Below are 57,671 nucleotides of genomic sequence, written 5' to 3'. Positions count from 1 at the left end.
GGGGGGCAGCGCCGACGGCGTTTTTGCCTTTGATCCAGGCCAACAGGTTCCACAGCCGCAGGGCGGTTTCGGCCAGTTCCTCCAAACTGGGTTGCTCCGGCAGGGGACGCACGGCAAACACCATCAGGGTCTCCACCAGGCGCATGTGCCAGAGGTGGAAGCTGGCCTCAGAGGCGACGCGATTGGCCAACCCCTTCTCCACAGCCGAAAGCGCCGCAATATCAGGGATATCTTCCCGGTAGATCCAGGCCCAGCCTGCCTGTTCGATGCGATGCCGCCGCTCGATCAAGTCTCCCTGGGGCTGCAGGCCAAAGTGCTGCTCGGCCACGCGCAGGGCCAGATCCGATAGGCTTTGCAGACGTGCCAACAGATCCCCTCCCCCTTTCAGGCTGACCCGCGCCGCGTCGGGCAAAGCTGGGGCGTAGAAGCGCTCGTAAAAACGCTCCATCACCTGAATCAGATGCTCGGCCAGGCGGAGCAGGCGGGCCATCAAAAACCCTTTGCCGACATGGGCCGAGCGCGTGGCCGGGAGCTTGCAATCCGCCTCCATGCGGCGGAGCAACCTGTCCAGCGCCAGGCTGGGATCCCTCAAGTAGGAGTAGCGGAGGCCCACCGGCAAGATCAGCACCTCCTCCGGGCGCCCCGCCTTGTGCAGATCCTCCACCGCCCAGAAACTCATTTGGGCCACCCCCGGCTCCAGCGGGTTGAGCAGCCCACTCATGCCGTTGATTGTCCCTTCGGGAGCCACCGCCAGGGGGTACGGGCCTGACACAAACTGCTCGCGAGAGCTCTTCAGCCCTGCCCGATCCAGACGGCCCCGCAAAATCGGGATCCCGCCCAGCCGGGGAAGCCCCCAGCGGCCAATGAAGCCCAGCCATAGGGGCAGGCCGCGGTCGTAGACAAACAAAACATGGGGACGCTGCCGCAGGCGGATCCCCTGTTGTCGAGCTACCTGAGGCAGAAGATGGGAAAACAGGTACATCAAGCAGGGGGGATCGTCGAGGGTGGGGTGGCGAAAGGCTACCAACAGGCGAATCTTGCCTGCCTCAAATTGCTGATAAAGCTGGGCCAAACGCTCGCCCCCCTCCACCTCAACGCGCGGGATCCCCTTGGCCCAGCGCAACCACAAGGGCAAACCCGCTTGCGCCAAACGAACTACCCAAGGCGTCAATCGCGGCGGCAGAAACTTGAGAGGAGGTTGAACAGTCTGGTACATAGGGATCTTCAGATCTAGGGTTGGCGAAGTCAATAAACCCAAGCTTCGGATCCCATCTTAAGGAGGGTTTGGAAGAGAGAAAGCCCTGCAGTGACAGTTTCTCAACTGGATTCCCTTGCCCAACTCCAGAAGAGGTTCAAGCTCCTGTTGTTTTTTTCCTGCGGCTCCGCGTCTTTTTGGGGGCAGCTTCTTCGTTCGAGGTTGAGTCCTCCATCACCTGACCGTTGAGCACTTGCTTGAGGTGAATGTGCTTATAGCCCAACTGAATCTCAAACTCATCGCCGGGCTTGAGATTCATTTTTTCGGTGTAAGCGGACCCGATGATGATCTGACCATTCTTGTGAACGCTCACGCGAAAGGTTGGCTCGCGACCGCGCCTGTCACGCTTGGCAGTTGGACTGAGGCTCAGACCTTTTGCCGCCAGCACCGCATCATAAAACTCATTTAAGTTGACGCGGAGCTTGTTGGTCTTGGTCATGGTTACGTAGCCACAGCGCTTTGCCGTCTCGCGGCGCGGAAGATGGCTCAACGCTTCTACCTTCTGCAGGAGAGCCTTTCCGGTTAAAGGTTGTGGTGGTATGTCCAACATTTTCTAATGCCCTACAGTCCTCTCCAGGATCATAACCTCCTGGCGTACTTCTGCAACCAAAAGTTGGGGACTCTTTTCGAGGCCACATTTTTCTCCTACTACTTGAAGTGGTTCTCTAAAGGAGAAAGGCTCTCCTCAATAGGCGTTCAATCGGTGTTCTTGCCGTGGTAAAAGGTGAGGGGGGAGCAGGGACTCAAGCGCGGAGGGGGGCTGCAGCTTTTGTTTTGATGGCGCCAAAGGCTAGAGAATCGGTATGGCTCTTCGGCGCGCTGGGTGCTTCGGCAGAGAGGCCAGAGGGATCCGCAGAATCGGGGGAAGAGAAGTGGGCCAGGCCAGGATTGGCGATGATAAAGTCGCGCCAACCAGACTAGATCTGTTCCTCCGATTCCCACCCCTCTGCCGCCCTAAACCCCCAAGACAGCTTCTCCGAACTTCAGCAAAAGGGGCTGGAGTTGTTTTGCACAACGGGTCGGAAAGATAGCCAAAGCAAGCCTGCGGCCCAATGCCATCACCTACAGGGCCGGTAAGGGATTTCGGGCTTCTCGGCGGGAGCCGGCGACGCCACGGGCGTTTTTTTTTCGCCGTTCGACGGGCGCGGGCGACGCAGGCCGCTAGCAGCCATTTCAAGACTGGCCGATGGCAGTAAGGGCTGGAGCGAAATGGGAGGGACAACTCAGCCGGATCCCAAGCGCTTGGCCACCTGGGAAGGAAGCTGGGCCAGCGGGATCCCCTCTAGGATCTCTGCCGCAAAGGCGTAGGTGAGGAGTTGCCTGGCCTGGGCTTGGGGAATGCCGCGGCTTTGCAGATAGAAGATCTCTTCCGCCTCCAGTTGGCTGACGGTGGCTCCGTGGGCGCATTTGACGTTGTCGGCAAAGATCTCCAGTTGGGGCCGGGTATCCACCCGCGCCTTGGGGCTCAACAGCAGGTTGCGGTTGGTCTGGGCGGCGTCTGTCAGTTGGGCTGCTTGGCTCACCAGGATCCGCCCGCTGAAGACCGCGCGGGCCGCCTCGTCCACGATGCACTTGTGCAGTTGGCGGCTGCTGCCGTGGGGCGCTTGATGGAGCAAGCGGGAGTGGGTGTCGCTGTGCTGGGATCCCTTCACCAGGGTCAGCCCCTGCAGCTGGGTGTGGGCCTGGGGCTCCACCTGGACAAGCTCCAGGTTGTGGCGGGAAAACTGGGATCCCCACTGGATGGCCTGCAGCCGGTAGTGGCTGTCGCGGCCCTGGCGCACGGCAGTCTGGTTGATGTGAAAAGCCTGGGATCCCTGCCGCTGCAGGATCACATGGTGTAGACGGGATCCTTCGGCCAGGGCGATCTCGGTAACAGCGTTGCCGAAGGGGATCCCTGCCCCCCACGAGACGTGGTCTTCGATGAGGGTGAGGGAGCTGTGGGCCTGCAAAGCCACCAGACAGCGGGGCTGGGCCAGAACCGCCTCTCCTTCAGAGGCCACCGTCACCCAGAGCAGGTGCAAGGGCGGCAAAACTTCCTGCTGGGGTGGCAGCTCGATTTGGATCCCGTCGGCCAGATGGGCGGTGTTGAGGGCGCTGAAGACATCGACCTTGGCGATGGTTTGCAACAATCCAGGGGCAGACTGGCTCAGAGGAGCTATTCGCAGGGCCGACGGCAGGCCGCTCAAGTCAGAAAGCTGGGGGGCAAAGTAGCCGTTGACGAACACCGCATAGCTGTGACGGCTCTCCGGCCACAGCCAGGGCTCCAGGGTGGCCCGCTCCAGACCCAGATCCCCAGGGCCGGCCAGGCGAAAGGCATGGGCCACTAGCGGCGAGAGGTCGCTGTATTTCCAGTCTTCCTCGCGGGGGGTGGGGATCCCCAGCTCCGCCAGTTGGGCGCGGGCCTGCTGCCTCAGGGTGGTATGGGGATCTTCTACCTCCGGGATTTGGCGGAGGAGGTGCTCCAGAAAGGAGTGGCCAAAGCGCTCAGCCCTCTCGGAGGGGTTGCTCATCGCGCCTCCTCCTTGAGCCAGTCGTAGCCCCGCTCTTCCAGCTCCAGCGCCAAGCTCTTGTCCCCGCTAAGGACAATGCGCCCCCCTTCCATCACATGCACATAGTCAGGGGTCACATACTCCAGCAGGCGCTGGTAGTGGGTAATGAGGAGTATGGCCTTCTCGGGGCCAGCTAGCTGGTTGATGCCCTGGGCAACGATGCGCAGCGCGTCGATGTCGAGGCCAGAGTCCGTCTCGTCCAAAATGGCCAGGGTCGGCTCCAGCACGGCCATCTGCAGGATCTCGTTGCGCTTTTTCTCGCCGCCAGAAAACCCCTCGTTGACGGGGCGCTCCAAAAAAGCGGGATCCATCTTGACAATGCTCAGCTTTTCCCGCACGAAGTCGTCAAACTCGAGGGGATCCATTTCCGGCTGATCCCGGTATTTCTGCCGGGCGTTGTAGGCAGCCCGCAGAAAATCCAAGTTGCTCACCCCCGCAATCTCAATGGGGTACTGAAAGGCCAAGAAGATCCCGGCCCAGGCCCGCTCCTCCGGCTCCATGGCCAAGAGATCCTTGCCCAAATAGAGGATCTCGCCCCCTGTTACCCGGTAGTCGGGGTGACCGGCCAAGATCTTGGAGAAGGTGCTTTTCCCAGAGCCATTGGGCCCCATGATGGCGTGGATCTCGCCGGCGCGGATTTCCAAGTTTACCCCCTTGAGGATAGGAGTGCCGTCGATCTCGGCCGTGAGATCGCGAACGGAGAGGATGACAGGGCTGTTTTCCCGGATCATGTCAGCAGTTGCTCTCGAATCGATGACAGCTTGGCGCCTAGGAGTTCCCCCCAGCGCCGCTCCCCAAAATCTAGCTGCGCCAGACCCCTCGGCAATGGACAACAGGCAGGATCCCTTGCCAAGGATCTAGCCAACGGATCCCTCTAGCTTCAGGCTCAGCAGCCGATCCGCCTCGACGGCAAACTCCATCGGCAGTTGGTTGAACACCTCGCGACAGAAGCCGCTGATGATCATGGACACGGCGTCTTCTGTGGAGATACCGCGCGACTGGAAGTAGAACAGTTGCTCTTCTCCGATCTTGGAAGTTGAGGCCTCGTGCTCGACCTTGGCGGTGTGGTTTTGCACCTCGATGTAGGGGAAGGTGTTGGCGCTGCACTGATCCCCAATCAACAGGGAATCACACTGGGAAAAGTTGCGGGCGCCCTCTGCCTTGGGCCCAATTTTCACCAGGCCGCGATAGCTGTTTTTCGAGTGCCCTGCCGAGATGCCTTTGGAGATAATTCTGCTGCGGGTGTTGCGGCCGATGTGGATCATCTTGGTGCCCGTGTCGGCCTGCTGGTAGTGGTTGGTGAGGGCCACTGAGTAGAACTCGCCCACCGAGTTTTCCCCCACCAACACACAGCTTGGATACTTCCAGGTGATGGCCGAGCCGGTCTCCACCTGCGTCCAAGAGATCTTGGAGTTGGCCCCCTGACAGAGGCCGCGCTTGGTCACAAAGTTGTAGATGCCGCCTTTGCCGTTTTCGTCGCCGGCATACCAGTTCTGCACCGTCGAGTACTTGATCTCGGCATTGTCCAGGGCGATCAGCTCCACCACCGCCGCGTGCAGTTGGTTGGTGTCGAACATGGGGGCTGTGCAGCCCTCCAGGTAGCTAACGTAGGATCCCTCGTCGGCAATGATCAGGGTGCGCTCGAACTGGCCCGACTCGCCGTTGTTGATACGAAAATAAGTGGAGAGCTCCATCGGGCAACGCACCCCTTTGGGCACATAGACAAAGGAGCCGTCGCTAAACACCGCCGAGTTCAGCGCCGCGTAGTAGTTGTCGGCAATGGGCACCACCGTGCCCAGGTACTTGCGCACCAGCTCAGGGTACTCCCGCAGCGCCTCCGACATGGAGCAGAAGATGATCCCTTCCTTGGCCAGCTTCTCCCGGAAGGTGGTGGCCACCGAGACGCTGTCGAAAATGGCGTCCACCGCCACGTTGGCCAGCCGCTTCTGCTCTGACAAAGGGATCCCCAACTTCTCAAAGGTTTCCAGCAGCACCGGATCCACTTCGTCCAGGCTTTTCTTCTTCTGCTGCACCTTGGGGGCCGAGTAGTAGACGATGTTCTGGTAGTCGATGGGGGGGTAGGTGACGTTTGGCCAGGTGGGCTCGCTCATCTTCAGCCACTGGCGGTAGGCCCGCAGCCGAAACTCCAGCATGAAGTCCGGCTCCCCCTTCTTGGCCCAAATTTGCCGGATGATGTCCTCGTTTAGGCCTTTGCCGATGGACTCAGAAGGGATGTCGGTAACAAAGCCGTACTTGTAGGGCTGGCTAATGAGGGTGCGGACGCTCGTAGACATGGATGGCTCTTGGTTAGGGACAGGGTCAAGACAGACGGCCAACTAAAACAACACGGTTGTTGCTTAACTAACCCTCAGGTTACTGTAGCAATGATCCCGTTGTCAAAGTAGCTGTGCTGGCAGCGGCAGCCGAGTGAACCCAGTCTAACCAGGAGGGCGAGGGTGGAGAGCGCGCACAAGATCACCGGGCGGTTCACGCAGCCCCTTTCCAGCAAGCAGGCCATCCTAGTCTATTTGCGCAAGGCGGGGCAGGCCACCGCCCAGACTCTGGCAGAGCACTTGGGCATTTCTCCCCAAGCCATTCGCCGCCACCTCAAGGATCTAGAGGCGGAGGGGCTGATCCACCACGTCGCTCAAGCCAGTGGCCTGGGCCGCCCCCAGCACTTCTATCAGCTTAGCCCCCAAGGGGAAGCGCAATTCCCCACAAGCTACGACGAGTTTGCCCTGGGCCTGCTCAATACGCTGGCCGAAACCCTGGGATCCGAACAGATGGGATCCCTGCTCCAGCAGCAGTGGCAGCGCAAAGCCCAAGAGTACCAAGCCCAGATGGGATGCGGATCCCTGGCCAAGCGGCTGGAGCGCTTGGTGCAGTTGCGCCAGGCAGAAGGCTACATGGCGGAGTACTACCCCTACCCCAACCACCTGGCTGCGGCCAGGGCAACAGAAGGCGCTGAGCAGTATGCCGAGCAATACGTATTGGTGGAGCACCACTGCGCCATCGCCCAAATTGCCCAGCGTTTTCCCAGCGTCTGCGGCCACGAGCTGGAGATGTTTGCCGCCGCCCTGCCCGACTGCCGGGTAGAGCGCCTCACCTGGCAGGTGAACGGAGAACACCAGTGCGGCTACTGGATTGCCAGGATGGGATCCCCTCCTAGACCCAGCCACGAGTAGCAGTAGGTGGCGGCTTCGGAAGACAGGCAAGAGCAGCTATAGCTCTGGCCGTGCAAGGGCCATGGGTCAGTTGGCTCAAGTCCGCCTTTGAGCAGTATTTCCTAGCCAAGATGCGCTGGGGGTGGGCGGTGCCTTGGTTTGAGCGCCTCAGTTTGCAGGGGGTGGGGCTCTCATAGAGCCCATCTCCAAGCCATTGGGAGATTTGGTCTTTCCTTAGCCTCTTTCTCTCGTCACTCTCAAGTTACGCCTTGGACACTTGCACTATGGAAACTCAAGTCGGCAGGTTGCACCAACAAAGGTTTTCCGGCTGGAGCTGGGGCCACCTGGGCTGGGCGCTGCTGTTCCTCTCGCTAGGGGGGCTGGGCGGCTGGCTGCTGGGATCCCAAAGCCGGCCCGGTCCAGGGGTAGCCGCTTCGGAGCTTCCCGTCAGCGAGACGGAGTCCTTGGAAACCGCCAAGGCCGCCCCGTTGGCCACGATGGAGGTCAAGCCTCGGGAAATCGGCCAAGAGCGGATTCTGGTGGGCAGCCTAGAGGCTGTGGAGCGCACCTCCCTCAGCAGCCGCATTGTGGGCCGAGTTCTGGAGCTGCCGGTTCAGGAGGGGCAGCAGGTGGCGGCCGGATCCCTGATTGCCCGTCTGGATGTCAGCGATGTGCAGGCCGCCCAGCAACAGGCCCAGGCCCAGCGGCAACAGGCTGAGGCGCAACTGCAGCAGGCCCAAGCAGGCCTTCTGGCCGCCCAGGCAGGGGTGAGGGGAGCGGAAGAAGCCTTGCGCCAGGTGCAAGCCCAGAAGCAGCAGGCGGAAGCGGAGCTGCAGGAGGCCCGTTTGCACCAAGAACGCATGCAGAAGCTGCACGCCGAAGGGGCCGTGGCCCAAGCCCAGGTGGATCAGGCCAATACGCGGGTAGCCGTGCTCTTGGGCCGGCTGGCCCAGCTCGAGGCCGGGATCCAGCAGGCCGAACAGGGATTGACCCAAGCGCGGGCCCAGCTTGCCCAGGCCAAAGGCCGGATCCCTGAGGTGCAGGCGGCCATGGCCCAGGCGCAGGCGGGGGTGGCACAAGCCCAAGCCAACCTGGCCTACGGAACCCTGGTTGCCCCCTTTGCCGGCGTCGTCACCCGCAAGTATGTGGAGGTAGGGGCTTTGGCGGGGCCGGGCCAGCCGATAGTGGAGCTAGAAAGCAGCGAGCGGCTGCGGTTTTCCGTGGCTGTGCCCGAATCGCTGGCCGGCCAGATCCGGGTGGGACAAGGGGTGCCCATCAGCATCGACAGCCTCAACCAAACCGTGGAGGGAGCCATTCGCCAAATCATCCCCAGCGCCGATCCCAGCTCGAGAACCGTGGAAGTCAAGGCGGAGATCCCTCCGCTCCCCGGAGCCATGCCGGGCATGCTGGGCCGTCTGAAGTTGGCAGGAGAAACCCGCCAAGCCCTGCTGCTGCCCCAGACAAGCCTGGTAGAACAGTTCGGCCTGACGGGCGTGTATCGGCTGGCGGACGGCAAGCCGCTGTTTACGCCGGTGGCGGTGGGATCCCGCTATGGGGATCTGGTGGAGATCCACGCCGGGCTGCAGCCTGGAGACGAGGTGATCCAGGAAGCGGCTGCCGTTCGGGCCGGATCCTTCTGAAGCCTGTTTTCTGGGACAGAAGCCCAGAGTCCTGCTGACTGTCTTGGTTTCCGCCGGGCTTGCGGGGCTTTCGCCGCTGCGGCCCTGTCAGGCTGAGGCAGCGGCAGGAAGTTCCTAGTTGCCCTGAAGCTTTTCTCCTCGCACCGCTTGCAACAGCGTCGCAGAGCGATGGCTACGGGGCGGGCAAGCCTCTTGAGCTGGGTGGGGGAAAGCCGTCCTCTGGGCTGCGCCCGGGGAACCCTGGGAGCGACCCAGAACCTGAGCCCGTCTTGGCAAATCCAGTTTCTTTTTGGGTATACTTCCGCTATACTCATCTCGTACAGATTCCGAGTTCCTTCCCCTGAAGATGATCTTGCGCGCTCCCTTTTTTGGCTACTTTACCTTTCCCTGGCAGCGACCAGGGCGGAAGGGTGGCGCGTAAACTATAAAGCCTAGGTTTACCTGAGTCAGTCCTGAAGCCCTGAGCCCAGTGCCAGGGCTTTTTTGATGGCTCGACAGCTCAATCCCTCACTTGCCCATCCCTTGGACACAATGAAGGACAGTTCTATGCCCCCCCAAACCGACAACTGCAACATCCAAGAGGTGACTCCCTTGATTGCCCCTGCTGCTGTCAAGGCCAAGCTGCCGCTGACGGAAACGGCAGCCCAAGTGGTGCTCTCCACGCGGCAGGCCATTCGCGACATCATCCACGGACGGGATCTCCATCGCCTGGTGGTGATCGTCGGCCCCTGCTCCATCCACGATCCGGAAGCGGCCTTGGAGTACGCCCACCGCCTCAAGCGGGTGGCCGACCGAACCCGCGAGCACCTGGTGATCGTGATGCGCACCTATTTTGAGAAGCCGCGCACCACCGTGGGCTGGAAGGGGTTGATCAACGATCCCCACCTGGATGGCTCCTGCGACATTGCCACCGGCTTGCAACTGGCCCGCTCCATCCTGCTGCAGATCAACGAGCTGGGCCTGCCCTGTGCCACCGAGATGCTGGATCCGGTGACCCCTCAATACACCGCAGACCTGGTGAGCTGGGCGGCCATCGGCGCCCGAACCATCGAAAGCCAGACCCACCGGGAAATGGCCAGCGGCCTCTCCATGCCCGTGGGCTTCAAAAACGGCACCGACGGGCGGCTGGAAATTGCCCTCAACGCCATCTTGTCTGCCAGCCACCCCCACAGTTTTCTGGGCATTGGCCAAGACGGCATGACGGCCTTGGTGAAAACCACCGGCAACCCGGATCGGCACATCGTGTTGCGCGGCGGCGGCGGCAGAACCAACTACGGCCCGGAAGATGTGGCGCGGGCGGCGTTGCTGATGAAGGATCAAGGGATCCCGCGCTCGGTGATGGTGGACTGCTCCCACGACAACTCACAGAAGGACTACCGCCGGCAGGGATCCGTCTGTCGGGCGGTGCTACAGCAGTACCAAGCGGGGCAGCGGGCCTTGATGGGGCTGATGCTGGAGAGCAACCTCAACCCGGGCAAGCAAACCTGGCAGGAAGGGGCGCCGCTCCAGTACGGCGTTTCCATTACCGACGGCTGCATTGGCTGGGAAGAGACCGAAGACCTGTTGCAGGAGATGGCGGCGGTCGTAGCAGGGAAAACCTTGGCTCTGAGCCATTGAGGCGGGGGCCAGCCTTCTGAAAAATCCCCGAACTCCCCTCTCCCTCTGGGAGAGGGGCCGGGGATAGGGACAACTGCTGCCAGAGCGTCAGACGGGATCCAAGACTTAGAAAGGGGTACGCCGGCAAAGCTAAGATCCGATTAACCCAGTTCCGTTCCCTGCTCCCGCAGCGGGCAGGGTGGGTCAACCTGGAAGCTGTTGATGCCTGAAACCTCTTCTGACCCTGTGCCGACGCTACAACTGGCCTCGCCGACTTCTGCGGCCTGGATCGACCAAGCCATTCGTCACCTCGACCTTATCTTGTTGGATCACGCCAACTGCGAGAAAAAAGCGGCGGGCAACGCCCTTAGTTTGCTGTTTCGCTACCCGGCCAACGGGCGGCTGGTGGAAGCGCTGTCGCCGCTGGCGCGGGAGGAGCTGCAGCACTTTGAGCGGGTGCATCGCCACCTGCAACGGCTGGGGATCCCGATCAGGCCCCTCTCGGCTGCTCCCTACGCCAGCCGTCTCAACCAGCACCTGCGCCGCTCCGAGCCGGAGCACCTTTTGGACGCTTTGCTGGTGGCCGCCATCATCGAGGCCCGCAGCCACGAACGCCTGGGCCTGCTGGGGATCCACGCCCCCGACCCGGAGCTGCGGCAGTTTTACCTCTGGCTGGCGGCGGCTGAAGAGCGGCACTGGCAGTTGTATCTAGACCTGGCGCTGGAGCAGTTCCCCGCTGACGAGGTGCAGGAGCGGCTGGACACCCTGCTGCAGGTGGAAGCGGAGATTTTATCGACCCTTCACCCTGAGCCTCGTGTCCACAGCTAACCCATCCCCTTCCCGCGCAACCCCCATGTTCCAGGCAACGCGGCGGTGGTTGGCCCTCTGGTACACCGTGGTAACAGGGGTGTTTTTGTTGCTGTTTGCCGGCAGCTTCTACTGGTATGTGCAGTCAACCCTGATCGAGCGGGTGGACGACACGCTGGGCCATGTGGTGGAAATTGTCGAGCGCTCCCTGGTGGTGGACGAGAGCCTCTTGGATCCACAGCAGGCCCGCCAGAGCTTAGAGGCCAGCTTTCGGGATGATCCCAGCACCCTGGAGGACGACCACATCGACCTGGAGTGGTTTGATCCCCAGGGATCCCTCATCTGGTCCACGGTGCCCGGCGGCATCCCTGCCCCCCTGCTGACCGAGGGATCCCTGCACACCGCCCGCATCGCGCCTGGGTATTGGCTGCGCCAGTTCACCGAGCCGATCCTGGCCGGTGGGAAGCTGCTGGGGTATTTGCGGGTCAGCCACCCCTGGTTTGAGGTGAGCAAGCCGACACGCCAGCTCATTCGGGATCTCAGCCTCTGGGTAGTGGCCAGTTTGGCCTGTGTGGGGGGAATCGGCTGGCTGCTCTCCGGTTTGGCCATGCAGCCCATCCGCCAGTCTTACCAGCAGCTCAAGCAATTTACCGCCGATGCCTCCCACGAGCTGCGCAGCCCCTTGGCCAGCATTCAAACCACGGTACAGGTGGCTTTGGCCGATCCGCACCTGGACGCCGACACCCGCCAGCGCTGGCAGATGGTGGAGCGGCTGTGTTTGCGGCTGGGCCGCCTGGTGGACGACCTGCTGTTTCTGGCCCGCCACGACAGCGGCATGGTGCCTTTCCAGCCCCGCTGCTGTGCGCTGGATGCTCTGCTGCTGCAGGTGGTAGAGGAGTTGCAAGGGCTGGCCAACCAGAAAGGGATCCACCTCAAGCTGGACATTGTCACCCCCGACGAGGAAGCAGAGGGCTATCCCTTCGCCTTTTGGGGAGATGAAGACCTGTTGGCCCGCCTGTTCACCAACCTGATCGAAAACGCCCTTCTCCACACTCCCTCTGGCGGCGAGGTGCAGGTGCGCCTTAGGCAGCGGCTGCGCTCCGGATCCCCAGAACTGGTGCTTCAGGTGCAAGATAGCGGGCCGGGGATCCCACCCCAGGCGCTGCCCCACCTGTTCGACCGTTTCTACCGGGTGGATCCGGCCCGCAGCGGGGATCCCAATCGGCGGTCGGGATCGGGTTTGGGGCTGGCCATTGTCAAAAGCATCGCCGAGCAGCATCGGGGGCAGGTGCAGGTGGAGAGCGAGGTGGGGCAGGGATCCACCTTTGAGGTGATTTTGCCCCAGCGACAATTGGAAACTTGCACTCCAGAAACCCTCTGAAAGTGCTCCAGAAAACAGACAATTCTTGGACAGTATGTTAAGTTCAAGCTAAATTTCAATTGTTCTTTACTTAGAGAGCTTTACTTTGGGGCTTTAGGTCTTTTTTGTGGCCTTCTGTGTTTTCTGTTTGCGGATCTGGGAACTTCTTTTTTTTAAAACTCAGGATAGGCCAGACAAGGCGGAACTGGATCGCAGCTTTTGTTTTCTCTTACCAGTTGTCGGCAGGGTAATAAGCCAACTGATCAAGCCTGTCTATCTACCGGCAAATCCAGAATAGGTTCCTCTCCCTCTCCTTCGGAAAATGTATCGCTTTCAAGTTCGCGCCACCACTCAGCCCGGCGATCGAATTGCCCTGGTGGGATCCAGCCCTCAACTGGGCGCCTGGGATCCCTGCCGCTGTGTTTGGCTGCAGACGGATCCCGATCGCTACCCGCTCTGGTGGGTGGAGTTGCCATTAGGCCCGGCAGATGGCACTTCTAGCCCACTGTCCTCTGGGGAGGGACTCGAAGAAACCCCTCGACTGGAGTACCGGTACCTGCGCGTTCAGGCCGATGGCGAAGTTATTTGGGAAGCCGCCGATAGGAATCGCTGGGTGCCGCTTGAGCCGGAACCTTTGCCGGCAGTTTTGATCGTGGAAGATGGCGAGTTTGGCCGGATCCCTTTCTATCCATACGGCTATTTTGCCTTGCCGGTGAGCGAGCCTGAGCCCGAAGATTGTCCGGGACTGAAGATAGTCGTCTTGGGCAGTTCGGTGGCCCTGGGGTGCAGCGCCTGGCTGTTGCGAGGATGGGCCTGGCTGTTGCAGAAAGCTCTACGAGAACGCTATGGCCATCAAGTGCGGAACCTCTCCGAATTGGGGGCAAACGTCAGCCGAACCCTGGCCCGATTTGAGCAGGTGGTGATCCCTGAACATCCCGATGTCGTTATTGTTGCCTTGTCTTTGGGAAATGAAGGCTTGGCCACGGCTCTGCCGGAGCATCGCCGTGCCGTCCAAAGGCGGTTTGAAAACGGCCTGCAGCGGTTAATTCAGCGAATTCAAGACATTGGAGCCTTGCCAGTTTTGGGAGGGGTTTACCCCCATGCAGACTACGGCCTAGAACAGCATCTGCTTTTGCAGGAAACTCAGCAAAGGATGCTCAGTTGGGGATGCCCCGTGTTCAACTGGCTGCCCATCTTAGACGATGGCCAGGGGCGCTGGAAGCCAGATCTGGCTTTTGACGCGGCCCACCCTAATACCAAGGGGCACCAACTCATGTTTGCGGCTATTGACCTCTCGATTTTTGATCCCAACACTGTGAAGTCAGCCCCCCTAAAGCTGGCATCATCCAAAGAAAAGCTGATTTTTGAGGATCCCTCTGGCTTTTGGGCGGCCTTGGAGGGTCAGAATCGATTCCACCTTGTTAATATTACTCCTTATGATTACACCTTGACACCGACTTGGCAATCTTTACAAGCTGCTTTTCAAGAAGCTCGACTACAGCCAGGCTTATATATTGGTAAAAGCGGTGAGAAAGGGCAAGATCAACCTTTGTACTCCCTCTCCATTCATGAGAATGGCTTGATTCAAACAACCCTTTCCATTCCCCCAGATGCCGACCTTGTCTTTTCTCCGGCAGCCGATTTTTTCTCTCCGGAATCCTCAGAAATAGTCTTTAGTGACGGGACTCTAACACTCCTCAAACTTAGCTACCCATCCGCCGGCTTGGATCCCAAGCCCCGCCTGTGTGTGATTAACCAAAGCAGCTATGAGTACAACATCCACCCTATGTGGAAAGAAGTGCGGGCTGCCCTCAAAGCTCTGCCAACAGGCGTTTATGAGGATCCCCTCTATCGCGATGCTCCCTTTCGCACGTTGATGATTGGAGAGGGGGGGTTGGAAAGCCGGGTCAAGGCTGCTCCCAACTCGGTCATGCTATTGGAATACACATGCGCCTTATCTGATATTCATCGCGTTGCTGTTGTTCCCCTGGGGGATCGCTGTGCGGTGCGGATGCTGCTCTACAAGTTGGAATACGACGGGCCTGCCTTTCCGTTTGATCTAACCCGCACCAGCAACCTAGCGGATGTAGCCGATATGATCCACCACGAGTTTCAGGGCATGTGGGATCCGCAATATTTGCACTACAGCCCTGAAGACAGGCGAATTTATCACAGCAAGTGGACAGGTCTTTCTTTCGGCCATGAGGTGGAAGAGGGGGAAGACCCCCTGCAGAATATGAATCCAATCCATGAGCGGATGCGGACTCGTTATACAGCTCGCGCCAAGCGCTTTCTATATGTCTTGGAAAAGGCGGACAAGATCTTGTTCGTGCGCACAGGCGGCTGTCAGCGGGGCGCGGTGATCGACTTGATGGATAAATTGTCCGCTAAGCGAAAGGGCAAGCCCTTCCTACTCCTTATCATTTCCCCTCAGCCTTCAGAGGAGTTTGCCGGGATCCCCAATGTCATCCACTACGATATGGAGTTCAACCCCGACCGCATGTGTGCGGATCCCGAGCATTGGCGGTACTGCACAGAGATCATGAGAGAGATCCTCCATTCTCTGGGAGTTTCCAGCCGCAATCTTTTCTGGTGTCCTCCCCAGCCGGCTTAATTGCCTGAGATCCTACCTAGAATGCGATGCCGGTAGGATCCTGCTCTGCCCTACCTCAGCGGTGTTTGCTTGGCACAGAAAGAGCATCAGCCCAGAGGATCAGCCTTGCTTGTAGGTTTAGCCAAATCCCATCGTTCATTCGCAATAAAAATACGATATACAAGCCCAATATAAACAAAATGCACAAGTTCCCTAACCATTTGTAGGTCTGGATAATTTGGTCGGCACTCCAGCCAAAATCATCAACCAAGCGGTTCATATCCCCACCAGCATCCCCCTGGCCACACAGCAGAGTTCCCCACGGGATCGGAGCTAGCCCTTTTTGGATTCTGTGCCATTGCCAAAAGCTTCTCCAGAGGCTGCTGGCTGCAACTCCCAGAACGACGAATCGCCAAAAGTCCCACCGCCAGCGATCTGGCAAGCGAAGATAAAAGCAGGCCATCAAGAAGGTGCTGATGTAAAACTCGCCGCCCACGCCGCCAAAGGTAATTAGCATTTCTTTGGTGCGATTGGGCATTAGCCAGGTCATATAAAACTGCAGCAGCGCAAGAACAACAACCAATGCCTGTAGCCATCGAATCCGCTCCTTGCGGGTCGACCAGAATAGCAAGCTCAGCAAAAAGAGGATCCCAAAGTACACAAAGGGATCCTTTTCCGGACTGATGCTGGTCCAGCCAAAAGGTAAGGGCAAAGCTCGATGCCCGCTCCACCAGGCAATGCTGGCATGGCCCAGCTCGTGAATCCAAATGTGCCAAGGCAAATGTAACAACTCCAATAGGGCAATGCTGTTTACCAGCAGGGCTACCACAAATGCAACTGGGTAAGCCCAGATATTTATCGCCCAGCTATCAAAAGAAAACCGATCCCATCGCTTTTGGGATCTCAAACGCAGGCTGCGCTGCCAAAGCAACTGAGAGCCACAGAAAGCGCGGATTTCCAATTGCTCTAGGCGTGGAATCCGCAGTTGCTTCACCATCAAAAACAGCCGGGCCACAACAACCGGCGGAGAGGGGCTTTGGGACGGGGATCCCAGCAGGTCGATGCGCAAGGTGTTGTCGGCAAGATACACTTGCGCGGGCCAGCGCCACTTCAGGAGCTCTGCCCGAACCACCCGCAGGATCGCTTGGCTGTCCCCAGCGCGGGCCAGGGGGAGGGGATCAGGTAGGGGGGACATCCACACTCCAGAGGCAGGACGAGGATCCCTACCCATTGTGGCCTGGGCCGACTGGCAACGGCGAAATTGCGCTCCCTCTCAGGCCGCTCTGGGGGGAGCTTGGTATAGTTGAGGGCAGCAGGTGTGCCGGAGTGGGTGCAATTCATGCCTGGATTGGAACGGGAGCCCAAACTGTCTAGGCAGAGCTCTCTGTGGGGGGCAACGCTGCTGCTGGGCTTGGCCGGAGCAGGTTTATTTTCCCCCTTGCCCGCTCAAGCAGAGCTGACCGCCGTTCCTGGCTTGTCTCGCATCGAGAGTTGGCACTACGACCCGCAGCGGGGATGGCTAGAGGTCAACACCCAGGGAGAGGTGCGTCCTTTTCTGTTTGTGCTGCAAAACCCTTCTAGGGTAGTGCTGGATTTTCCCAACACTCTCTTTGGGCGGGAGCCCCAAACCCAGACCTTTCCGGGGCGGGTTACCTCGTTGGAGATCAAACAGTTCACCCCAACGATCACTCGCTTTGTGCTGCACCTGCAGCCGGATCAGCCTCTCAGCCTCGACCAACTGCAACTGCTCACGGCTGGTCCCTCCCGCTGGGCTGTCCAGTTCCTCCAACCCGAGCAGCCCTTGCCCGCAGCAGCACCGCTATTTCCCTCGGCAGCCGGCCCCAGGGATCCCATCTCACCGTCCCCGCCGCTGCCCCGCCGCCCCGAAGCCAGCCCACTCTCTCCTCCTGCAACCTCCCCTTCCAGCCATCGGATCTTGGCCATTTCTCCGCAAGCGGAGGGCTTTTTCATCCGCACTCAGGGTAGCCCTTCCACCACGGTGCGGCGCATCCTCGATCCGGATCGAGTGGTGGTGGATTTTCTCAACACCACCCTCAGCCCCGCCCTCACCCAGCGGGTCTATACCGTCAACCGCCTGGGGGTTTCGCGGCTGCGGGTGGGGCAATTCGAGCCCACCATCGCCCGCGTGGTCTTGGATGTGGATCCTTCCAGTGGCGACTGGGAGGCCCGCTACGACCCGCAGCAGGGAGGAATCTGGATCCAGCCCGCCGGGGGTGCTGCCCAGGCCAGCCTTCTGCCCGATCTCAGCTCTGCCGACTCCCAAGGGCCCCTGGCTACCTTGCGCTCTGTGGAGCTGCGGGGGAATCAGCTCATCATCAGCGCCGATGGGTTCATGTTCTACCGGGCCGGCTGGGATCCGGAAAGCGGCGGCTACCGCATCAACGTGGCACCGGCCCGCCTACCCGAGTCCTTGCCGGATCCCGGCTTGCCAATTGGAGGGCCGGTGCAGCGGATCCGCTTTGTGCAGGAAGATGCCCGCACGGTCAGCATTCTGGTGCAACCTGCCGAAGAGTTCAACGTCTTTGAGCCCAATCCCGGCCAGGGATCCCGCCGCATCACCCTGGAGCTGCGCCCCCTCCACGCTCCGCCGTCCGCACCCCAGCCGCAACCGCCTGCCCAAGCTTCCCTTCCTTCCCGCCGGGGCCGGACGGTCATCGCCATCGATCCAGGCCACGGCGGACGGGATCCCGGTGCCATTGGGGTGGGTGGGATCCAGGAAAAGGACATCGTGCTCTCCGTTTCCCACCAGGTACGACACCTGTTGCAAGAGCGGGGGTATGAGGTGGTGATGACCCGCACCGACGACCGGGAAGTGCTGCTGCAGCCGCGGGTGGATATGGCCGTGCAGGCCAACGCCACTCTGCTGGTGAGCATCCACGCCAATGCTCTAGAGCGCTCCAGCATCCACGGCATTGAGACCTACTACCTGCGGCCCGACAGCGCCGAGCTGGCTGTGGTCTTGCACCGCAGCTTGGTGAGGGCCAGCGGCGCCGCCGACCGGGGGGTGCGACGGGCCCGCTTCTTCATGGTGCGGGAAACGCCGGTGGGCATGCCTTCGGTGCTGCTGGAGCTGGGGTATGTAACCAACCCAACCGAAGGGCGAAAGTTGGCTACCCCCGAATACCAGGCCATTTTGGCGCGGGCCATTGCCGAGGGCATCGAGGCCTTTCTGCGTAGCCGCCAAAGATAGGGACTCGGTCGGATCTTTGGTTTGAGCCGTTCGCCCCTACGGCCCACTCCGTGAAGGGACGAAGTCCCAGGGTAGGGAAGCTGTCGCCGAGACTCTCGGAAGCAGGGTAGGATACAGCAGCTTCAGCCAAGGTGTTGAGGAGAACGGAGCATGCGTTGGGAGTGGGGATCAGATCCGGATCCCAGTTGGCCAATTGGGGTGTTTGACAGTGGCTTGGGCGGGCTCACCGTCTGGCGGGCCCTGCGCCGTCGCTTGCCCCAGGAGCGCCTTGTCTACTTTGCCGACACGGCGCGGCTGCCCTATGGGGATCGCTCCGCCGAGGAGATCTTGACTTTTGTGCGGCAGATCCTCCGCTGGATGCAGGCGCAGCCGGTGAAGGTGGTGGTGATGGCCTGCAACACCAGCTCGGCGCTGGCCCTGGAGCAGGTGCAGCAGGAGTTTGCCCTGCCCATTCTGGGGCTGATCCTGCCCGGCGCCCAGGCGGCCCTGGCCCAGGGATCCCGCATTGGGGTCATTGCCACGGCAGCCACGGTCAAAAGCCGCGCCTACTCCAAGGCCATTCAAGAGTACAGCGCCCTGGATCCCCGGCGCTTTCCCCAACCTGTCCAGTGCTGGGAGCAGGCCTGCCCGGAGTTCGTCCCCCTCATCGAAGCCGGCCAGTTGGACGGCCCCGAGCTGCGCCAAGCGGCTGAACGCTATTTGCAGCCGCTCCTGCAACAGGGGATCGACACCCTCGTCTACGGCTGCACCCACTACCCGCTGCTGGATCCTCTCCTGAAGTCCTTGCTGCCCTCTTCGGTCAGACGGGTGGATCCCGGCGTGGCGCTGGTGGGATCCCTGGCCCGGGAACTCAGCCTCTGGGGCCTGCGCCGACCCTCAACTGCTAGCCAGGCAGAACCTCACCGCTTCTATGTGAGTGGGGATCCGGAGCGGTTTGCCCAGTTGGCCACTCCTTGGCTGGGCTTTCGACCCCAGGTGGAACGGGTGGAATGGCCGGCCTTGGACGTCAACAACTCCCGCCGGCCCTAGGCGAGAGCAGCAGGCCAGCCCAGGCAAATTGGCCCTACTTGCCCCCCTGTTGCTGCAGCGATCCCACAGGTTCCCTGCCTGCAGCCAGGTCGACACGGAGCAAGGGACAGGGAAAGGCCCTTTGGGTGGCTTTGGAATTGGAAGAGTGCAAGGTTGCCCAGGGCCTGGCCGATTCTCCTTAACTTGATAACCCCGAGTTAGCTCTGGTATGCTTTAGGCGAGATTCGGCTGGGGGGAGGGGATCTATGGCGGCACGGGTGGGTATCAACGGTTTTGGCCGCATTGGGCGTTTGGTGCTGCGGGCGGCTTGGGGTTGGCCGGAGCTGGAGTTTGCCCACATCAACGAGATCAAAGGTGGGCCTGCTACTGCGGCTCACCTGCTCAAGTTCGACTCAGTGCAGGGCCGCTGGAACACCGACATCGAGGCATCTGAGCAACGGCTGCGCATCCAAGACAAAACCCTTACCTTCAGCGAGTTCAAATCTCCCGGCGAAGTCCCTTGGGCGGATCTGGGGATCGACCTGGTGCTGGAGTGCTCGGGCAAATTCGTCAAGGCGGCAGAGCTGGATGCCTACTTCAAAGCAGGGGTGCGCAAAGTCATTGTGGCTGCCCCCGTCCAGGATGAAGAGGCCCTCAACATCGTCATGGGCGTCAACGACCACCTCTACGACCCCGCTCGCCACCATTTGCTCACAGCCGCCTCCTGCACCACCAACTGCCTGGCCCCCTTGGTAAAGGTCATCCACGAGGGGATCGGCATCCTGCACGGAGTGATCACCACCGTCCACGACGTCACCAATACCCAAAGTATGGTGGATGCCCCCCACAAAGACCTGCGGCGGGCCCGCTCGGCTCTGCTGTCTTTGGTGCCCACCACCACCGGCTCGGCCAAGGCCATCGGCCTCATCTACCCTGAGCTGAAGGGAAAGCTCAACGGCCTTGCCGTGCGCGTGCCCCTGCTCAATGCCTCTTTGACCGACGCGGTGTTCGAGGTAAAGCGGCCCACCACGGTGGAAGAGGTGAATCATCTCTTAAAAACGGCAGCCGAGGGGGAACTCAAGGGCATCCTTGGCTATGAGGAGCTGCCGCTGGTCTCGGTGGATTTCAAGGGGGATCCCCGCTCCAGCATTGTGGATGCCCCTTCCACCATGGTGGTAGATGGCACGCAGGTGAAGATCCTGGCCTGGTACGACAACGAATGGGGCTACGCCAACCGCATGGCGGAATTGGCCCGCAAGGTGGCCCTCAGTTTATAGAAGCGTTTTTTGAAGCATCCCCCTTGGAGGCCTGCCCATGACTGCTGTCTCGAGCGCCCAAGCTGCCGCCGTGCGCAACTATGCCCTGGTAACGGCTGCCTACTGGGGCTTTACCCTCACCGACGGCGCCATCCGCATGTTGGTGCTGCTCCACTTCCACAAGTTGGGCTTCACCCCGATTCAGATTGCCATGCTGTTTCTCTTCTACGAGATCTTTGGGGTGATCACCAACTTTCTGGGCGGCTGGATTGGATCCCTGTTTGGCCTGCGGCTGACGCTGTACGGGGGCATCGCCATCCAGATCTTCGGCTTGGTGATGCTGGGGGTGATCAACCTGCAATGGCCGGTCTGGGGCCAGGTGGCCTATGTGATGACGGCCCAAGCCCTGGCCGGGATCGCCAAAGATCTCACCAAGATGAGCTCCAAAAGCGCCATCCGCCTGGTGGTGCCCAAGGAGGCCGAGTCCCGCCTCTTCCGCTGGGTGGCCATGCTGACGGGATCCAAAAACGCCCTCAAGGGGGTAGGGTTTTTCGTCGGGGCGGCCCTGCTGCAGATCTTCACTGAGATCTACGGGGATCCCATGGGCTTCCGCATGGCCAATTTCGTCCAGGCGGGGGCGCTGGCTTTGATCTTCTGTTCCGGGATCCTGCTGCCGGCGGACATGGGCAAGGTCAAGGCCAAGATCCCCTTCAAGCGGCTGTTTTCCAAAAGCCGCGAGATCAACCTCCTCTCAGCCGCCCGCTTTTTCCTCTTTGGGTCGCGCGATGTGTGGTTTGTGGTGGCCCTGCCGGTGTTCCTCTACGACAGCCTAGGCTGGAGCTTTATGCAGGTGGGCAGCTACATGGCCCTCTGGGTCATTGGCTATGGGATCATCCAGTTCCTGGCGCCCCAGCTCCTGGGAGGAGGTCGCCCGGGTCGCGCCCCCAAGGCCCGCACCATCCAGATCTGGACGTTCACCTTGACGGCGGTGCCGGCACTCATTGCTACCGCTTTTATGGCCGGCCTGCCGCCGCAATGGGTGGTTACCGGCGGCCTCATCCTCTTCGGGATCGTCTTTGCCTTCAACTCGGCGGTGCACTCCTATCTGGTACTGGCCTACACAGAGGATGACGATGTCGCCCTCAACGTGGGCTTTTACTACATGGCCAACTCCGGTGGGCGCCTGCTGGGGACGGTGACTTCGGGGATCCTCTTCCAGCTTTACGGTCTGGAGGGCTGCCTCTGGTTTTCCACCCTGTTGATTTTGATGGCAGGGCTGTTTTCGCTGAAATTGCCCGATCCCAGCAAAACCCCCGTGGAGTGGGTGGTTAAGCCGGGGGATTGAGGTGTTAGTCAAGCAGGGCCAGGTTATCCCGGTGAACCGCTGTATCGACTCCCTCGTAGCCCAAGATGTAGGGGATCTCGGCGGTTTTCTTGCCTTTGATCCGCCGCAGTTCCTCGGCGCTGTAGTTGACCAGGCCCCGCCCCACCTCCCGTCCGCCGGGATCGCACAGGCGCACGGCTGCCCCTGCCTCAAAGTCGCCAGAAACGTCGGTGATCCCTGCCGGCAGCAGCGAGCGCCCCTGCTCACAGACTGCCCTTACAGCTCCCTCATCCAGAGTCAGGGATCCCTCGGGGATGAGGCCGTAGGCAATCCACCGCTTGCGAGCACTAACGGGCTGGGGAGCTGGCTCAAAGCGGGTGCCGATGGGCTCTCCGGCCAAGATGGCCGGGATCTGATCGGGCCGTTTGCCGTTGGTGATCACCACCGTCACGCCGGCGGCTGTGGCGATTTGAGCCGCCGTGAGCTTGGTGGCCATGCCGCCCGTGCCCCAGCCACTTTTGCCTTGGGCTTCCGCCTTTATCTGCAGCGGCATCCCGCGCCACACCCGTTCGATCGGCTCGGCGGAGGGGTCCCGATGGGGATCCGCCGAATAGAGCCTGTCCACGTCGGTGAGCAGGATCAGCCACTTGGCCTGTACCATGCTGGCCACGAGGGCAGAGAGGGAATCATTGTCACCAAACTTCAGCTCCTCCACTGCCACCGTATCGTTCTCGTTGACGATAGGGATAACCCCCATCTGCAACAGCTGGGCAAAGGTGCGATTGGCATTGACATAGCGGCTGCGCTCCACAAAGTCGCCGCGGGTAAGCAGCACCTGAGCAATGGGTTGGTTGAGAGCAGAGAAGAGATCATCGTATAGGCGAATTAGCCGTCCCTGCCCCACTGCTGCCACCGCCTGTTTTTCTGCAATTGCCGTGGGTCGTTGGCGCAGGCCCAGGCGGGCACAGCCTACCCCTACCGCTCCGGAGGAGACAAGGATTACCGCATAGCCCTGGCTGCGCAGCCGAGTCAGCACCTCCACCAGCGGCCCCAGCACGGAAAGGCGCAGCGAGCCCGTCTGCATGTCTGTCAAGCTGGAGGTGCCGATCTTCACCACCACTGTTCCCTCTGTTGCTGCCATCTTCTCATTCGATCCACTTGTTCGATCCAGCCAGGGTTCCCCATCCGTATCCCACCATAGCGGAACCGGGGCCCTTGCTTGCCCTCAGAGTCGCTGCAGGGGACAATAGAGGAAAGCAATAAATCTGCCTCAAGGTCTCTCTTTCTCTGCCTGTGAACCCTGTTCGTACCCTCTCCGCCACCAAAGCGGCCTTTTTCAGCGCCTACCCTCGTCCGATCAACGCCGCCTACCGGCGAGTGGTGGAGGAGTTGCTGGTGGAGCTGCACCTGACCACCGTCAACAGCGCCTTCGTCTACGATCCTTTTTTTGCCCTGGGTCTGGTTACTCTCTACGACAGCCTGATGGAAGCCTACCATCCCCCAGAGCAGCGCGAGGCCATCTTCAACGCCCTCTGCAAGGCGCTGCACCTGAAGCCGGAGGTGTTGCGCAAGAACGCCCGCGACCTGCTGGAGCTGATGCGCAGCGGGGATCCCGTCCAGCGATACAACCTGCTCTGTCTCAAGCCGGAGGCAGAAGATGTGGGCGGGCTGAAGGCGATTTTGCAGCGCATGACCCAGCCCCCCTACGCCTACAGCCGAGTTTTGGCGGTTGGCCTCTACACGGCCTACGAAGCGGTGGCCACCTCGCTCTACAAGGAGCCGGAAGAGCGCACCCGCCACTTTCTGGAGGACGTGATCGGCAACCTACCCTTTTCGCCGGAGCGAGTCAAAAAAGATCTGGAGCTTTACCGCAGCAACTTGGATCGCCTGAAGCAGGCGCGGGCCATCGTCGAGGAGATGGTGAAAGCGGCCCGGCGCCAACAGGAGCGCCGCCAATCCACCGCCTCGCTGCCCGAGACTCCCGCCGCCGATCGCAGGGAGTCCAGCGGCTAAAACCCCCTAGACCAAATAGGGGGCCCACCTGTCCACCACCTCAGGCGAGCCGTACCAGCGCCGCCCGCCTCGACCAGAATGGTGACAGTCGGGAAGGGTGAGGTTGATGGCCCCTGGCAGATGGGCGGCCTCGATGGGGGTGATGCCATCTCCCCACAGCTCCCCTTGGCCGGCGGTAAGCCGGTAGCTGTTGTAGGCCAGCCAAGCCAGATAATGCTCCTGCCGCCATAGCGATCCCAGGCCCACGCGCCGCCCTTGGATGGCCTTGCCCGCCACACAGACGTATTTGACCTGTGGCCAGAAGGCTCCCGGGTAGTGGGTGTTAACGAAGTCCAGGTTGCGCCTTGTCCAGCGCTCCCGGCTGGTGTGCGGGGATCCCAGGCTAATTAGGGTGGAAACGTGCTCCCGCCCCTGCCAGACCTGCCCCCCGTAGGGCACGGATCCCAGGTAGATGCGGGCAATCCAGCCGCCCGCGGAGTGGGCCACCAGGTTAACCCGGTCCACTTCAAACTCGGCTTGGGTACGCCGAATCGTGGCCTGCAGCGCCTGCAAGATGGGCGTGACGGGCCTTCCTCCCAGGGTAGGCAGCCAACTGCGCACCTGCAGCGGCACCACCCGAGCCGGGTAACCGCGGGCCTCCAGCTCCCGACGCAAAGGCTCATACTCAGAGGCGCCCGCCAGATAACCGGGCAAGATCACCGTGGGCAGAGCAGCCATGGGCTAGCGGGGGTACCAGAACATGCCCTTGATCCCCTCCGGGTCGGGCGTAAAGCCCAGCCGCTCGTAGAAGCTAACCACATCGCGGTCGGCAAAGAGGGTGATGTTGCTGATGTCTTGGGCGCGCAGCTCGTGGATCACCTTTTCCATCAGCCGCCTGCCCAGCCCCCGGCCCTGAAACTCAGGATGCACCACCACATCCCAGATGGTGGCATTGAAGGCGTGGTCAGAGGTGGCGCGGGCAAAGCCGATGAGGCGACGGTAGCTGCCCCGCTGCTGCCACATCGACACCACCAGAAAACTGTGTTGCAGGGCTTTCCTAACCTTGTGGATGGGGCGACGCGACCACCCTACTGCATCGCAAAGTTCCTCCAGCTCATACAGATCCAAGTTGGGATCCAGGCTAAAGACAATAGTCTCCCCCCCCACCGCCAACGTTTCCTGGCGACGGTCGGCTTTGGCTGTTTGCGCCGGCTCTTTGGTTGTAGCGGCCCCTGCTGCCCCAAACAGGCCTTTCCAAAAGCTCATCTGAATTTTTGCCGAGTAAAAGCCCACCTCTAGCCTGGGCGGGCGTGTCCTCAGTATAGCCAGGATCGGCAGCAGAAATGGTGCATCTGCCCAGGTGTCTCCGCGCAGGCTTGGGACGAACCTTATATCCGAGACTGAGAAATAATCGAGAAAGCTTAGCTCTGGGCACGTTGTATGGCTCCTCCCGGCACCGGCACCCTTGTCAATGCCCTCGCGATCCTAGTGGGCAGCGGCCTCGGTTGGGCGGCGGGCCGTCGCCTGCCCGAACGCATAAGCCAAACCCTGTTGCAAGCCCTGGGATCCCTGGTGTTGGTCTTGGGGATCCAGATGGCTCTCACCCTCAGCAGCGCTGCCCAGGCGGTAACGGTTTTGCTGGCCCTGATCGGGGGGGCTTTGCTGGGGGAAGGGATCGACCTCGAGGCCGCCTTTGAGCGGCTGGGACAGGGCCTGGAAAAGCGGGTGAGCCCCTGGCTGGGCCCTAGCCCTATCGCCCGCGCCTTCGTGACCACCACCATCCTGTTTGTGGTCGGCCCCATGACTCTGCTGGGAGCTATCCAGGATGGCCTGGGGGATCCCTCGCTGCTCTTGGTCAAGGCCGCCTTGGATGGCATTGCCACCCTTGCCTTTACGGCCAGCCTCGGCTGGGGCACGCTGTTTTCCGCCCTGCCGGTGCTCTTGGTTCAGGGAGGCGTGGCCCTGCTGGCGCGGCAACTGCAGCCGCTGTTGCGCCCAGACCTGCTCGCCGCCTTGGAAGCCACTGGCGGGATCCTCATCCTGGGTATTGGCATTAACCTGCTCGGCCTGGCCCGCCTGCGGGTGGCCAACCTGCTGCCCGCTTTGGTGATTGTGGAGCTGCTGGTGGGATTTTTCCCCCTCTGGGATCTCGACTTCTAGGGAACTGGAGGGGGCTCTCGCCCTGGGGGAGAAGGGAACCCAGCACAAGAGCGTCTGGAACCTCCCTCTCTATCCTCTAAGCCCTACCCTGACCGCCGTCCTAGCTGCTGGGGGCCAGCAGCAGTAAGGGTCGCGTCTTGAAAAAGCCTGATCCGGAAACTGACCCGGTGCGCGGCAAGCCCCGTCGTGCCGCTGCGCAGAAGTCGGCAGCCTGCCTCGTGGCACCCACCTACAGTTCAACTTTTGCCAAAGCTTCTTCCGGCCCCACCAGGGCAATGGCCGGGTTGACCAGGTAGGTTGTTGCGGCCTGATGGAGATGGGCAGGGGTGAGCTGCCTTACTCGCTGCAAATACTGCTGGTCGAACTCCAGGCCCAGGCCCAAAACCTCGTACCAACCGGCCAGTTGGGCCACTTGGGCGTTGGTTTGTTTGCTGAGGGCATATTGGCCCAAGAGCTTGCGCTGGGCCATCTCCACTTCCTCGCCGCTCAGGAGGGTGTCGTGGAGGCGACGGATCTCCGCTTGCAGGCGCTCCAGGGCCACCAAAGTGTTCTCCGGTGCCGTGCCCAGGTAGGCCCCAAAAGGGGCGGGATCCCGGCGGGTGGCAAAAAAGGCCGAGACCTCATAGGCCAGGCCGCTGCGCTCGCGCAGCTCCACAAACAGGCGGCTGGACAGGCCGCTGCCCAGGTAGGTGGCCAATAGCTTCAGGGCCGGATAGTCGGCGGAAGCGGCAGGGGAGCCGCGGAAGCCCATCAAGATCGTCGTCTGCTGGGTGGGCTGGGGCAGCTTCAGCAGTTGCGGCCTCTCCAAGGGAGACAGCGGCAGGGCTGGGTCGGGGGCGGGCGGGCCGGCGCTCACCCAATCTCCCAGAGCCGCTTCCACTTGGGCCGCCACTGTCTCGGGCGGCTCTGGGCCGATCACCGCCATCACCATGCCCTCTGGGCGGCAGTAGGTGGCGTGGTAGGCCAGCAAATCCTCGCGGGTCAGGGATCCCACTGTTTCCACTCCTCCCAGCTCTGGCAGGGCGTAGGGGTGATCCCCATAGAGGGCCCGCCGCACCTGATCAAAAGCCAAGCTGAAAGGCCGTTCCTGTCGGGCGCGAATGGCTTGCAGCATCAAGTCCCGCTCCCGCGCCACCTCTGCCTCGGGAAAGCTGGGATCGCGGAGGATCTCCGCCAGCAACTGCAACAGCTCCGGAAAATCCTCCGCTACACAGCGCAGGGCGACCTCGAAATGATCGGCGGCGCTGTCTACCGAAAGGGAAGCTCCCAACGATTCCACCCAAGCGGCAATAGCCTGGGAGTCGCGCTGCCGGGTGCCCTTGGTGAGGACAGCGGCCAGCAACTGGCTCAAGCCCGCCTGCTGCGGTTGCTCTACCCGGCTGCCGCCGCGAAAAAAACAGTGGGCAGCCAGGATCTCCACCGCCGCGTTCTGGCCCACCAGCAGCGTGATGCCGTTGGTCAAGCAGAGGCGCTGCAGATGGCCGCGTTGGGTGGTGGACAGGGTGGGGTGCATTGGGCAAGGGATCCAAGACTGAAAGGCCATCAACGGCAGGCCAGTTGCAGCTCCGAAGCCGCGGCAGCGTCAGAGGCAGCCGGCTTGAGCAGAGCGACCACGTAAGCCTGAGGGGAGAGATACTGCTGCGCCAGCTCGCGGATTTGCGCCGGAGTAAACGCTTGCAACAGCTCCAGGTACTCCTGCAGGCGCTGTACCCCAACCAGGGTCTCGTAGTAGCCGTAGAGGCTGGCCAGTTGACTGGGGGACTCGGCGGAGAAGAGCAGCTCGTGGGTGAGCATGCGCCGGGCGCGATCCAGCTCCGCTTGGCCAATGCCGTCCTGCTGTAACTTCTCGATCTCGTGCAGGATGGTTGACTCCACCTGTGCCAAATCCTCTACCTCCAGTTGAGCGCTGATGCAAAAGAGCCCCCCCTCCTTCAGCACCAGCGAAGAGCAGCCGATAGCCCTCACCCAGCCCCGCTGCTCGCGCAACAGATGCACCAGCCGCGAACTACGGCCCTCCCCCAGCACTACGGCCAACAGCTCCAGGCCGCAAACCTGCTCCCAGGCCTCGAGGCTGACGGTGGGCCAGGCCAATTTTAGACGAGCCTGCTCCAGGCGGGTATGGGTGCTCTCGCGGCGCAGGATCCCTTGGGGGCGGGGCTGAGGCGGGATTGGGGGCCTTGTCCAGGCAGAGCCACTGGCAGGATCCCCAAACTCTCTTTCCACCAGCGCCAGCACCTGGTCCGGATCGATGCCTCCCGTCACCACCACCGTCATGTACTCGGGTCGGTACCAGCCGCGGTGGTAGGCGCGTAGCAGCTCTGGGGTCAACCCCATCAGGCTTTCTGGCGTGCCCAGCACGGGTCGCCCATAGGGGTGCTCCACCCCAAAGGCAGTTTCCAGGAGAAGCTGATAGGCCGTGTGCCCTAGGTTGTCGGCAGCGCGGCGAATCTCCTCCAAAACCACCTGGCGCTCCCGCTCCATCTCCTCCGGAGGGATCCCAGCCCGCAACACTGCCTCCGCCAGATAGGGCAAAGTATCCGGCAGGTCGGTGGCAGCTACGGTGATGTAGTAGTGGGTGTAATCCTGGCCAGTGGCAGCGTTGGTGATCCCTCCCCGCCCTTCAATAACCCGGTCCAGCTCCCCGGGGGCCAGCCGCTCGCTGCCCTTAAAGACCATGTGCTCCAGAAAGTGGGATATGCCCAGCCACTGCAACGGCTCGTTGCGCCCGCCTGTTTGGACCCAGACGTCCACCGTGGCCGAATCGGCAATGGGAAGGGGGTGAAGAATGACGCTTAGCCCGTTGTTTAGGCGATGGGTGTAAGCAGGAAGAAGACGCGGTGCGCGGCTCAAGGTCAAAGTTCTTAATCAGCAGAGAACAAACTTAATCTTACTCGCACAACCGCCGCTGAGAGCCTTCAGGGAGCAATTGGGTTTATCTTTACTAGTCTTGGGAAGGGGTATCCGTTGATCCTGGCCACGACAAGCTGGGGGATCCCTCACCAACTAGGCTCTCTTCTACCTGAAAGCCAGGCGGCCATTCTTCACTTTCGCGCACCCGCTGCACCACTTCCTTAGGCAGGGTCACTCCCAGCTCCCGCGCGGCTACGGCCACCACGTCTCCCCGATCGATCAGGCCGGCAATGGCGCCGCTGGGGGTGAAGACCAAGACTCGGCGCGACTCCGCCTGGCCCATCATCTGGATGACCTGGACAATGGGAGTTTCCTCCCGCACCCCTTGAAGTTGCTCCATTGGCTTGAGAATGGCTTTGAGGGTGAGGTGATCCCACTGGCTGCGCTCGATGTCGTTGAGCAGTTCCGGCCTAACCAAGCCCCGGTAGCGACCGTCCTCCTCGGCAAAGTACACTTCCTGAACGCCTCTTGCGGTCTCTGGCTGGAGGGAGGCAGGGATCAGGTAGCGATCGACAAACTCCCGCAGGCTCATGCCCGCATCCACCACGCGAAAGCGGCGGCTCATGACATCTGCGGCCTTCAGGCGAGCCAACACCCGCTGCAGCTGCGCATACTGCTCGTAGCGACGGGCGCTACTTAAAATAAACAAGCCAATTAGCCCCGTCCAAAGGCCATTGAGGCTCCCCAAAAATACCACTACTAGACCCAGGCCCACCAAGCCCCAGCCCACTCCCTGGCCAGCTCGAGCTGCCCACAACATGCCCTTTTGCCGATCCCCTGTCCAACCCCAGATGGCTGCTTTGAGCATCTGCCCCCCATCCAGGGGCAGCCCTGGCAGCAGGTTAAACAGGGCAATCACTAGGTTGATGGCAGCCAAGCTGGCCAGCATTGAGGTCAGCGGCGACCCTGGCCCCGCCCAAGCTCCAGCCACGCTGAAGAGGACAAACAAGCCCAAACTGAGAAGGGGCCCTGCCAAAGCCACCCAAAAAGCGCCCAGGGGGCGAGGCACTTCTCGCTCAATGGCCGCCATGCCGCCAAAGATGAACAGGGTGATGGAGCTCACCCGTACTCCATAGGCCCGGGCGACTAGGCTGTGGGCCAACTCATGGGCCAATAGCGAAAGAAAAAGCCCCACCGCTGGCACCACCCCGTAGGAGAGCACCAGCAGCAGAGCCGCTGGAAACCAGGTGTAGTCGAGGAACAAGGGGATCCCCCACAAATTCCCGATGCGCAGGCGACTGGTCATGGCCTTAACTCCTACACAGCTCTTGCCCAGGAGGGCTTTTAGGACAGCAGGCAACCTTTCTCCTTGGGATCCCTTCCTTTCCACTCTAGCCCTTTCCGGGGCTTCGCAGCGAATCCTTGTGGTACCCTGGGTAGCTGTCCAGCAAACCAGGCAACCCTGCTAGAGCGGCCGGGTTAGCCGCAGTGACCCTATTTTTTTGTCCCTCTTTCTGGGGGACGACGGAAACAGCTATGGTATCGACTTCCTCCTACGAGCAGAGCAAAGCGGTACCCTCGCCCCAGGAACAAGCGCCAGGTTTTGTAGACGAGTTCCCCGCGACAGCCCCAACGGCTGCCCCAGTGTTCTACCGCACCTATAGTCGGCGCCGCCCCGATGGCAGCCGCGAGACTTGGAGTGACGTCTGCGATCGCACCCTGGCCGATATTGCCCGCCTAGGGCGCCTTACTCCCCAGGAGCGGGAGCTGTTGGAACGTCTGCAGCGGCAGTTGAAAGCGTTGATCTCAGGTCGGGCCCTGTGGGTGATGGGCACCGAGTGGATCCAGAAGCCGGAAAACTACTCCGGCGCCTACAACTGCACTAGCCTCACCGTGGTGGACTGGCGCTCCTTTGGCCTGATGATGGATCTGGCCATGATGGGCTGTGGCACGGGAGCGGTGCTGGAGCCTCAGTTCATCAGCCAGTTGCCCCCCATCCTCAGCCGCCTAGAGGTGCAGGTAGTAGGATCCATTGGTGCCACCCCCCCCGAAGCGCGGCAGGAACACACCCGCATCCAGCGCCAGGGCTCTCACGTGCACATCCAGGTGGGCGATAGCCGCCGCGGCTGGGTGGAGTCTTACCAAGCTCTCTTGGAGCTGGCGGCGGATCCCAGTTTTGGGGGTCAGGTGGAGGTGACAGTGGATCTCAGCCATGTGCGCCCCGCTGGGGAGCGGCTAAAAGGGTTTGGGGGCGTGGCCAACCCCATCAAGCTGCCCGGCTTGTACCAGCGCTGTGCCGCCATCCTCAACAAAGCCGTGGGCAGGCAACTGAACTCGGTGGAGTGCTGCCTGCTCATTGATGAGGCGGCCGCAACGGTGGTGGCGGGGAATATCCGCCGTAGTGCAGGTATGCGCCAGTTTGCCGCCGACGACGAGCTGGGATCTAGCGCCAAAGACAATCTCTGGCAGCAGGACGAGCAGGGCAACTGGAGAATTGACCCTGAGCGAGATGCCCTGCGCATGGCCAACCACACCCGGGTGTTTCACCGCAAGCCAACGCGGGAAGAGTGCATTGCTGCCGTGCGCAAGCAGTTTTACTCCGGCGAGGGGGCCATCCAGTGGGCTGGGGAGGCCGTAGCGCGGGCCAACGCCGACCTAATCAACACCCCGGAGCTGAAGCGGGAGTTCCTCAACGTCTATGCCTCGGAGGGACCCGAGGGAGCTAGGCGCTGGATAGAGGAGCGGCAGGCAGCTAGTAGCTCTCCGTCTGTCCAACCGCCAACGTGGCATAGGGTGCAACGGTATGGGCTGAACCCCTGCGTTACCGCAGACACTTGGATCCACACGGGCGACGGCCCGCGCCAGGTGAAAGACCTTATTGGCAAGCAGCACAGCACCTACGTCAACGGCGAGCTATTCAGCACGACGCCAGAGGGGTTTTTCTACTCCGGCACCAAGCCCGTGCTCAAGCTGGTGACCCAGGAGGGATTTTCTCTTCGGCTGACGGGCAACCATCGTGTTCTCAAAGTCATTGCCCAGACTCCAAAGGCGCAATACACGGAATGGGTGCCGGCAGAAGAGCTCCGCCCGGGCGACCGCATTCTGCTGCACAACCATCGCGACCTAACCCCCTGGGATGGTGAGGGGACCTGGGAGGAAGGCTGGCTCTTGGGGAATTTGCTGGGCGACGGCAGCCTTGCCACAACCCAGTGGAATGACACGGCTGTACTGCGCTATGGGCAGGATACGCAGCAGGAGATGAGCCTCCATGGGGCTCAGTTGTTGCAGGCTGCGGTAGGGTACGAACCTCGCCGGCCAGAGACCTGTTATCACCCCAAGCTGAAGTGCCGGGTTATCCATTCCACCGGCTTGGCGAAACTGGCAGCTAAGTTCGGCATGGCTCCAGGACAGAAGCAAATGACTGCGGCACTGGAAGCCACAAGCTTTGATTTCCACCGCGGCTTTTTGTGCGGCCTGTTTGACGCAGACGGCAGTGTGCAGGGCGGTCAAGAGAAGGGAGTTAGTGTGCGGCTTTCCCAAAGCAACCTGGACACCCTCAAAGCTGTGCAGCGCATGCTGGCGCGTCTAGGGATTGTCTCGGTCATCTACGAGAATCGCCGTCCCGCTGGGTATCGTCTGCTGCCTGATAGCAAGCGCCAGCCAGCCCCCTACGCCTGCCAGGTGCAGCACGAGCTGGTCATTAGCGGGGACAACCTGCACCAGTTTCAGGCAGTGGTGGGCTTTCGAGAACCGCGCAAAGCTCAGAAGCTAGGTGAACTGCTCGGCAGCTACCAGCGCCGGCTCAACCGGGAGCGGTTTACGGTTACAGTTGCAGCCCTGGAGCCTGACGGCGTGGAACCGGTCTATGACTGCACCGTGCCCGGCCCAAGCTGCTTTGATGCCAATGGGTTGGTTGTCCACAACTGCGGTGAGATCATCGGATGCGACTTCCACTGCAATCTGGCCGAGATCCACCTCAACCGGCTAGATCCCCACAACCGCCAGGAGCAAGAGGAGGCCTTTACGGCAGGGGCCCTGTCGGCTGCGGCGCTATTGCACCACCGCTTTGTTGAGCCCCGCTTCCAGCGCTCAAGGGAATGGGATCCCATTGTCGGCGTCTCGTTTACTGGTCTATTTGACTTTTGCGTCAAAGCCTTTGGGGTGGACTGGCTGCGCTGGTGGCAGGAAGGGAGGCCCGATACGCCTCTGGGGCGGGAGTTTAAGCAGCAGGAGCGGGAATACCTCAGCTTCTGGAAGGAGGTCGTTCACCGCGTGGTTTGGGACTACTGCGACCGTCACGGGTTGCGCCGCCCCAACCGCTGCACCACCGTTCAACCTGCCGGCACCAAGTCGCTCCTGACTAACGCCTCTCCCGGCTGGCACCCGCCCAAGGCTCAGCGCTACATTCGCCGCATCACCTTTGCCAAAAACGACCCCGTGGCCCTGGCCTGCCTGGACTACGGCTACTCGGTGGTGCCCGCCCAGTCTGACAAGGATGAGCACGGCAACCTGCTCAACGACCCCTTTGATCCCCGCTGCACCGAGTGGTTGGTGGAGCTGCCGGTGGAGGTGGAGTGGGCCAATTTGCCCGGCGCCGAGGAGATTGAGGTTGAGCGCTTCTCTGCCCTGGCTCAGTTTGACTTCTACATGCAGGTGCAAAAGTACTACACCACCCACAACACCTCCGCCACCATCGAGCTGCGCGAGGACGAGATCGAAGCGCTGGGATCCCGCATTTACGAGGCCATCCGCGACGACGAGGGCTACATCAGCGCAGCACTGCTGGCCCGCTTCGACGCTCCCTTCCCCCGCTTGCCCTTCGAGAAAATCGACAAGGCCACCTACGAGCGGCTGATGGCCGAGGTCAAGCAAAGACGAAAGACCGACAACTTTTACGAGGCGCTGGCGCGCTATGACCGCAACCTCGCCCTAATAGCAGAGGGTCCAGCAGGGTGTGATGCCCTCGGCTGTCTGATGCCGGAGGCTAGCTCGCAGGGCGAGAACCCGTCCCGTTAGCAGAGGGGGGGATCCCGCCTCGGGCTCTGGCTACACTGTTCTTGGCCGGGAATCCGAGCACTGCGCGCCTTGGCAGCCCCCTCGGCAAGCTAGGGGCAGGGGGGGTTGGCACGGTCCGGTTTTCCCTGCTCGAGCGTTTGGTGGCTGGAGGATCTGATGCAGACAGGAGCGCAGCTCCCGAGGAAAGCCTGGACGGTGGAAATCTGGCGCAGGCTGAGGGGGCTGGTGCTGGCGCTGGCGGTGCTGCTGGGGATCGCCTGTTCTAGCCTCAAGGGCTCTGGGACCTCCCCTCCTGGATTGATCCCTCCTCCGCCTGAGCCGGGCAGCCGGTCGATTCCTCTAGCGGTGCGCACTCTGGGCACCAGCCGCTTTAAGTTGCTGGGCTTGACAGTGGGTGTGGCTGGAAGCGAGGCTGAAGTGCTTCTGGATACCGGCTCAGCAGGGCTGCGTATTCTGTCGTCGGTGGCAGGGCGCTTTGGCTTAGAGCGGACGGGGATCCCTTCCACGGTAACCTTCGCCGATGGCACGCAATTTATCGGTGTGCTGGCTCGCGCTCCCTTCAGCTTGGGTGGGATCCAGAGCCGGGAGCCGGTCACGATTCAGTTGATCGACCAAATCACCTGTGTGGAGCCCCTGGTGGCTACCTGCTCCGACAACCTGTTTGGGCCAGGGCGCCCCTTTGCCGGGATCCTCGGCACCTCTTTGGACGAGCGCAGCCCCGATCGCAACTTGTTTAGTCCCCTCACCCGCCTGCCGGGCAATTTCCGCTCTGGGTACATTGTTCAGACAGGGGGGTTCGACTCTGTTCAAGGCCTTTTCACAGTCGGCCTGACGGAGGCCAACACCGCCGGCTTCAGTTTCCGGCAACTGCCCCAGGTGGGTAGCTTTCCCGATGGCACACCCATCTGGCGGGATGAGGCCCTGCAGGTGGCCTACAGCATTGGCAACACTTCTATTCAAAATGTCCCTAGCCCCACCGTATTTGACAGCGGCGCTTCCGACATCTTCCTCAACGTTCGACTATTGGGATCCGCTCCTTTTCCCACCGCTACCCTACCCCCAGGCTCGGAGTGGCGAGCTGTGCTGGGAGGAGCCTTTGACTACCGCATCCGGGTTGGCTTTCCGGTAACGCCCAGCCGGGATCGGATCTTTGTCAACGGCAACCAGAGCGTGCAACTGTTGGGCATGCCCCTGTTTTTCAACGCCGATGTTGCCTTTGATATTGAAAGGGGGCGGATCGGCTTTCGCCTGCGCTGAGGCCGATCCCCTCTTCTGAAGCCTCGAGTTAACTGCGGAGGAAAGTGATGGTTGCCCAAGGGATCCCTGCCCATCGAAGGACACGCCGCTGGCCCTGGGTCTGGGTTCTGCTGCTGTTGTGTTGGCTGGGGTTGGGTGCACCAGCCTGGCCGATTAGCTTGGGGGATCCCTTGCCGGAGTGGGCTAAGTCTATGCAAGTGGGGCGGCAGCGGCTGCGCGGCGTGGAGCACTACCAAGGCCAAGAGCAGATCCGGGCCTACGGCAACCAGGCGGGACGAGTGTTTTGGATTCAAATCGAAAGCAGTGCCGACCTGCCGCCGGATCCCCGGCAGTACCTGGGAGAGTACCAGGCGTTTCCAGCCGAGGTCCTCCAGGTAGTACCGCTGCGGGCGCAGCGGTTGCGCTTCCAGCAGGGAAATCGCAGCGCCGAATGGCAAGTGGTGGGCATGAGCGGCCACTTTGAAGCTGAGGCGTTTAGCTATGACCTGGCCCCGCCCGAGTTGTTTCAGCCCTGACCTAGGGGCACGATTGAGACAATTAGGGCTTATCCTAGAGAGGAGCTTAAACGCAAAGTTTGCTAATGAGACTGCTTCAGCAAGAAGTTCCAGTTATCCTCAATCGCTTTCTTGTTAAGGAGCTAGCTCAGGAAGACCTCACCTTTTATGAGTACGACTGTAGGCCAAACCCACCCCCGGAGCTAGGAGAAGAGCAGAGAGCTATCGCTAGGGTTTGCAATCGGCTAGATGTAATAGCTGCTCGTTTGGGAAGTCGCATTATCACGCAGGAAAGAGTTTCGCCCAGCCAGCTCAAAACACCAGAGTGGGAGTTGGAAGAGCGTGGGCTTAGGGTTCTAACCTGTGCCAATGCTCAAGAAAGAAGCGCCCTCGAAAGCTTTGAGCGCAAGAGGATAGGGTTGCGCCTTAAATCTCAGTACAAGAAAACTGAAGTCGAATGGATAGGAGGCGGCCTGCTCTGGTGGGTGACTGCTCAGAAAGAGGTAGAACTTTCCGGAGAAGGCTGGGAAATCCACAGAGGGAGAATGATAGATGTTGCCGTCGAACCAGACGGAAAGCTTTACTTAGAAGTCGATATTCATTACCGCTTCTACACGCCGTGGACTTTGCATGAATGGTTGGAAAGCTATCCGGACGTTCCAATCGAGATTGTGCGAAATACATACTTTGATGCGAACGGCAAACGTTTGACTTGGAAATATCTGGGTATTCTTTCTAACCAATCCCCACGGGAGATTCGGTTACCAGAGCAGAACATCAGTCTGGCGGAGTATCATTTGCAGAAGTACAATGCACTTGTAGAAGAAGTTGAGAGCTCTTGGGTAGTCGAAGTAGCATCAAAGGAAAGACGTTATCCCCATCTCTCCCGAAGGTTATCGCCTGCTTTAACCTTGGAGATGCTAGCCAGTCTAGAAGACAACAGAAGCCCTGGCGGAAAAGTTAGCGCCGCTGTTATCGAGTGCATCAGAAAAAGTTTGAAAGAACGATTCGAAAAGTCCGAAGAGACTGCGAGGACCATTATAAAGGAAGTCTACAAACTTTCCCCTGAGGAAATTAAGCCGCTAAAGACCCAAGGCTACATCCTGCCCAAGCCAAAGCTATTGGGATCGGGTCGCAGACCAGTTGAAAATCCTGCTCGGGTTAGATACCGGGGATGTGCGAAGGTAGGCGAGACCAAGTTTGCATGTCTAAACCTCTATGACGACAAGCGAGAGTACCCTAGCGAAGTGCTCAACTGCTTGCTTGAGGTAGCCCAAAAAAGCGGCGCGGAAATTGAAGTAGACTTCTATGCCACTCAGCAAGACTTGCCTGAGGGCGATCTCGCCCGAAAAAGGTTCTGGCAAACCTGGGCTGAGCAAGGGATCAAAACGGTTTTGGTCGTTATGCCTTGGTCACCCAATGAGCGCAAGCAAAGGATCCGCATGGAGGCCCTTGAAGCAGGGATAGCGACTCAGTTTATGATCCCTGGGGCTGATCCCTACAAGGCTCTAAACGTCGTCCTCGGGCTTCTGTGCAAGGCAGCGTGGCAGCCGGTACTCCTGGAACCCCTCGACGATCCTGTAGGCCCTGAGCTGATCATCGGCTTCGATGTGGGAACCAATCGGCGGCTATACTACGGAGCCTCTGCTTTCGCTGTTCTGGCTGATGGGCAGAGCTTAGGTTGGGAGCTACCTGCTGTGCAGAGAGGAGAAACCTTCTCCGGGGACGCAATTTATCAAACTGTGTCCAAACTTGTCAATAGGTTTTATGACAAGCTTAGTCGATATCCAAGCAAGGTTCTCTTGATGAGGGATGGTTTAGTTCAAGGAGGCGAATTTAGTAGAACAATTGAGGAGCTAGAAAAAGAAAAGATTGCTGTGGATATTGTTGGCATACGCAAAAGCGGTACAGGAAGAATGGGAATAGAAGAAGGAAAAGGTAAGTACAAAGATGCCAAAATAGGCACTGTTGTTTTCGACTACTCGCGAAAGTCGTTTACTCTAATAACAAGCCAGCCCATTAGAAAAGGTGGGAACTCCCTCGGCAGTGCAAGACCTCTGCGAGCGATCCACGAGCACGGCAAGACTCCCTTGGAAGTTCTGGCTTTACAAACCTATCACCTCTCTCAACTTCATCCTGCCAGTGGCTTCCAAGCCTGTAGGCTGCCCTGGGTGCTCCATTTTGCCGACAAAAGCGGCAAGGAGTTCCAGCGCCTTGGCGATAACATCTTCAGTATCCTGCAAAACATAGATCGCCAGAAGTTAATTGCCGTCTAGCAAGGAAGGAGGCTCTCCCCTGAGGGCCCTGCTAGGATGGGGAAGGGTTTGGGATGCCGACTATGTTCACCAACAACGAGGTCTGGAAGACCTTTTTGAGTAACCCCGTTGTCTTCTGCGGGGGCTTCCTAAGCGGCCTGCTGCGCTTGGACATCAGGCAAGATCCGCTGCGGAGCTGGCTGGAGTCCCAGGGCTTGAGGGTAGAGGATCCGCCCGCCCCCACCCAAGGCCCTCAGTCTATTTCCATCGAGTAGGCGGACAGACAGGAGGGATCCCTTTGAAGAGTAAGGTAAGCTGATGTCCCCCAAACAGTCCGACCCGAGAAGGTGGCAACGGCAGGGATCCCTCGGCGGGGCGGTACTCCTGCTAGCAGGGCTGGTTGCCCTCCAGGCGGCGGATCTGGCCTTGGCCCAGTCGGATCCCGCTTCTCTCCCAAGCTCTGAGCAAGATCCCCAAGCTTGGCTGCAGCGCTACAACGCTGCTCTGCGCCAACTGCCACCTCCGCCCAACCTGCAGTACCGCCAGCAGGTGCGGGTGGAGGGATCCCAAACCTTTACAGCCACCTTGGATGTGCTCTATTGCCGCGACGGCAGTTGGCAGGCTTGGGTAGCCGAGGGGGATCGTGTTCGCCTGTTGGATTCGCGGCAACTGGAAGCGGTGAACCAATCGGACTTGCTCAAGCTGTATTCCGTGTACGTGAGCCGGCCCGAAGCGCTCCTGCCCTCGGTGAGCTTTCATCTAGAGGCTGATCCCAGCCGCTACCGCGTCCTCTCCTCAGAACGGGTAACTCTGGCGGGATCCCCTGTCCAGCATCTGCGTTTAGAGCCTCTCCAAGAGGGCCAGGTGCGGGAGCTGTGGCTGGATCCGGAGTCGGGGCTGCCGCGGCAGGTGCTCTTGTTTTTGTCGGGGGTGTGGGGACAGGCCTATGCCCTGATAGGGTTTGCGGCAGTGCCGGATCCCCAGGCAGGGGTTAGCTACTGGCTGCCGGAGAGCACCCGCATCAATTTGGCCTACGGGTTTTGGACGCTGGAGGGCCTGACCCGCCGCCTGTTCAGGGGATCCCTTTCCATCCGGCACGACTACCAGGACTACCGCATCCTGCCGGAGGGGGTGCAGCTGCGCTTTTTGCCCTCGCAGCCGCCGGTGGATGCGCCGCCGGTGGTGGCCGGCCTGCCGGAGAGCACGCCCCCAGTGGAGCTAGGAGATGTGCAGGTTTTGGGGGTGGATGAGCAGGGAAACCAGCAATTTAGCATTGGCCTAGGCCGACGCAGCGAGGCCAAGACCCCCTTGGAAGACCGCATCGCCGCCTTTAACCTCACCCGACCGGCCAGCCGCAACGCCCTTACCCAGATCGATACCCTAGCCTTCTTGCCTTTGGGGAGCAGCCAGTTGCCTATCTACCTCTTTCAATTCGACACGGGTCGCCCTCTCTATCCCCTGCAAGGGGTGGAGCGCCCGCGGGTGGATCCCAACGGGGTTTTCGATCCCAGGCCGCCCGCCATCAAACTCTTTGGAGACTAGCTCCCCATGCTGACCGATGCCGCCTACGGCGTAATCCCGATCCTGCCCCTCCCGCCCGCCCAGGGATCCCATCTCTACCTGCTCATCCAGCATCAGAAGGGGCACTGGGCCTTTCCCAAAGGCCACAAAGATGAGGGGGAAAGCGACTTGGCGGCAGCCCAGCGGGAGTTGCGGGAAGAAACCGGCCTAACCGACTACCAGCTCCTGACCCTGCCCGGCCAGCCTGGCCCTTTGACGCTGCAAGAGGCCTACACTTTTATAGATCCCGAGGGAAACGCGGTGGCCAAGACCGTCACCTACTACGTGGCTCTGCTGCCACCCCAGTTTCCTCCCCCTGAGCTGCAGGTGCAGCCAGAAGAGGTGGCCGCCTACCGCTGGTGCTCCTACCCCGAGGCGTTGGAGCAGATCAGCTTTGAAGAAAGTCGCCAGCTCCTGCGCCGCTGCCAAGCCCATTTGGAGCAGCTTTGGAAATTGGAGAAGACCTAAGTTCCGTATTTTTACGGAAGAGGTTTATCGGGGTTACCTTTACTATCTTGTCCTGCAGGCTTTCCGTGGGAAGTTCCCGAGTAAGAAAGCCAGCAGACAATCTGAGGGATAGCCTTCACCTTTAGAGATTGGCTGATGAGCAATAGTCATCGATCTCCCCAGGAGGAGAGTTTTTCTGAATACGGATTGAACGCTGAAACTGCCTTTGAGTTCGTGCAGCCTTGGCCGTCTTGTTGGGCTTGGCTCATCTAAAGATCTCGTCTGGGTCAGGGCTGGGCTTGAACTGTATTCTGGAAAGCATTTTTTCACCGGCTTGTGGGGTAGCTAAGACTTCAGTCGTGTCATCAACCTCAGCGCAGGAAATTGTCCGAGCACGTCCTCTCGACCCATGAACCGTCCCCCCGTCTGTACAGAAGTCTCGGCCCATCTGCTGAACGCAGAGGTCAGCTTCACAGGAGTTGTTCGGTATTTCAGTGCCTTGGACAAAGGGGAGGGGCTGGGCACTTGGTCATTGGTGTTTCACCAAGGTCGCCTGGGGTTTGCTCACCACAGCTTGGAGCCCTTGGAGCGCTTGGATCGCCACCTGCGTCGGCTCAGCCATCAAGTCTTTTCTCTGACTCGCCAAAATTGCCTACGCATCCATCGGCAGGTGGAGGCGCTATTGGCTCAGGAGACTGGGCCTCTACCTGCAGACCTTCTGGGGCTGAGTTGGATGGTAACGGAGCAACTGCTGCCTTGGGAAGCTGCGCGCAGGTTGAATGCTTGGATCGGCGAGGAGGTGCTGCAAAATCTGTTGCTGGTTCCAGGGGGCTTTCAGCAGGAGATCATCCCACTGGACAACGTGCCCACCCTGGGCCAGTGGGATGGGGGATCCCTGCTCGACCTGATCCAAAAGCGGCTACGGGCATGGCAATCTTTGGGGCCTGAGATCACCTCCCCCTACCAACGGCCCTACTTTGCCAGCCGGGCCCAGGCAGAACGCCTTCCCGCCGAGCAACAGGAACGGCTAGGCCGGTTACTGAAGGGGTTTAGCTTCCGCCAGTTGAGCGCCCTTCTCGATCAAGACGACCTCCAGATCGCTCGCCGCCTACATCCTCTGGTCAAAGCCGGTATCCTTGTCCTGCGGGATCCCCAGCCCCCCTTTGATCGGCTGCCCAAAACCTACTCGGCCAAGCTTGAGACAGAATCACAGCCCTCAGAAACTCCCACCGTCCCTCTTCACCTGGCCAACGGGCTTGCAGATCTAGGCCCATCTCCCCAGGCCTCGAAAACCTGGATTGTGGCCTGTATTGACGACAGCGAAGCCATGCTCAGCGAGTTGCAGCGGTTGTTGGAAGGGCACAACCTGGTCATTCACACCATCAGCGACTCTTTGAAAGCCCTGATGAAGCTGACCACCCTCAAGCCAGATTTGATCCTGCTGGACGTGGGTATGCCCAACGTGGATGGCTACCAATTGTGCAGCCTCATCCGCAAATCCTCCGTGTTAAAGGATGTGCCGGTGGTGATGGTCACAGGCCACAAAGGTCTGATCGATCGGGTGAAGGCGCGCCTGGCCGGTGCCACCGATTACCTGACCAAGCCCTTTCGGCAGGAAGAATTGCTGCAGATGGTGTTTCGCTATCTCAGCTAGGGATCCCTCTAAAGGTTCGTCGAAAAAGAGATAAGGAGATGTCGATCATGGTGAAAGTTCTTGTGGTGGAAGATGTGGCCTCGGAGCGACAGCTCATCAGCGATTACCTCCGCTCAGAAGGCTATCAGGTGGTAGCGGTGGCCAACGCCCAAGAGGCATTGCAGCAGATCCGCAACGACAAACCCGATGTGGTGCTGACGGACTTGGTCATGGAAGGCATGAGCGGGCTGGAATTGTGCCGCCAAATCAAGAAAAACCCGGAAACCCAAAAGTTGCCCGTTGTGGCCTGTACTTCTAAAAATCAAGAGCTGGACAAACTCTGGGGCATGAAGCAAGGGATCGATCTTTATCTGACCAAGCCTTTTACCCGCGAAGACATTTTGCGGGCCGTGAAATCAGTAGTGCTCAGCCCGAGCTCATGATTTTTGCCACTCCTGTCCTTGCTGAGCTGCGCCTCCAGTTAGGATCCCTGTGATTATCACGAATTGTTCTTAGGAGATGTCTTAGAATTGGCAGAGCGAGAACGGCAATGGCGGTAGCTTTCTCCCCACACAGCCCTACTTCTACCCGTACCGGCGAGCTGTACTTACATCTACAGTTGGGGGTAGACTGTCGGGCCCTTTTGCCCATGGCATTTGCCCAGGAAGCTCTAATTGTTGGCCCGCACCACTTTACCCTTCTCCCCAACCAGCCCGCATGGGTGCTGGGCTTGTTCAACTATCGCAATCGCATTCTCTGGGGACTGGATCTGCCGCAATTTCTCGGCCTAGAGCCCTTGGACTTTGGGCAGCCCGAACACCACTTGGTGGTGATGCGCCCAGAATTTGGGGGCTCTGCATCGCCAGTGCGAACAGGCTTGGGCCTGGCAACCCAACACGTGAAAGGAGTAGCTCGAGTGCCCGCCGAGGAGATCCAACCCTTAACAAAAGCCCAGGCAGCACAAAACAACTTTCGACTGGAGAACTTCTACGACTCTTGCAAAGGGCTGGTGTTGGAAGGGGATGAGCCTCTCTGGGTGCTCGACCCTCTTGCCATTGTCCAAAAGCTCAACTCAGTTGATTCCTCGGCAAACCCTTGATCTTGGCGACCTTTTCCCCGACTTACCCTCACTTAAAGGCAAAATTCTATGGTTTCCTTCCGTCCCCTCTTTCTCAGGCCTGCTCCATCTTCCCGGCCCCAACGCAAAGTCGCGGGATCCCGCCTGGCCCTGGCAATCAGTTTTCCTCTGGGCATCAGCTCCCTGCTGTTTGCCGTCTCTGCCGGCAGCGTAGCCCGCACCTATTTCGAGTTCGAGCCGGCGATCTCGCGGCAGTTCACCCTGCAAAACCTGAGCGATCAGGTGATCTATTTGGATGAAGTCTTGACCATGTCTGCCCGCATGGCCGCTGCCAGCGGGGATCTGTCCTGGGAAGAGCGCTACAACATCCATGTCCCTCAGTTGGATGAGGTGCTGGCGGAGATTCAGCAATTGGATCCCGCCTCTTACGAAGCCTATGCAGCCAAAACCACAGCAGCCAACATCAAGCTGGTGGAGTGGGAAGTGCAGGCTTTTGATCTGATTCGGGCCGGCGAGCAGGAACGGGCTTTCAACTTGCTGCACAGCCCTGAGTACGAAGAGCAAAAGCGCATCTACGCCGAAGGGATCAACCAAACCCTGGAGGCCATTCGCAGCAACATTCAGGCCAGCGTCCAGCTTTACGAGCAAAATCTGCTGCAGGCTTTGATCTTTTCCGGCATCAGCTTCCCGATTCTGCTGCTGAGCTGGGGGATCATTTTGATCCTGGTGCGCAACTTTGTGCGGGAACGCAACGCCACCTACGAGCGACAAGTTTCCGACACCCGACTGGCCCAGCGGTTTGCCGATATTGCCCGGATTCGCCAAGAGCAAGAGCTGATCGATCCCCTAACTGACTTGTTGGGCGAGATGCGCCAGCGCTTCGGTGCCGAACGAGTGGCCTTCTATCGCTTGACCGCTCCCGAAGAGGCGCAGGTTATCGCTGAATCTCACGACAGCCGCCTGCCCGACACCTTGGGCACCCTCCTCCGCAGGATCCCGGCTCCGATCCAGCAGGCTCTCCACGGCGGGCAAGTTTACGCTTTTGGCCCGGTGCCTAGGCCAGATCTGGGCGCCGACTACCTGCAGAGGCTGGCCACAGCCCAACTGAAAGCCGAGATGATAGCGCCGGTGGTGCGTGGCGATGAGCTTTACGGTTTTTTGGCAATAGGCCGCGCCCAAAGCCAGAGCTGGTCTGACGAAGAACAGAAAACCTTGGCAGAGCTGGCCAACCGCCTGGGTCAAGCTTTGGGTAACCTGGGGGCGCTGGAGCAAAAAGCCGTGGCCGCCCAGGAACGGGAGCGGTCGGAAGCGCTGCAAAGAGAGCTGCTGCAGCTTATCAGCGAGGTCACAGAAGCCTCGCGGGGGGATCTCACGGTGCGGGCGCAGCTAACAGCCGGACAAGTTGGCATCATGGCGGACTTTTTCAACGTCATTATCGAGAGCTTGCGCGACATCGTGATTCAAGTGCAGCAGGCCGCCGGTCAAGTCAACCAATCCATTGGTCGTGACGAGGCAGCCATTCGCGAGTTGGCCGAAGCCGCTCTCCGACAGGCCACCCAAATCGAAGAGACCTTGCGCTCTGTCGAGCAAATGACGCTCTCAATCGAGGAGGTAGCCGATAAAGCCCAACAGGCCGCCACCGTTGCCGAATCTGCCGCCGCCACGGCCATCAACAGCAGCTTGACTATGGATCGCACAGTGCAAAACATCCTGCAACTGCGGGAAACGGTGGCCGAAACGGCCAAGAAGGTGAAGCGGCTGGGGGAATCTTCCCAGCAGATTTCCAAGGTGGTGTCCTTGATCAACCAGATTGCGCTGAAAACCAACCTCTTGGCGGTGAACGCCAGTATCGAGGCAGCCCGTGCCGGCGAAGAAGGGCGAGGTTTTGCGGTGGTCGCCGAGGAAGTCGGGGCACTGGCGGCCCAGTCGGCAGAAGCCACCCGCGAGATCGAGCGCATTGTGGAAGGGATCCAACGGGAAACCGGCGAGGTGGTACAGGCGATGGAAACCAGCACCGGCCAGGTGGTGGAGGGAACCCGCTTGGTGGAAGCAGCCAAGCAGAGCCTGGGACAAATTGTGGAAGTCTCGCGGCAGGTGAACCAGCTCTTTCAGGCCATTGCCCGCTCCACCGATGCCCAGGCAGATGCATCTCAAACGGTGCGCCAGTTGATGCAGCAAATCGCCAACATTGCCGCCCAGACGGCGGCAGCCTCGCAGCAGGTGGCCAACTCTCTCCAGGCTACGGTGGCGGTTGCCCGTCAGTTGCAGACTTCTGTGTCCACCTTCAAGGTGGGGGAGGCGGTTTAGCATGGGGCCGAATCCCACTTCCCTCGACCCACGCGAGTGGCAGGTTAGGCTGCAGTTTTTGGACGAAGCCCAGGCTTACCTCGACACCCTGGAGGCAGGGGTGTTGGGCCTGGGATCCCAGAGTTTGGATCGCCCCCGTTTGGATCGCTTGCTGCGGGCTGCTCATTCCATCAAGGGCGGGGCGGCCATGATGGGCTTTCCGGTGCTTAGCGACTTGGCCCATCGCCTGGAAGATGGTTTCAAGATCTTGCAGGTGGATCCCCAAAAAGCCGACCCCGCAGTGGAGCGCAACCTCTTGGCGGCGTTGGATTGCATGCGCCAAATAGCCCAGCAGCACCGCCAGCAGCGGCTTTTGGACGAATCTTGGCTGGCAGAGCGGGTGCAGCCTCTTTTCGATCAATTGCGAGAGCAGTTGGGAGAGTTGCAGCCTGAGGACAACGTCCAAGTCCTGGCAGCAGAGGCCGGGGGCGATATGCGGGTGCTGCTGTTTGCAACCGAGGTGGAGGCCTGTCTGCAGCGGTTGGAAGGTGTGCTGGCCCACCCCGAGCAGCCCTGTTTGCGGGAGGAGTTTCTCATTGCTGCCCAAGAGCTGGGGGCGCTGGGGGAAATGTTGGATCTGCCTGCCTTTGCCACCCTGTGCGGCTCAGTAGTCCAAGCTCTGGAGACGCTGCCGCCAAATGCCAAGGAGCAGGTGTTGCCCGTTGCTCAGGCGGCTTTACAAGCTTGGCGACGCTCGCAGGCCCTGGTGCTGGTCGGTCAGGTCGCTCTTCTCCCCAGCTCCTGGGATCCGGCAGAGCCTCCAGTTTCCCCCCCGCCAGAAGCCCCTCCCCCTGCAATGGCAGGAGCCACCGAGCTGCCGGATTCGATTCCAGCCGGGGCCAAAAGCGCTGCCGAGATGCTACGGGTGCCGGCTCGCCCTCTGGAACAGTTGGGGGAGCTGTTGGGAGAGCTCATAGGGGAGCGCAACCGCTTAAACAGTCGCCTGCAACGGCTGCGGGAGCTGGTCAGCTTGTTCAAACGGCGGGTTCGCACTCTAGAAGAAACCAACAGCCGCCTGCGCAGCAGCTACGACCGCGTCGCTGCCACCGTGCCTGCTTCCGTGCTCTTGAAAAAAGAAGGGGATCCCGGCCTGACCTTGGCCGATACCTTTGACCTCTTGGAGATGGATCGCTATGGAGAGATGCACCTGCTGACCCAAGAGGTGATGGAAACCGTTGTGCAAATTGATGAGGTAACCCACGATATCGACACCACCCTGCAGGAGACCGAAGGCAGCGCCCGCCAGCTCAGCCGCCTCTCCAGGCAAATGCAAACCCGTCTCGACCAGGTGCGCATGCAGCCTCTATCGGATTTGACGGATCGCTTCCCCAGAGCGCTGCGGGAGCTGAGCTTAGCCCATGGCAAGCCCGTGGAGCTGCGGGTCTTGGGGGGATCCACCCTAATCGAGCGCTCGATTTTGGAGGCCTTGGCGGATCCCTTGTTGCACTTGGTGCGCAACGCCTTTGACCACGGCATCGAGGCTCCAGACACCCGCCTGGCCCAGGGCAAGCCGGCCAAGGGCCTCATCGAAATTGCCGCCAGCCAACGGGGCAACCGCACTCTGATCACGGTGCGAGACGATGGGGCAGGGATCTGTCTGGATAAAATCCGGGCCCGCGCCTTGCAGATAGGGTTTTCCGCTGCCGACCTGGCTGAGGCCAGCTCCCAGGAGCTGCTGGAGTTGATCTTCCAGCCGGGCTTCAGCACCGCCGAGCGAGTCAGCGAGCTATCTGGACGGGGAGTGGGTCTAGACGTGGTACGCACCAACCTGCAACGAATTGGCGGCCAGGTGCAGGTGGAATCTTGGCCGGGACGGGGCACGCTGTTTACCCTCACTCTGCCCGTTTCTTTGAGCGTCACCCGCGTGCTGCTGACAGAATGCCAGGGGTTGATGTTGGCTTTTCCGGCCAACGCAGTGGAAGAATTGCTTATCCCCCCGCAGTTGCCTGCCGATTCCTTTCTCTGGGAAGGGGAGCAGATCCCTTTAATTCCTGTGGGCCACTGGTTTCGCTTCGCGCGCTGGCAGCCTCGCCGGGAAATTGACGAGACCCCCCTTCTCGACCGACCTGTGGTGCTGCTGGTGGTAGAAGACAACCGGCCCTATGGCCTGTTGGTGGATCGCTTTTGGCGGGAGCAAGAGGTAACTCTGCGCCCGGTGGAGGGAGGTCTGCCTCTGCCGTCGGGATTCTCCGGCTGTACGGTTTTGGCCGATGGGCGAATCGCTCTTTTCGTGGATCCGCCTGCCCTCTTGAGCTGGCTGCTCGCCCAGCGGGATCAGCCCTGTCAGTCGGCAAGGGATCCCCTTCCCCAGCCCAGGTTTGCCGCCCAGCCCACCCTGCTGGTGGTGGAAGATTCGGTCAACGTGCGCCGCTTCTTGGCCATGACCCTAGAAAGAGCAGGGTTCCGGGTTGAACAGGCTCGCGACGGACAAGAGGCCCTCGAGCACTTGCAGAGAGGAATTCCCATCCGAGCGGTGATTACCGACATTGAAATGCCGCGGCTGGATGGCTTTGGCTTGCTGGCCCAGATTCGTGCCCACCCCCTGTATGACCAGCTTCCCGTGGTCATGCTCACCTCCCGCAGTGGCGAGAAACACCGCCAACTGGCCCAGCGGCTGGGAGCCAGCGCCTACCTCTCCAAGCCCTTCCAGGAACAGGAGCTGATCCAAAAGCTGCGGCAACTGCTGCAACCAGCCTCTTCGGCACCTTCCACCGGCGTTTTGATGGCGAGGTAGTCCATGCCCCTGCTTTCCCCTCTGCGCCTGCGTCGTCTGGCTCGGCAAGAACAACTGAGAAACCGGCAGACCTTGATTACTTTCCAACTGGGCTCCTACTGCTTCGGCCTCCCTGTTGATCGGGCGCGGCGAGTTTTTAGCTGGGCAGAGTTTCAGCTTGCTCAGGAGGGCGGCCCCCAGCTTTTGGATACCGGTCGTTTGTTGCTGGGCCGAGGGATCCCTTTTCAACCGGAAGGGGTTATTCTGTTGCAGCCAGGCAGTTCTGAGGACGGATTGTCCGACCAGATCGACAACCCAGAAACAGGGGCTCTGCCCATTCCCACTCAGCCCCTCCTGCGCCGTCTGCCCTCTTCCCAGTTGCAGCCTCTCCCCAGCCGCTATGCAGCTCAGGCCCGCCAACGGGGTATTGTGCAGTGGATCCCGCCAGCCGAAGGCCAGCTCCCCCTGTTGGTGTTCGACCCTCATCTCTGGCCTGCCTGTTCTTGAGAAGGGAGAGGGGGCAGTTGCAGCTCTGGATTCTCCACGCGGGTTAGCTCCCAGCGAAAGGGCTCCCCACCCCGTCGCTGCCAATTCAATTGGAAGGGTTGCTCCAAGGCGTTCACCTGATCCCGCGTCAGGTTGGCCAAGGGGCCGCCGGAGCCCTCGATAACAAACCAGAGGGTGGCCCGTCCTTGGCGACTGGGATCCCCTAGGTCGAGCTGCACCTGCAGCGCTTGGGGTTGGAGGCGCAAGCGAAAAAATTGCCCGAAGATCTCGCGGCTGTAGGCCAGCGCCCGCTGCTTGTTCAGGCCCCAACCATCGCTATAGGCCTCAGATACCAACATCTCCACCTGATCCCAGTTGCGCTGCTCCACCGCCCGCAGCAATCTCTCCGTGTGGACGCGGATTTGTCGCTCAGGCCGCCCGTATTGCCAAAAGGCTCCCACCCCGATAGCCAAGACGACGGATCCCACCACCCCCCAGCGCAGCCAGGGGGGAAGGGGTGAAGAGGGGGAATGGAGAGAGGCAGACAAGGGATCCCTCTTGGGCAGTAGGGGGATTGCTCCCTCTAGCCTACGGGATCCACATGTGAGAAGATCAAAGTCCCATCCCCAAATCTGTGCAGCCTTTGCCAGGCACAGCACGCCCCCGAAGTTTAGCCAACCGGTCATGACCAAGTCCACCGATCGCCTGCTGCTGGAGTTTGAGCAGCCTGTTGCCGCCCTGGAGCAACGAATTCAAGAAATTCGGGCCTTGGCCGAAGAAAACGACATCGACGCCTCTGAGCAGATTCGCCAACTAGAGGCCAAAGCCGAAGAGCTGCGCCGCGAGATCTTCAGCCAGCTCACCCCCGTAGAACGGCTGCAGGTGGCCCGCCATCCCCGCCGCCCCACCACCCTGGATTACGTACAGACCATCTGTGACGACTGGTTTGAGCTGCACGGGGATCGCCACGGCCAAGACGATCCGGCCATCGTCGGCGGCCTGGCCAAACTGGGGGATCAGCCGGTGATGATCCTCGGCCACCAAAAAGGCCGCGACACCAAAGACAACATCCACCGCAACTTCGGCATGCCCAACCCCGCCGGCTACCGCAAAGCCCTGCGGCTGATGGAACATGCCCACCGCTTCGGCCTGCCCCTATTGACCTTTATCGACACGCCGGGGGCCTACCCAGGGGTTAAGGCAGAAGCCGAGGGCCAGGGGGAAGCGATCGCCACCAACCTGCAGACCCTGTTTCGGCTGGAGATCCCCATCATCTGCACCGTCATCGGCGAAGGGGGATCCGGGGGGGCTTTGGCCATTGGCATTGGGGATCGCATCTTGATGTTTGAGCACGCCGTCTATTCGGTGATCTCGCCGGAAGGCTGTGCGGCCATCCTTTGGAAAGATGCCAAGAAAGCGCCGCAAGCAGCGGCAGCCCTGCGCATTACCGCCCAAGACCTGCTGCAGCTAGAGGTCATTGACGAGATCTTGCCGGAGCCGGTTGGCGGCGCCCACCGCGCCCCCCTGGAAGCTGCCCAGACGCTGAAAGAAGCTCTCCTGCGGCATCTCAAGGAGCTATCTGCTCTGAGCGGGCGGGAGCTGCGGGAGGAGCGCTACCAGAAGTTTCGCCGCATGGGGGCCTTTCTGGAGCTGGCTCAAGAGAGCTAGACCGGATCCCTACCAGGTGACCCGATCCCGCAGTTGCTCAATCCGGGCCGGCCCGATGCCCTTGACCCGCTGTAGATCTTCCAAGGAGGAAAAGGGACGGGCCTCGATGATGCGCTGCGCCAGGGCCGGGCCAATGCCGGGCAACTGCTGCAGCTCTGCTGCGGTGGCGGTGTTTAAGTTCACGCGGGAAGCTTGCGGGGTAGCCGGCTGGGAAGGGGATCCCCTGTCAGGAACGGAGATCACCTCGACTTCCAGCAGCTCCGGCTCTGCTTCAGATGAGGAGAGGGCGACGGGGACAGGGCTGGGGCAGAGGCGGGCTCTCTCTTCCGCCTGTTGCTGCAGGCGGCGGCTGGGGCCAAAGCGGGCCTCGGCAATGAGCCGCTCGAACTCGCGCACAAAGTGATCCACCACCCGCTCATTACGGATGATCAAAAGGTTTTCGTCGTTGATGTGGTTGGCCGCCATTGACCAGTTGTGGGATCCGGTGATCACCGTGGCCTGAGGAGTGCCGGGATCGACGATGGCGAACTTGTGGTGCAGCTTGTCTCCCGGGGCGAGGTTGGGCACGCCCACGGATGAAGCGGGCACTGTCCAAGGCAGGCGGGCCGCGTCCACCCGGCAGTTTTCGTCCGGGAGCAGCAGCCCCCACATCTCCAGGGTGCGGCTGTAGTCGCGAAAGGCAAAGCCGGGATCGAACACGCCGCGGATCAGCACGTTGCGCTCCTGGCGCAGTTGCCTGAGCTGGTTGGCAATGCCTGAGTCCGTAAAGACGAACAGGGCCAGATCCACCTGCTGCTGCGCTTGGGCCAGGGTGGCCGCGATGATGCCGTTGGAAGTGGCCTCGTAGGGCAGGGAGCGGCTGCTGGGAGAAAAATGTACCCCCACGATGGCATCGCCAAGGTAAACCGTCTCCAGGGGACGCTTGAGCTTTTGCACCCCGAAGCGGCTGTCGGGCAACCCTCCCGGCCCATCTCCCCACATGAGGTTGAACTCCTCGGTGTAGAGGCGAGCCAGCTCGGGGCTATCCAGCAGCAGCAGGTGGTTGGCGTTGCCCACACTGCCGGGGGCATCGAAATCCCCGTGGATATCGGAGAGGGTAAAATTGGCCGATCCGGTCAGCACCCGCTGCCCGTCGATAATCACAAACTTGTGGTGCATCAGGCCGCTGCCCTTGGAGCCGTCGGCGGTGTCGTCCAGCCAGGGCACCTGCCCCCCATCGAGCAGGGCATAGACATCCCGCGTGGCGATCTCTTCTGGGGAGAGGCGCCCATCCCGGTTCACATCCACCAAGTTGCGGTACTCCTCGTACTTGCGGCGGCTGCGCTCGTCCAACGCCCGCACTTCGGCAGGGGTGAGCTGGTGCCAGGCCCGCACATAGGTATTTTCGGTAATCACCCGCACCGGGATCCCGGCCTGGCGCCGCTCGGCCAGGGCCTGGGCAATCAGGGGCAGGTTCAACTCTTGCACCGCCACATCCAGCGACTGCTGGGCGGAGCGGATCTGGGAGAGGATCAGCTCCTCCAGGTTGTAGCCGTAGCGATAGACCTGGCGATAGGGATCCCGATAGGTGCTCTCGCGGCTTTGGTTGAACGCCACCCGGATGCGGGGGTGCTGCGGCAGAGGGGCCAGGGTGGGCAGCTCTGGCTCTTGGGGATAAGGCCGAGGTCGGGGGCCCACCCAGTAGCCAATGGCCACCAGGAGCAGCAGCAGGGCAGCCCAGGGCAGCCAACGACGCAGTTGCCGCCGCCAAGATGGGATCCCGATCCCGTTCATCCCCTTTCTCCCCTCCAGCAACCACACCCAGAATACCGAACTTTACCGTAGCCACTTCTACGCAAAAGTGACCCCTGCTCTGCTCTAGGGCCACCCGTGCGAGAACGGCTTTTGACCCTAAGATGGAGACGAATGTTTTGAGTTATTAACTTTTGTTATGAATCGCAAAGCCCTCACCCTTGGACTGACGGCGGCCACCTGCTTGGCCTTGGTCGGTTGTGACAGTTCCAGCAACGATACAGCCATTGCCCTGCCGACGCCCACTCCGACTCTCTCTCCCAGCCCTACGCCGCTGCCCAATATCGTCGCCGTTGCCGCTGCTAACCCTAACTTCAGTACCTTGGTGACGGCCCTGCAGGCAGCGGGCTTGGTGGGGGCTTTGCAGCAAGAAGGCCCCTTCACGGTCTTTGCTCCCACCAATGCTGCCTTTGCCGCTTTGCTCCCTGGCACGGTGGAAGCCTTGCTGCGGCCTGAGAACCGGGCAGAGCTGGTGCGCATTCTCACCTACCACGTGGTTCCCGGCTTGGCCCCCTCCAGCGCCCTCAGATCCGGCCAGCAGGTGACGACTTTGCAGGGATCCCCTGTCACTGTCACCCTTCTTGAGGGCGGACGGATTCGCATCAACAACGCCAACGTGATCACCGCGGATATTCAAGCTGCCAACGGCATCATCCACGTCATCGACACCGTCTTGATCCCACCTCGCTAAGGCTTCAGGCATTATTAAGAAAGAAGATCAAGTCCGGCAGTGATTGGGAGGCCCAGCGTGGAACGGCCCAAGTGGGTAGCCATTATGACGGGAGCTTTGGCCATTGCCCTGGGGGTGGGCTATTTGTTGTTGGTGCAGCTATTGGACTACCGGGGGGGCGAGTTTTTGCCAGCGCCGCTGGAGCCGCCGGCGGTTTTGCCAGGGATCCCTGGCCTTTTTGGCCACTTGGGCTGAGGGCGATCTCGATTGGCGTTTTCTGTCTTCAGCTTCTGGTTTTGCCGGTGGGTAGCTGTTCCTAAACAAAGCTTCTTGCAAAAACTGTATGCCCAGCTGCAGCTAGCCCTATGCTAGAGAAGCGGCTGCGGAGCCCGCTTGCGCCGGGGTTGCCAGCGGAGAGGGTTCAGCCGTCCTAAATTCGCGAACGCTTCTCTCGCCTTTGCAGATCTCTAGACTAGATAGATCTTCAGGGTTTGCCTGGGGATCAGGATCTGTTCCCGATTGGGCATTTGGGCAAGCTGTGGGTTGGCATGGTGTTGTCGCGCTCCACTTGGCTGTGGTTGTTGACGGGGCTGGGCTTGGCGGCTCTCAGCCAATACCTGCAATGGGTTGAGGGCATCTACAGCTTTGTGGCTCCCTATTCGGTGCCGCTGGCGGATCTGGCGGTGGCCGGCATCCTGGGCGGAACAGTGGCGGCAGGGCTGGTGGCACGCCATTGGTGGCAACAGGTTCGCCGACCGCAACAGGATCCCACCCCAGCGGCCAAGCCGCGGCGGCGGGTTAAGTTGACGCGGGATCAGGTGCAAGCAGATCTGCAGGATGTCGATCGCCTTATCCAGAAGCTGCAGGACGACATTAGCCGTCGCGCCTTGCAGGCCAAGGCGCGGGAGATCGATCGACGGCTGGCCCAGGAAGAATTGCACCTGGTGGTGTTCGGCACCGCTTCTGCCGGCAAAACCTCTCTCATCAACGCTCTGCTGGGGCAGCCTGTGGGGGAAACCGCTCCCACCCTGGGCACCACCCAGCAGGGATCCATTCACACCTATCAACTGGAGGGCTGGAGTGGCCCCATCTCCCTCACCGATACCCCTGGCCTGCTGACCATCGGCGGCGCCGGCGAGGCGGAGGCCCGCGCCCTGGCCCAGAAGGCGGATCTGTTGATTTTGGTGGTGGCCGGGGATCTGCTGGCCTCAGAATATGCCGAGCTGCTCGAGCTGGCCCGGCTGGGGAAATCCACCATCCTGGCCCTTAACAAGACGGATCAGATGTTGCCGGAGGAGGTGGAGATCATCTTGGCCCACCTGCGCCAGCGCACCGCCGGCGTCATTCCCCCTGAGCAGGTGGTGGCCATTGCCGCCGACCCGGAGCCCTTGAAGGTTCGCTACTGCTTCCCCGATGGCTCCAGACAAGAAACCTGGGAGCCGCAGCCCCCCGATACAGGCGCCCTGGTCCAGCAGATGGCCCGCCTGCTGCAGCAAAAGGGATCCCATCTGCGCCTGGCCAACGCCCTGTTGCAAACCCAAACCTTGAGCGAGGCCGTCCAACAGGCCCTGCGGGAAGAGCGCTACCACCAGGGTCGCCAGATCGTGGAGCGGATGCAGTGGGCCACCGCTGCTGCCCTGGCCGTGACCCCCCTTCCGGCTTTGGATATGCTGGCGGGGGTGGTCATCCAGGCGCGCATGATCGGGGAGCTGCATCAGGTGTTCGATCGCCCCATCACCCTGCAGCAGGCTCAACAAATGGCCCACAGCCTGGCGCAAATGATCGTGCAGCTTGGGGGACTGGAGCTGGCCACCCAGGCCCTGGGCTCTGCCCTCAAAGCCAGTCCCTGGATGCTCATGGGGATCCCGCTGCAGGCGGCCAGCGGAGCCTATCTGACGCGGGTGGCGGGGCTGAGCTACCTGGAGTGGCTGCAATCGGGGGATCCCTGGCAAGAGGAGCTCCTGCAAGAGCGGCTCAAGCAGCAGCTTCACAGCCGTTATCCGCTGGCCTTTCTCAAGCAATTGGCTCGCCAAGCCCACTCCAGCAGCTAGCCGAACAGCCCAAGCTCAGCTAGGGCCATTTCAAAAGCAAAAAACCCGTCGCTAGCCCAAAGCAACCCCCTCGGCGGCATGGCCATTCGCCGGCAACTGGTTGAGATCCAACTGCCAAAGCTGAAATTGCTGCGGCTTCCCGGCCTTGGGCACTTGCAGCCAGACCAGTCCCCTTTGCCCCACCTGCAACACCTCGGATCCGACGGGCACGGCCACCTGGGCCAAGGGATACCCCCCCTCGCTATACAGCCAGAGGGAAGAGAACTCCTCCCCCTCGCGACACAGGAGCAGCACGCCCCAAGGGGCCTTGGCCATTTGCAGGGGCCACCCCTTCAAAAACCAGCGGCGCAGCCGCAGCGGGTTGACCTGCACCGAGCAAAGGTGGGGGCAGCATCCCTGGCCTCCTCCATCCCCGCCGGCAAAAAGCAGCCGCTCCCCCAAGCTGAGCACTCTCCCCCTGGGATCCAGGGGTAGGCGATAGCGCAGCGGCTGGGAGCCCGTCTGCGGAGGCCAGGCCGCCGGATAGGGCAACACAGTCATTTCCACCCACTGCCGCCCCAATCCCGCCAACAGCACCAGATGCTCCGAGAGAGCCAGCAAGCGGAGCAGGGATCCCGTTGGCACCTGCCAAGGCCAGCGAAAGTAGCAGTGGAACTCCGGAAAAGGTTGAGCTACGGTTGGCCCAGCCGGCAGCCATTGCACTGCCCCAATTTCTTTGGCAGTGGCCCAGACCAACTCCTGCCGCTCCGCCAGCCAGGTGGCTCGCCAATCCTCCGCAAAACTCAGCAAGGTACGGACGCGCGCGGGACTCAGGTGCAAAAGGTTGCTTTTGGAAAAAGCCAAAGCCTCCGGGAAGCTCGGCAAGGGCAGCACTTGCTGCAACGGTTCGGCCAAGGAGAAACAGGCCAGAGGCGGCGCTCCTGAGGCAAGGGTCTGCAGATCCAGCCACTCCAGCCGCTGAGGGGTTACCCGCAGCAGCAGCGGGGATCGGGAGCCGCTCGGATCTTCACAGATGCAGAACTTTTGCTCAGGCAGGGACTCCATCCCGCCCTCGCCAACAAAACCCGGATCCGGCAGATCCCAGACCTGCAGGCCGGGAGGTGACCGCCTGGACAGGCGAGGGCCGACCCAACAACCGGCTGGCTCCTGCCACTCCCGGGCAAAGGTTGCCAGGGCCGAACGCATCTGGGCCGCGGTGCGAAACCGCCGCAGGGGCAACTTGCGCAACGTGATCTCCAGCAGTTCCTGCAGCGGGGCCGGGATCCCTTCCGGACAGACAAACGGCTGGTTGAGGTGGGCGTGCATCAACTGGCTGGGGGAGCCGGAAAAGGGTCGCCGGCCCGTCAACAGCTCCAGGAGGATGATCCCCACCGCGTAGAGGTCAGAAGCGGGGCTGAACTGGCCGTAGAACCGCTCTGGCGCCATGTAGGCGGGGGAGCCGGTGGCAGAGATCTCGCCGGGAGCAGGCTGGGGGTGACGAGCGATGCCAAAGTCCGTCAGCTTCAGTTGCCAACCCTGGGGCGTGGGCTTGAGCAAGATATTCTCTGGCTTGACATCGCAGTGGATTACCCCCTGTCGATGGGCATGATCCAAGCCGGCCAAGATCTGATCCACAAAGCCCAAAACCTGCTTGACCGGCAGCCACAGCCCCCGCTCCACCTGGTCGATCAGCTCCCGCAGCGTGCCCCCTTCGCAGTACTCCAACACCAAATAGCGCCCCTCACGGGCATGTTCGAGGGCGTAGCAGCGGGTGATGTTGGGGTGGTTCAATGTCAGCAGGTAGCGCAGCTCCCGCAGCAGGTTGGGGGTGGGAAAGCGCTCTGCCGGCAGCTCCTTGAGGGCCACCAGATCCCCCCCGTGGCGGGGCCGGGCACAGAACACGCGCCCATACTGCCCTTGGCCGGCCAAACCCAAAATTTGGTAGCTGTCGTGAATCGACTTGGTGGTACGGGTGCGTCGGGACACGGCCCCAGGGGAATCCATACCGGCACTTTGTATCGTTATATCCCCTGCCCGCTCTCTTCTTGTCCTAATCTCGGCACGGGAACGCTGGACACCTAGGCACCTTTGCCGACAGGGCTGCTCCCCCTGCACCCCCCAACAGAGAGCTTAGGAGCCGGTTAACTGCTTGAGCAGCTCCGCCGCGTGAGCCTCCACCTTGACCTTGGTGATGATGGCCTCGATCTTCCCCTCCGGATCGATGACAAAGGTGGTGCGGTGAATGCCGTTATAGACTTTGCCCATGAACTTTTTCGGGCCATAGACGCCGTAGGCGCTGGCCACCTTGGCCCCCTCGTCCACCAGCAGCGGAAAGGGAAGCTGCAGTTTTTGGGCAAACTTTTGGTGGGAACGGGCGTCGTCGGCGCTCACCCCCAAGACGTGGATCCCGTGCGCCTGATACTCGGCGTAGGCATCGCGAAAGCCACAGGCTTCTCGGGTGCAGCCGGGAGTGTTGTCCCGCGGGTAGAAGTAGAGCACCACCCGCCGGCCCCGCAGCTGGCTCAGGCTGACCAAATTGCCCTCGGCATCGGGCAGGGTAAACTCCGGCGCCGGATCCCCAACAGCAAGAGCCATAGACGGGATCCCTCCTCAGGTGGATTTTTTGGGGGAGAGGATCATCGTGATGTTTCGCCCTTCCTTTTGGGGGGGCTGCTGCATTTCCGCCACGCCTTCTAGGTCTTTGAACAAGCGCTGCAGCAACTCTTCCCCCAACTCGGCGTGCTGGGCCTCGCGACCGCGAAACATCACCGTGGCTTTTACCTTGTCTCCATCCCCCAAAAACTGCTGAGCGCTGCGCAGGCGGACGTGGTAGTCGTGCTCGCCGATGTTGTAGCGAAACTTCACTTCCTTGATCTCGGCGGTGTGTTGTTTTTTGCGGGCCTCCCGTTCTTTTTTCTCCTTCTCAAACTTGAACTTGCCGTAGTCCATGATGCGGCAGACGGGAGGATCCGCCTTGTCGCTGACCAAGACCAAGTCCAGATCTTTTTCTTCGGCCAGGCGCAGGGCTTCGCGCGGGCTCATGATCCCCAACTGGGTGCCATCGGTGTCGATGAGGCGAATTTTGGGGAAGCGGATGCGCTCGTTGATGGCCGGCAGCTCTGCGCGCTGCTTGCGGGGCAAGCGGTCAAGTGGACGTTCTACGGACAAGTTTTCCTCTCTGTGAACAACAACCTAGATGGTAGTACTCAGAGAATAGCAGCCTCTTTTGCGCCGTTGCTGGCCGACGGACTTGCACCCCCAAGTGGTCTATCGGCCAGGAGGGCAAGGCATGCTGCACCTATACTAGCCGGCATTTTTTGTTTTCTTCTAGGGGTTCGCCGACCCACTGGAAGGAAGAAGGATGCTGGATTGGGGCAGCAACCGCGGTAGGATAACCAAAGTGGCGCTCCTGCCGGTGAGAGGGCAGGGGGGGGCTTGTTTTCCGGTTAGCAGGGAGGGCAA

General features: G+C 60.8%; 47 protein-coding genes (1 of these 47 running past the window's edge). 30 read left to right on the top strand and 17 right to left on the bottom strand.

The annotated features are described in order from the left end of the window. The 5 genes from NW855_RS01030 to sufB form a co-directional block, all read right to left on the bottom strand. Positions 1 to 1,216: the 5' portion of a 1-acyl-sn-glycerol-3-phosphate acyltransferase gene (locus NW855_RS01030; RefSeq protein ID WP_011431009.1), read on the bottom strand. It extends 185 nt beyond the left edge of the window; only the first 1,216 of its 1,401 coding nucleotides appear in the window; its start codon is at positions 1,214 to 1,216; the stop codon falls past the left edge of the window. A 136-nt stretch (positions 1,217 to 1,352) separates the two neighbouring features. Further along, positions 1,353 to 1,805, bottom strand: coding sequence for an AbrB family transcriptional regulator (locus NW855_RS01025; RefSeq protein WP_011431008.1), 453 nt, complete (start codon positions 1,803 to 1,805; stop codon positions 1,353 to 1,355). Between the two features lie 673 nt (positions 1,806 to 2,478). Further along, positions 2,479 to 3,765 carry a Fe-S cluster assembly protein SufD gene (sufD, locus tag NW855_RS01020; protein ID WP_099812916.1) on the bottom strand — a complete coding sequence of 429 codons (1,287 nt, stop codon included), beginning with the start codon at positions 3,763 to 3,765 and terminating at the stop codon, positions 2,479 to 2,481. Then, a complete protein-coding gene (sufC, locus tag NW855_RS01015) occupies positions 3,762 to 4,535 on the bottom strand; it encodes a Fe-S cluster assembly ATPase SufC (RefSeq protein ID WP_414508265.1) in 774 nt (257 codons plus the stop codon). The genes sufD and sufC overlap by 4 nt, the downstream gene beginning before the upstream one ends. Before the next feature lie 126 nt (positions 4,536 to 4,661). Next, a complete protein-coding gene (gene sufB / locus NW855_RS01010; protein WP_414346244.1) occupies positions 4,662 to 6,098 on the bottom strand; it encodes a Fe-S cluster assembly protein SufB in 1,437 nt (478 codons plus the stop codon). Positions 6,099 to 6,260: 162 nt separating this feature from the next. Between sufB and sufR the strand changes: the two genes are divergently transcribed. The 7 genes from sufR to NW855_RS00975 all read left to right on the top strand — a co-directional run bounded on the left by sufR (position 6,261) and on the right by NW855_RS00975 (position 14,985). Then, complete coding sequence (gene sufR, locus NW855_RS01005; protein WP_011431002.1) at positions 6,261 to 6,989, top strand: iron-sulfur cluster biosynthesis transcriptional regulator SufR; 729 nt, start codon at positions 6,261 to 6,263, stop codon at positions 6,987 to 6,989. A 50-nt stretch (positions 6,990 to 7,039) separates the two neighbouring features. After that, the gene (locus tag NW855_RS01000) at positions 7,040 to 7,165 is read left to right on the top strand and encodes a hypothetical protein (RefSeq protein ID WP_255322479.1); all 126 of its coding nucleotides are present in this window, start codon (positions 7,040 to 7,042) and stop codon (positions 7,163 to 7,165) included. 87 nt (positions 7,166 to 7,252) lie between these two features. Continuing rightward, positions 7,253 to 8,608: an efflux RND transporter periplasmic adaptor subunit gene (locus tag NW855_RS00995; RefSeq protein ID WP_099883714.1), complete on the top strand. Its 1,356-nt coding sequence runs from the start codon at positions 7,253 to 7,255 to the stop codon at positions 8,606 to 8,608. A gap of 546 nt (positions 8,609 to 9,154) precedes the next feature. Then, on the top strand, positions 9,155 to 10,225 hold the full coding sequence (locus NW855_RS00990; RefSeq protein WP_011431000.1) for a 3-deoxy-7-phosphoheptulonate synthase: 1,071 nt from the start codon (positions 9,155 to 9,157) through the stop codon (positions 10,223 to 10,225). Between the two features lie 201 nt (positions 10,226 to 10,426). Beyond that, positions 10,427 to 11,032 (top strand): tRNA-(ms[2]io[6]A)-hydroxylase, encoded by a 606-nt coding sequence (locus NW855_RS00985; RefSeq protein ID WP_011430999.1) that lies wholly within the window; start codon positions 10,427 to 10,429, stop codon positions 11,030 to 11,032. Positions 11,033 to 11,057: 25 nt separating this feature from the next. Then, a complete protein-coding gene (locus NW855_RS00980; RefSeq protein WP_011430998.1) occupies positions 11,058 to 12,392 on the top strand; it encodes a sensor histidine kinase in 1,335 nt (444 codons plus the stop codon). A 301-nt stretch (positions 12,393 to 12,693) separates the two neighbouring features. Further along, positions 12,694 to 14,985, top strand: coding sequence for a DUF1796 family putative cysteine peptidase (locus NW855_RS00975; protein ID WP_414508264.1), 2,292 nt, complete (start codon positions 12,694 to 12,696; stop codon positions 14,983 to 14,985). Between the two features lie 55 nt (positions 14,986 to 15,040). Here the strand turns inward: NW855_RS00975 and NW855_RS00970 are convergent, their stop codons facing one another. Continuing rightward, positions 15,041 to 15,961 carry a hypothetical protein gene (locus NW855_RS00970; RefSeq protein ID WP_240527338.1) on the bottom strand — a complete coding sequence of 307 codons (921 nt, stop codon included), beginning with the start codon at positions 15,959 to 15,961 and terminating at the stop codon, positions 15,041 to 15,043. A gap of 342 nt (positions 15,962 to 16,303) precedes the next feature. On the opposite strand from NW855_RS00970, the gene NW855_RS00965 reads away from it, so the two are divergent. The 4 genes from NW855_RS00965 (at position 16,304) to arsJ (ending at position 21,784) form a co-directional block, all read left to right on the top strand. Beyond that, positions 16,304 to 18,175, top strand: coding sequence for an N-acetylmuramoyl-L-alanine amidase (locus tag NW855_RS00965; RefSeq protein ID WP_414508263.1), 1,872 nt, complete (start codon positions 16,304 to 16,306; stop codon positions 18,173 to 18,175). A 150-nt stretch (positions 18,176 to 18,325) separates the two neighbouring features. Continuing rightward, a complete protein-coding gene (gene murI, locus NW855_RS00960) occupies positions 18,326 to 19,204 on the top strand; it encodes a glutamate racemase (protein ID WP_011430994.1) in 879 nt (292 codons plus the stop codon). 245 nt (positions 19,205 to 19,449) lie between these two features. Then, complete coding sequence (locus NW855_RS00955) at positions 19,450 to 20,460, top strand: ArsJ-associated glyceraldehyde-3-phosphate dehydrogenase (RefSeq protein ID WP_011430993.1); 1,011 nt, start codon at positions 19,450 to 19,452, stop codon at positions 20,458 to 20,460. 37 nt (positions 20,461 to 20,497) lie between these two features. Beyond that, positions 20,498 to 21,784, top strand: coding sequence for an organoarsenical effux MFS transporter ArsJ (arsJ, locus tag NW855_RS00950; protein WP_011430992.1), 1,287 nt, complete (start codon positions 20,498 to 20,500; stop codon positions 21,782 to 21,784). 4 nt (positions 21,785 to 21,788) lie between these two features. Here the strand turns inward: arsJ and proB are convergent, their stop codons facing one another. Beyond that, the gene (gene proB, locus NW855_RS00945) at positions 21,789 to 22,904 is read right to left on the bottom strand and encodes a glutamate 5-kinase (RefSeq protein WP_099812931.1); all 1,116 of its coding nucleotides are present in this window, start codon (positions 22,902 to 22,904) and stop codon (positions 21,789 to 21,791) included. 152 nt (positions 22,905 to 23,056) lie between these two features. Here proB and psb29 point away from each other — a divergent pair, with 152 nt between their 5' ends. After that, entirely contained in the window at positions 23,057 to 23,776 is a 720-nt protein-coding gene (gene psb29 / locus NW855_RS00940; protein ID WP_011430990.1) for a photosystem II biogenesis protein Psp29, read from the top strand. Positions 23,777 to 23,782: 6 nt separating this feature from the next. Here the strand turns inward: psb29 and NW855_RS00935 are convergent, their stop codons facing one another. After that, positions 23,783 to 24,493 (bottom strand): esterase/lipase family protein, encoded by a 711-nt coding sequence (locus NW855_RS00935; RefSeq protein WP_011430989.1) that lies wholly within the window; start codon positions 24,491 to 24,493, stop codon positions 23,783 to 23,785. Between the two features lie 3 nt (positions 24,494 to 24,496). Continuing rightward, complete coding sequence (locus tag NW855_RS00930) at positions 24,497 to 25,021, bottom strand: GNAT family N-acetyltransferase (protein ID WP_099812932.1); 525 nt, start codon at positions 25,019 to 25,021, stop codon at positions 24,497 to 24,499. Positions 25,022 to 25,195: 174 nt separating this feature from the next. Here NW855_RS00930 and NW855_RS00925 point away from each other — a divergent pair, with 174 nt between their 5' ends. Further along, positions 25,196 to 25,915 (top strand): DUF554 domain-containing protein, encoded by a 720-nt coding sequence (locus NW855_RS00925; RefSeq protein WP_011430987.1) that lies wholly within the window; start codon positions 25,196 to 25,198, stop codon positions 25,913 to 25,915. A gap of 229 nt (positions 25,916 to 26,144) precedes the next feature. On the opposite strand, the gene NW855_RS00920 is transcribed toward NW855_RS00925, so the two are convergent. The 3 genes from NW855_RS00920 to NW855_RS00910 all read right to left on the bottom strand — a co-directional run bounded on the left by NW855_RS00920 (position 26,145) and on the right by NW855_RS00910 (position 30,071). Further along, the gene (locus tag NW855_RS00920) at positions 26,145 to 27,458 is read right to left on the bottom strand and encodes a M16 family metallopeptidase (protein ID WP_414508262.1); all 1,314 of its coding nucleotides are present in this window, start codon (positions 27,456 to 27,458) and stop codon (positions 26,145 to 26,147) included. Beyond that, a complete protein-coding gene (locus NW855_RS00915; RefSeq protein ID WP_414508261.1) occupies positions 27,458 to 28,765 on the bottom strand; it encodes a M16 family metallopeptidase in 1,308 nt (435 codons plus the stop codon). Before NW855_RS00915 ends, NW855_RS00920 begins: the two co-directional genes overlap by 1 nt. 91 nt (positions 28,766 to 28,856) lie before the next feature. Further along, positions 28,857 to 30,071, bottom strand: a complete 1,215-nt coding sequence (locus tag NW855_RS00910; RefSeq protein ID WP_414402886.1) for a site-2 protease family protein — start codon at positions 30,069 to 30,071, stop codon at positions 28,857 to 28,859. A 230-nt stretch (positions 30,072 to 30,301) separates the two neighbouring features. Here NW855_RS00910 and nrdJ point away from each other — a divergent pair, with 230 nt between their 5' ends. The 13 genes from nrdJ (at position 30,302) to NW855_RS00845 (ending at position 48,071) form a co-directional block, all read left to right on the top strand. Then, a complete protein-coding gene (gene nrdJ, locus NW855_RS00905; protein WP_414508260.1) occupies positions 30,302 to 33,781 on the top strand; it encodes a ribonucleoside-triphosphate reductase, adenosylcobalamin-dependent in 3,480 nt (1,159 codons plus the stop codon). 156 nt (positions 33,782 to 33,937) lie between these two features. After that, positions 33,938 to 35,038, top strand: a complete 1,101-nt coding sequence (locus NW855_RS00900) for a hypothetical protein (RefSeq protein ID WP_414402884.1) — start codon at positions 33,938 to 33,940, stop codon at positions 35,036 to 35,038. Between the two features lie 47 nt (positions 35,039 to 35,085). Then, positions 35,086 to 35,553, top strand: a complete 468-nt coding sequence (locus NW855_RS00895; protein WP_414346720.1) for a hypothetical protein — start codon at positions 35,086 to 35,088, stop codon at positions 35,551 to 35,553. Positions 35,554 to 35,618: 65 nt separating this feature from the next. Further along, entirely contained in the window at positions 35,619 to 37,808 is a 2,190-nt protein-coding gene (locus NW855_RS00890) for an argonaute PAZ domain-containing protein (RefSeq protein ID WP_414402883.1), read from the top strand. A 62-nt stretch (positions 37,809 to 37,870) separates the two neighbouring features. Continuing rightward, positions 37,871 to 38,062, top strand: coding sequence for a hypothetical protein (locus NW855_RS00885; protein WP_240527340.1), 192 nt, complete (start codon positions 37,871 to 37,873; stop codon positions 38,060 to 38,062). 43 nt (positions 38,063 to 38,105) lie between these two features. Further along, positions 38,106 to 39,329 carry a hypothetical protein gene (locus NW855_RS00880; protein ID WP_414508259.1) on the top strand — a complete coding sequence of 408 codons (1,224 nt, stop codon included), beginning with the start codon at positions 38,106 to 38,108 and terminating at the stop codon, positions 39,327 to 39,329. Positions 39,330 to 39,335: 6 nt separating this feature from the next. Beyond that, complete coding sequence (locus NW855_RS00875; RefSeq protein WP_011430977.1) at positions 39,336 to 39,815, top strand: bis(5'-nucleosyl)-tetraphosphatase; 480 nt, start codon at positions 39,336 to 39,338, stop codon at positions 39,813 to 39,815. A 388-nt stretch (positions 39,816 to 40,203) separates the two neighbouring features. Further along, positions 40,204 to 41,448: a response regulator gene (locus NW855_RS00870; RefSeq protein ID WP_011434290.1), complete on the top strand. Its 1,245-nt coding sequence runs from the start codon at positions 40,204 to 40,206 to the stop codon at positions 41,446 to 41,448. 47 nt (positions 41,449 to 41,495) lie between these two features. Continuing rightward, positions 41,496 to 41,870, top strand: coding sequence for a response regulator (locus NW855_RS00865; RefSeq protein ID WP_011434291.1), 375 nt, complete (start codon positions 41,496 to 41,498; stop codon positions 41,868 to 41,870). Positions 41,871 to 42,076: 206 nt separating this feature from the next. Beyond that, a complete protein-coding gene (locus NW855_RS00860; protein WP_240527341.1) occupies positions 42,077 to 42,526 on the top strand; it encodes a chemotaxis protein CheW in 450 nt (149 codons plus the stop codon). A 48-nt stretch (positions 42,527 to 42,574) separates the two neighbouring features. Further along, a complete protein-coding gene (locus NW855_RS00855) occupies positions 42,575 to 44,812 on the top strand; it encodes a methyl-accepting chemotaxis protein (RefSeq protein WP_414402785.1) in 2,238 nt (745 codons plus the stop codon). Position 44,813: 1 nt separating this feature from the next. Then, positions 44,814 to 47,585: a hybrid sensor histidine kinase/response regulator gene (locus NW855_RS00850; RefSeq protein WP_011434294.1), complete on the top strand. Its 2,772-nt coding sequence runs from the start codon at positions 44,814 to 44,816 to the stop codon at positions 47,583 to 47,585. 3 nt (positions 47,586 to 47,588) lie between these two features. Then, positions 47,589 to 48,071, top strand: a complete 483-nt coding sequence (locus tag NW855_RS00845) for a hypothetical protein (protein ID WP_414329976.1) — start codon at positions 47,589 to 47,591, stop codon at positions 48,069 to 48,071. Here the strand turns inward: NW855_RS00845 and NW855_RS00840 are convergent. Then, the gene (locus NW855_RS00840) at positions 48,047 to 48,598 is read right to left on the bottom strand and encodes a hypothetical protein (protein WP_414402786.1); all 552 of its coding nucleotides are present in this window, start codon (positions 48,596 to 48,598) and stop codon (positions 48,047 to 48,049) included. The genes NW855_RS00845 and NW855_RS00840 overlap by 25 nt on opposite strands. Before the next feature lie 136 nt (positions 48,599 to 48,734). On the opposite strand from NW855_RS00840, the gene NW855_RS00835 reads away from it, so the two are divergent. Continuing rightward, positions 48,735 to 49,718 carry an acetyl-CoA carboxylase carboxyltransferase subunit alpha gene (locus NW855_RS00835; RefSeq protein WP_414508258.1) on the top strand — a complete coding sequence of 328 codons (984 nt, stop codon included), beginning with the start codon at positions 48,735 to 48,737 and terminating at the stop codon, positions 49,716 to 49,718. A 9-nt stretch (positions 49,719 to 49,727) separates the two neighbouring features. Here the strand turns inward: NW855_RS00835 and NW855_RS00830 are convergent, their stop codons facing one another. Beyond that, on the bottom strand, positions 49,728 to 51,491 hold the full coding sequence (locus NW855_RS00830) for a phospholipase D-like domain-containing protein (RefSeq protein ID WP_414346710.1): 1,764 nt from the start codon (positions 51,489 to 51,491) through the stop codon (positions 49,728 to 49,730). 157 nt (positions 51,492 to 51,648) lie between these two features. Between NW855_RS00830 and NW855_RS00825 the strand changes: the two genes are divergently transcribed. The 3 genes from NW855_RS00825 to NW855_RS00815 all read left to right on the top strand — a co-directional run bounded on the left by NW855_RS00825 (position 51,649) and on the right by NW855_RS00815 (position 54,230). After that, complete coding sequence (locus NW855_RS00825) at positions 51,649 to 52,200, top strand: fasciclin domain-containing protein (RefSeq protein WP_414402398.1); 552 nt, start codon at positions 51,649 to 51,651, stop codon at positions 52,198 to 52,200. 57 nt (positions 52,201 to 52,257) lie between these two features. After that, positions 52,258 to 52,434, top strand: a complete 177-nt coding sequence (locus tag NW855_RS00820; protein WP_011430963.1) for a hypothetical protein — start codon at positions 52,258 to 52,260, stop codon at positions 52,432 to 52,434. A gap of 272 nt (positions 52,435 to 52,706) precedes the next feature. After that, the gene (locus NW855_RS00815; RefSeq protein WP_414508257.1) at positions 52,707 to 54,230 is read left to right on the top strand and encodes a YcjF family protein; all 1,524 of its coding nucleotides are present in this window, start codon (positions 52,707 to 52,709) and stop codon (positions 54,228 to 54,230) included. 51 nt (positions 54,231 to 54,281) lie between these two features. Here the strand turns inward: NW855_RS00815 and NW855_RS00810 are convergent, their stop codons facing one another. The 3 genes from NW855_RS00810 to infC all read right to left on the bottom strand — a co-directional run bounded on the left by NW855_RS00810 (position 54,282) and on the right by infC (position 57,377). Continuing rightward, positions 54,282 to 56,195, bottom strand: a complete 1,914-nt coding sequence (locus NW855_RS00810; RefSeq protein ID WP_414346705.1) for a serine/threonine-protein kinase — start codon at positions 56,193 to 56,195, stop codon at positions 54,282 to 54,284. Between the two features lie 144 nt (positions 56,196 to 56,339). After that, complete coding sequence (gene bcp / locus NW855_RS00805; RefSeq protein ID WP_011430959.1) at positions 56,340 to 56,804, bottom strand: thioredoxin-dependent thiol peroxidase; 465 nt, start codon at positions 56,802 to 56,804, stop codon at positions 56,340 to 56,342. Positions 56,805 to 56,819: 15 nt separating this feature from the next. Beyond that, positions 56,820 to 57,377 carry a translation initiation factor IF-3 gene (gene infC, locus NW855_RS00800; protein WP_011430958.1) on the bottom strand — a complete coding sequence of 186 codons (558 nt, stop codon included), beginning with the start codon at positions 57,375 to 57,377 and terminating at the stop codon, positions 56,820 to 56,822. Positions 57,378 to 57,671: the final 294 nt, after the last annotated feature.

It is taken from the genome of Synechococcus sp. RC10B2, from assembly GCF_047502635.1.
The sequence above is the reverse complement of the archived record's forward strand: the minus strand, read 5'-3'. Positions and strand labels throughout refer to the sequence as shown.

Excerpts from the sequence above, each read along its gene's own strand:
- NW855_RS00825 (WP_414402398.1), top strand. The coding sequence starts at position 51,649 with ATGAATCGCAAAGCCCTCACCCTTGGACTGACGGCGGCCACCTGCTTG.
- NW855_RS00895 (WP_414346720.1), top strand. The coding sequence starts at position 35,086 with ATGGTTGCCCAAGGGATCCCTGCCCATCGAAGGACACGCCGCTGGCCC.
- NW855_RS00860 (WP_240527341.1), top strand. The coding sequence starts at position 42,077 with ATGGCATTTGCCCAGGAAGCTCTAATTGTTGGCCCGCACCACTTTACC.
- NW855_RS00970 (WP_240527338.1), bottom strand. The coding sequence starts at position 15,961 with ATGGTGAAGCAACTGCGGATTCCACGCCTAGAGCAATTGGAAATCCGC.
- NW855_RS00830 (WP_414346710.1), bottom strand. The coding sequence starts at position 51,491 with ATGAACGGGATCGGGATCCCATCTTGGCGGCGGCAACTGCGTCGTTGG.
- NW855_RS00925 (WP_011430987.1), top strand. The coding sequence starts at position 25,196 with ATGGCTCCTCCCGGCACCGGCACCCTTGTCAATGCCCTCGCGATCCTA.
- NW855_RS00870 (WP_011434290.1), top strand. The coding sequence starts at position 40,204 with ATGAACCGTCCCCCCGTCTGTACAGAAGTCTCGGCCCATCTGCTGAAC.
- sufB (WP_414346244.1), bottom strand. The coding sequence starts at position 6,098 with ATGTCTACGAGCGTCCGCACCCTCATTAGCCAGCCCTACAAGTACGGC.
- arsJ (WP_011430992.1), top strand. The coding sequence starts at position 20,498 with ATGACTGCTGTCTCGAGCGCCCAAGCTGCCGCCGTGCGCAACTATGCC.
- bcp (WP_011430959.1), bottom strand. The coding sequence starts at position 56,804 with ATGGCTCTTGCTGTTGGGGATCCGGCGCCGGAGTTTACCCTGCCCGAT.
- NW855_RS00955 (WP_011430993.1), top strand. The coding sequence starts at position 19,450 with ATGGCGGCACGGGTGGGTATCAACGGTTTTGGCCGCATTGGGCGTTTG.
- NW855_RS00855 (WP_414402785.1), top strand. The coding sequence starts at position 42,575 with ATGGTTTCCTTCCGTCCCCTCTTTCTCAGGCCTGCTCCATCTTCCCGG.
- NW855_RS01025 (WP_011431008.1), bottom strand. The coding sequence starts at position 1,805 with ATGTTGGACATACCACCACAACCTTTAACCGGAAAGGCTCTCCTGCAG.
- NW855_RS00930 (WP_099812932.1), bottom strand. The coding sequence starts at position 25,021 with ATGAGCTTTTGGAAAGGCCTGTTTGGGGCAGCAGGGGCCGCTACAACC.
- NW855_RS00935 (WP_011430989.1), bottom strand. The coding sequence starts at position 24,493 with ATGGCTGCTCTGCCCACGGTGATCTTGCCCGGTTATCTGGCGGGCGCC.
- NW855_RS00920 (WP_414508262.1), bottom strand. The coding sequence starts at position 27,458 with ATGGCCTTTCAGTCTTGGATCCCTTGCCCAATGCACCCCACCCTGTCC.
- NW855_RS00890 (WP_414402883.1), top strand. The coding sequence starts at position 35,619 with ATGAGACTGCTTCAGCAAGAAGTTCCAGTTATCCTCAATCGCTTTCTT.
- NW855_RS00975 (WP_414508264.1), top strand. The coding sequence starts at position 12,694 with ATGTATCGCTTTCAAGTTCGCGCCACCACTCAGCCCGGCGATCGAATT.
- NW855_RS00980 (WP_011430998.1), top strand. The coding sequence starts at position 11,058 with ATGTTCCAGGCAACGCGGCGGTGGTTGGCCCTCTGGTACACCGTGGTA.
- NW855_RS00835 (WP_414508258.1), top strand. The coding sequence starts at position 48,735 with ATGACCAAGTCCACCGATCGCCTGCTGCTGGAGTTTGAGCAGCCTGTT.
- sufD (WP_099812916.1), bottom strand. The coding sequence starts at position 3,765 with ATGAGCAACCCCTCCGAGAGGGCTGAGCGCTTTGGCCACTCCTTTCTG.
- proB (WP_099812931.1), bottom strand. The coding sequence starts at position 22,904 with ATGGCAGCAACAGAGGGAACAGTGGTGGTGAAGATCGGCACCTCCAGC.
- NW855_RS00990 (WP_011431000.1), top strand. The coding sequence starts at position 9,155 with ATGCCCCCCCAAACCGACAACTGCAACATCCAAGAGGTGACTCCCTTG.
- NW855_RS00995 (WP_099883714.1), top strand. The coding sequence starts at position 7,253 with ATGGAAACTCAAGTCGGCAGGTTGCACCAACAAAGGTTTTCCGGCTGG.
- NW855_RS00900 (WP_414402884.1), top strand. The coding sequence starts at position 33,938 with ATGCAGACAGGAGCGCAGCTCCCGAGGAAAGCCTGGACGGTGGAAATC.
- NW855_RS00880 (WP_414508259.1), top strand. The coding sequence starts at position 38,106 with ATGTCCCCCAAACAGTCCGACCCGAGAAGGTGGCAACGGCAGGGATCC.
- NW855_RS00965 (WP_414508263.1), top strand. The coding sequence starts at position 16,304 with ATGCCTGGATTGGAACGGGAGCCCAAACTGTCTAGGCAGAGCTCTCTG.
- NW855_RS00885 (WP_240527340.1), top strand. The coding sequence starts at position 37,871 with ATGTTCACCAACAACGAGGTCTGGAAGACCTTTTTGAGTAACCCCGTT.
- NW855_RS00865 (WP_011434291.1), top strand. The coding sequence starts at position 41,496 with ATGGTGAAAGTTCTTGTGGTGGAAGATGTGGCCTCGGAGCGACAGCTC.
- murI (WP_011430994.1), top strand. The coding sequence starts at position 18,326 with ATGCGTTGGGAGTGGGGATCAGATCCGGATCCCAGTTGGCCAATTGGG.
- NW855_RS00850 (WP_011434294.1), top strand. The coding sequence starts at position 44,814 with ATGGGGCCGAATCCCACTTCCCTCGACCCACGCGAGTGGCAGGTTAGG.
- NW855_RS00985 (WP_011430999.1), top strand. The coding sequence starts at position 10,427 with ATGCCTGAAACCTCTTCTGACCCTGTGCCGACGCTACAACTGGCCTCG.
- nrdJ (WP_414508260.1), top strand. The coding sequence starts at position 30,302 with ATGGTATCGACTTCCTCCTACGAGCAGAGCAAAGCGGTACCCTCGCCC.
- NW855_RS00845 (WP_414329976.1), top strand. The coding sequence starts at position 47,589 with ATGCCCCTGCTTTCCCCTCTGCGCCTGCGTCGTCTGGCTCGGCAAGAA.
- NW855_RS00910 (WP_414402886.1), bottom strand. The coding sequence starts at position 30,071 with ATGACCAGTCGCCTGCGCATCGGGAATTTGTGGGGGATCCCCTTGTTC.
- NW855_RS00875 (WP_011430977.1), top strand. The coding sequence starts at position 39,336 with ATGCTGACCGATGCCGCCTACGGCGTAATCCCGATCCTGCCCCTCCCG.
- sufC (WP_414508265.1), bottom strand. The coding sequence starts at position 4,535 with ATGATCCGGGAAAACAGCCCTGTCATCCTCTCCGTTCGCGATCTCACG.